The following is a 57086-nucleotide window of genomic DNA, read 5'->3' as shown; positions in this document are numbered from 1 at the left end:
TGGTCGACACCGCTCGCTCCCAGATGGGAGATGTCGAAGAGGATGCCCAGGCGTTCCATCTCCCGCAGCGCCTCGACACCGGGTGCGGTGAGCCGGCTGCCGGTGGCGTCCTCCCGGCTGCCGTCGGCGAGCGGGGTGCGGCCCCAGTGGGCGATGGACGCGATCCGCACCCCGAGCCGGAACAGGGTGGAGAACAGTTCGACGGATGCGTCGATGCCGGGCGCGCTCTCCAGTGCGAGGACCAGGGCGAGCCTGCTCTCTGCGAGAGCCGCGTCGATGTCGCCGCCGTCGAGGCACAGGGCGACCTGGTCGGCATTGGCCTCGGCGAGCACGTGCGCGCATTCGATCATGCGGAGGGTCTGCCGCAGCGCGCCTTCGGGACGGTACTGGTCGTCGATGAACACCGGAAGGACCTGGATGTCGATGCCGCCCTCGCGTAGTTGCGGCAGCCAGTGTTCCCGGAAGAAGCCGCCCCAGCGCTTCGGGGGGCGGGCGGCGACGGCCATGAGGAGGTCGTTGTGGGCGTCGGCGACGACGGCACGGCGATGCAGGTCCGAGGACACGACAGGGGCCTTTCGGGTGATGAGGGGGCAGGTGTGGCCCGGCGGCCGTCCGCGTGACGGGCCGCCGGGCCGGGTGGGCAGGGTCAGGCGTGGGTCAGCCGCGGAACGGCGTCCAGCAGGGCACGTGTGTACTCGTGCCGTGGCGTGCTGATCACGTATGCGACAGGGCCGAACTCCACGAGCCGTCCGTGGCGCATGACGGCGACGGTGTCGCAGACATAGCGCACTACGGCGAGGTTGTGCGAGATGAACAGCATGGTCAGGCCGAGCTCGGTGCGCAGGTCGCGGATGAGGTTGAGCACGGCGCCCTGCACGGACACATCGAGCGCGGAGGTGATCTCGTCGGCGATGAGCACCTCGGGACGGGCGGCGAGCGCGCGGGCGATGGCGACGCGTTGGCGCTGGCCGCCGGAGAGCTCGCGGGGGTACTTGGACGCGTACGTGACCGGCAGCGAGACCAGGTCCAGGAGCCGTTCGACCTCGGCCGCTCGCCGGCCGCGCGGCAGCCGGGTGCCCTCGGCGATGGCGTCGCCGATGCTCATGCGCGGGTTGAGCGAGGAGTACGGGTCCTGGAACACCATCTGCGCGCGGCCCCGTTCGACGCCCGAGACCGTGCCCTGGTAGGGCGTCAGGCCGGCCACCGCCCGGGCGAGGGTCGACTTGCCCGAGCCGGATTCCCCGACGAGCCCGCAGACCGACCCCTGGGGCACCTGAAGGCTGACCCCTTGCACGGCGCTGAAGGAGCCGAAGCGGACGGTGAGATCGTTGATGTTCATCATCATGCCTCCCAGCACGCCACCGCGTGCCCGTTGACGGTGGTGGCGAGTTCGGGGCGGGTGGTCCGGCAGCGGGCGGTGGCCAGCGGGCAGCGGTCGGCGAACGCGCAGCCCGCGCCGACATCGGCCGGTGAGGGCTGCCGGCCGGGGATGGTGGTGAGCGGCCGCGAGCGGTCGGTGTCCATGTCGGGCAGCGAGCCGATCAGTGCCCGGGTGTAGGGGTGGCGGGCGGTGTGCAGGGCGTCGGCGTCGAGTTCCTCGACGATCCGGCCGGCGTACATCACGGCGATGCGGTCGCACAGTTCGCTGACGACGGCGATGTCGTGCGAGATGAACAGAGCGCCGGCCCGGGTGTCGTCGACGACCTCGCGCAGCACCTTGATCACTTCACGCTGGACGGTGACGTCGAGGGCGGTGGTCGGCTCGTCGGCGATGATCAGCCGGGGTGTGCCCATGAGGCCCATGGCGATGACGGCGCGCTGGCGCATGCCGCCGGACAGCTCGTGCGGGAACTGGCGAACGACCTGAGCCGGCTCCTTGATACGGACGCGCTCCAGCCGCTCCACCGCACGGGCCCGCGCCTCGGTGCCGGTGGCGCCGTCGTGCAGGGTGGCCACCTCGGCGAGCTGGGCTCCCACCCGCAGGGCGGGGTTGAGGGAGGAGGTGGGGTCCTGGAACACCATCGCGAGCGACGAGCCGAGCAGCTTGCGGCGCTCGGCGTCGCTCAGGCCGTCCAGGTCCACCCCGCACAGCCGGGTCCGGGCGCTGCCGGCCAGGCCGGGATAGGGCACGATCTGCCCGATCGCGGCGGCCGTCATGCTCTTGCCGCTGCCCGACTCGCCGACCAGCCCGACGATCTCGCCCGGGTGCACGGTCAGCGAGACCTGGCGGACGGGGGTGATGCCGCCGGGGAAGGACACGGTCAGGTCGCGGACCTCCAGCACCGCGTCCCGCACCGGGATGCCCTGGGCCGTGAGCACCCCGGGCTCGACGGGTTCGCCGACCGGGTCGCCGGTGGTCGCGGCGGCCTTGACGAAGGTGTCGCCCAGCAGCATGAACCCCAGCCCGGCGAGGGCGACCGCGGTGGCGGGCGCGACGACGACGGACGGGGTGACGTAGACGTGCCCGAAGGCCTCGTTCAGCAGCCGTCCCCAGTCGTAGGACGGTGCCTGCACGCCCATGCCGAGGAAGGACATCGCGGACAGGCCGAGCAGGGCGGCGCCCATGGACTGCGCGGTGTTGAGGATGAGGGGTTCGGCGATGTTGGGCAGCAGGTGCCGGGTGAGGATCCGGTGACGCGGGACCTGCAGCATGCGGGCGGCGGCGATGTAGTCGGCGCCCGCGACGGAGGCGGTCAGGGTGTGGGTGAGGCGGGCGAAGGCCGGCGCGAGCGCTACTCCGATGCCCAGGACGGCGCCTTGCGCGCCGAGCCCCGAGACGACGGCGGTGAACATCGCCAGCAGCAGGGCGGGGAAGGCGACGAGGATGTCGACGGCGGCCACGACGGCCTGCCCGGCTCTGCGTGGCAGCAGGGCGGGCAGGGCCCCGAGCAGGACTCCGCACACGGTGCCGATCAGAGTCGCGAGGAAGGCGAGACCCAGGGTGAGCCGGGTGGCGACCAGGGTGCGGGCGAGCAGGTCCCGGCCGAGTGCGTCCGTGCCGAGCAGGTGCGCACCGGACGCCCCTTGGTTGATCTGCTGCGGGTCGATGCGGCCGGCGGCGTCCTCCCAGATCGGCGGGCCGATCAGCGCGAGCAGGACCATGACGGCGACCAGGACGGCGCCGAGCAGGCCGGCCGGGTTTCTCAGCAGGCGGCGCATCAGCCCTCCTTGCGGGTGGAGGCGGACAGGGAGGACTTGGGGTCGAGGAGTCCGAGGAGGACGTCGACGAGGAAGTTGATGACGAGGACGAGCGCGCCGTAGACCAGGATCATGGCCTGGGCGACGGGATAGTCCTTCTGCGTGATGGCCTCGACCGTCCGCTGTCCCAGTCCCGGCCAGGCGAAGACGTTCTCCACCAGCACACTGCCGGTGATCAGGCCGCCGAGCAGCAGACCGCCCATGGTCAGGGTTGCGGTGAGGGTGTTGGGCAGCAGGTGCACCGCGTACAGCCGCCGGGCGGGCAGCCGCTTGGCGTGGGCCAGGCGCATGTAGTCGGTGTCCAGTTCGCGCAGGGTCTCCACCCGAGCCAGCCGGGCGATCATCGCGGCCGGGGCGATCGACAGGGCCGTGACGGGCAGGACGTAGGAGGCCGGTCCGGTCAGACCGGCCGGCGGGAGCACGCCCAGGCCCAGCGCGAACACGAGGAGCAGCGCGAGACCGTAGAGGTATTCGGGGATGGCGACGGCGGCCCCGGTGAGCAGGGTGAAAGCCGTCTCCGTCCTGTGTCGGCGCCCTTGGTGGGTGCGGACGGCGGACCACATGCCCAGCGGGATCGCCACGGCGAGCGCGAGGAGCGTGGCGAGCACCGCGAGCGTCAGGGTGTTGGGCAGGCCCTGGGTGATGATGTCGCTCACCGGTTGGGAGGAGAAGAACGACGTGCCCAGATCGCCGCTGAACACGTGCTGGACGTAGTGCCCGAACCGGGTCGGCAGCGAGTCGTTCAGGCCGAGTTCCGCGCGGCGGGCGTCGACCAGTTCCTTCGGGGCGGTCGGGCCGAGCATCTGGCGCAGGGGGTCGCCGGGGATCAGGTGGATCATCGCGAACGACGCCACCATCAGCACGGTGAGCGAGACGGCCAGCCGCAGCAGATGCCGGGCGAGGAACGAGGGGGTCAGCCGTCGGGCCCGCCGTGGCCGCGGGGGAGCCTGTGTGGCCGGTTCGTGCAAGGTGGTCATGACTCGGCTCCCGTCATGCGGATCGACGTCGGGTCGAACAGCCCCGCCGTGATGCGGAAGGTGGCGTCGTACGCGGCGGTGGTGAGGGTCTTGTCGACGACCGGGACGAGGTCGCCGCTGTCGAACAGCGCGCTCTCCGACCGCGCCCACTTCGCACAGCCCCGCGTCCCCGGCAGGTTGCTTGCGTGAGCGGTGAGCTGCTCGTACTTCTCATTGGTGAGGTGGGCGAAGTTGCCGCCGTCGGGGGTGAAGGGGCCGGAGAGCGCACCGAGCAACTGGGTGGGCAGGGTGACGCCGAGCGGCGCCCAGTCCACGTCCCAGTCCTGGGTGACCGCTTCGACCTCGCCGTAGGCGGCGTCCGACAGGGCACGCAGCCGGACCTCGACGCCGACCTTCTTCCAGGCGTCGGCCAGGTACTCGGCCGCGGCGGCCATCGTCTCGCCGGCGGACGTGCCGTAGATCATCCGGATCGTGAGCTTCTTGCCGTCCTTGGTGCGGACGCCGTGGCCCGATCGGTGCCAGCCGGCCGTGTCGAGGGCGGCCTCGGCCGCGTGCGGGTCGAAGGCGGGCAGGTGCCCGGTGACGGTGTCACCGGGGCAGGGCCGTGGCCGCATGACGAGGCCGGTGGGCCGTTGTCCGGTTCCGGCGGTGGCGATCGCCCCGAGATCGTGCAGATCGATTGCCTGTAGCAGAGCCCTGCGGACAGCCGGGTCGTGGCCCGGGTGCCCCGCGCCCTGGTGGAAGAAGAACTCCTGTGTGCCGTTGGGCTGGTCGGTGGTGGTGACGCCGGGGACGTCGGTCACCCGGGCGCGGTCCGGGCCGGCGAACTGTGCGGCGTTCAGCTGGTGGGAGAGCAGCAGGTTGGCCGCGGTCGACTCGCTGCCGACGACCTTCAGGACGACCGAACCCGGCATGGCCGGGTGGGATGCCGTGGCCCCGCCGGGGCCCCAGGTGTAGTCCGTGCGCCGGGTGAAGGTGTAGCTCTGGTTCGGCTGGGCCGAGGTCAGCTGGAAGGGACCCGATCCGGATGTTCCGCTCTTGAGCAGGGAGCGGTCCTTCAGTCCGGCGCCGCACACCATGAACAGATAGCGGGTGCTCTGCAGGATGAACGCGAACGGCTTGGGCGTCGACAGGGTCACGGTGCCGGTGGCGTCGTTCGCCCGCGCGGTCAGTCCCTCGGGGACGACGACGCCGTACGCCGGGGACTTGGTGGCCGGATCGGTGATGTGGGCGACGTTGGCGGCGATCGTGTCAGGGGTGACCGGGCTGCCGTCCGCGCACCTGACGCCCCGGCGCAGGGTGAAGGTGACCGAGGAGGGCTTGACCACCCACGTGTCGGCCAGGCCCGAGACGATACGGCCCTCGGGGTCGACGTTCACCAGGGTGTCGTAGGCCAGCGACAGCGCGGTGTAGGTGGTGGTGTTCTGCACCAGCGCCGGATCGAGCAGTCCGGGATCGCTCTTGATCGCGAAGCTGAAGGCGTCACCACCGGCCGACCCGGCCTGGCCGCTGCCGCATCCGGCGGCCAGCAGCGACGCCGCGAGACAGGCGGCAACCGCTCGGGCTTTCTTCATAGGGAGCTCCTTGGGGCGGAAAGGTTGCCCCACATTCGCGAGTGCCGGCCGGAAATGATTCAGACGGGACGACAAAGCCCAAGGTGCGCTTTCGGAGCGCTGCCCCAAGTGCGGGCTCGCGGGGTGTGCGGCGCGGTTCCCAAAGACGCGGACGCCCCGGACCGCGCATCGCGGTCCGGGGCAGGCAGGGTGCGGTTCATGACGTGCTCGACGGTCAGGATCGCAGGTGGTCGATGACGGCGCGGGCGGCCAGACCGATGGCACGGTCGGCGCGTGGCTGCCGGTCGGCGGGGGAGGAGGTCCGCAGGAAGACGCCCACCGCGTACCGCTTGCCATCGGGATACCGGACGACGCCCGCCTCGTTGCGGACGGTGAAATCCGTGCCCGTCTTGCCCGCCAGCCGCACGTCGCTTTCCGGGAAACCGGCGGCGAGCCGGTGCTGCCACACCTGTTGGCTCATGATGCTTCTCACCTCGGCACACGCCTGCGCCGGGCCCGCCTCGTCCCGCCAGAGGGCGGCCAGCAGCGCGGTCACCTCCCGTGGAGTGCTGGACGGACTGCGCTCGGGGTCGCCGGCGCCGAGGGTCATCAGCCGCTCCGCGGGGACGTCGCCGAGCTGGTCGTCGATGGAGCGGTCGGGGTCGAGCCCGAGTTCGCGGCGGATGTCGTCGTCCAGGGCGCGGCAGGAGGACACACCGAACCCTTCGAACCCCAGCTCGTCCAGGGTCTTGCGCACCCGGTCGAGCCCGACGACGTCCAGCAGCAGGTCGGTCGCCGCGTTGTCGCTGATCGTCATCATCATGAACGCCAGGTCCCGGACACTCATCTCGACGTTGTGGGCGCATCCGTCGGTGCCGCTGCCGCCCGCCCGGTAGGCGGCCGTCACCGTGTGCCGTGCGGCCCGGTCCAGTTGTCCGTCGGCCGCCTGGCGGGCGTACTCCAGACAGATGGGGATCTTGAACACAGAGGCGAGGACGACCCGGGCGTCGGCGCCGTGACCGAACTCATCGCCGGTGTCGATGTCACGGGCGTGGACGAAGCCGTCGACCCCGGCTTGCTCGAAGAGGGACGAGAGCAGGGTGCGGACCTGCTCCTCGCCGGTCGGGTGGGCGGCTGTGGGCATGACGTCTCCTCACAAGGTGGTGTCGGGCCGGTCTCGGCGCAGGTGGTCGACCGCGGCTCGGGCAGCGCATCCGATCGCGGCGTCGGCGGCGGGGTTACGGCCGTTCAGCGCGGGGAGGCGGAGGAAGACCGCCACGGCGTAGCGGCTCCCGTCGGGGTACTCGGCCACGCCGGCCTCGTTGAGCACGCCCCACAGGGCGCCGTTCTTCGCCGCGACCTTCACGTCGGTGTCGAAGCCGGCGACGAGGCGGTGCGTGGACAACTGATGACTCATCAGCTCCCGCACCTCCGCGCACGCCTGCGCCGGGCCGGCCGCGCCGCGCCAGATCGCGGTGAGCAGGGAGGTGATCTCGCGCGGGGTACTGGAGGCGGAGCGCATGGGGTCGAGCATGGCCAGGCCGCGCAGCTGCTCCTCGCCGGTCTTCTCCAGCTGGGCGTCGATGTCGCCGTCCGGGTCGAGGCCCAGCTCCTCCCAGACCGGGTCCCACAGGTCGCGGTAGCGGCCCACCGGCAGACGCGGGCAGCCGAGTTCGGCGGCGAGGGCACGGACCTGATCGACGCCGAGGATCTCCATGAGTTTGTCGGTGGCCGCGTTGTCACTCATGGACAGCATGAAGAACGCCAGATCGCGCGTGCTCATCGTGACGTCGTGCAGGCAGCTGTCGGTGCCGATACCGCCGCCCTCACGGTTCACCGAGGTGATCGTGTGCCGTGCCGCCCGGTCGAGTTGCCCTGCCGCCGCCTGGCGGGCATAGGCGAGCGCGACCGGGATCTTACGGATCGACGCCACGATGACGGGATCGTCGGCCCGGAAGGCCACCTCGCGGCCGGTGTCGATGTCACGGGCGTGGAGGAAGCCCTCGACGCCCGCCTCCGCGAAGATCGCCTGCAGGGCGGCTGCCGCCTCGTCGTCGGCGGACAGTGGTTCCATGGGACTCCGATCGTGGTCCGCTCAGCGGACCTTGGGGGTGGCACGGCCGCTGTAGTGCAGGTAGGAACGGCCGTCAGGACGGTTTTCGAACACCACGGCGTCCCACATCGCCTCGCTGTCGCGGCGGCCGACGAAGGTGGTGGCGTCCACAGCGGTGAGCTCCAGCGTCCGCGGCTGCGCCAGCCCGACGAGGATGCCGGTGGGTTCCGTACGCAGCCGAAGCCGGCCCTCGTGGGAGGTCACGTCGATGCGGCTGCCCGCGCGCTCGTACACGCCGGTGAAGGCTTCGACGTCCGCCGCCACGGGCTCGGAGGGCGGAGCGAGGGGCTCCGGCACCTTGACATCGTGCAGTTCGCGCAACAGCTCGCTGATGAGGCGGTGCTGGAACTCGACGCTGTGGCCGCCGTTGACCAGCACGGTGATGACGGTCTCCAGGCCCGGCAGCACCCACAGGGCGGCGTGCTGGCCGATGGCGTCCCCGGTGTGGGAGACGACCTCGTGCCCGTCCCACTCGTCCAGGCTCCAGCCGATGCCCCATTGCCGCCCGCCGGCGTACGGGTTGGGCAGGTCGACATGGGCCTGCCGCATCAGCGCCGGGTCGGCGAGGAGGACGCCGGGCGTGAGGTGGGCGCGGCCGAAGGCGACCACGTCCGCGGCCCGGGCGCAGATCAGCCCCGCGGGGCCGATGGACCGTGGCAGCCCCCATGACGGCACCACGGCGCCGTGCTCGTCGTGGCCGACGGCGGCGCTGAAGCGAAGCACGTCCTCCGGCAGCGTCCAGGCGTGCGTCAGCCCCAGGCGTGCGCAGATCTGCTCGCGCACAGCCTGGTCCCACGTCCGGCCGGTGAGCTGTTCGATCACCCGGCCCGCGATGACGAAGCCGGAGTTGCAGTACGAGTGCGAGTCCCCGACCGGGAAGGTCTGTTCCAGGCCGGCGCAGGCTTCCACGTACCGCTGAAGACAGTCGTCGCCGCGGCCGGTGTCCAGGAACAGGTCGCCGTCGATGCCCGACGTGTGCGTGAGCAGATGGCGCAGCGTGATGGCGGCGGTCGCCTCGGCGTCCCCCACCCGGAACCCGGGCAGTACCTCGGCGACGGGCGTGTCGAGCGTGACACGTCCCTGTTCGGCCAGCGACATGACCTGGGTCGCGGTCCAGACCTTGGTGACCGAGCCGATCTGGAAGAGCGAGTCGGTGAGCACAGGGGCACCGGTCGCGGTGTTCAGGACACCGGTGGCGCACTCGTGCGTCTCACCGCCGTACCAGAACGCCAGACTCGCGCCCGGCACCTTCGACTCGGCGGCCAGCGCCTCGAGACGGCTCGCCCAGTGCTTCATATCGGCCTTCACACACGCCTCCGGATGGCTCGGTCCACTTGGCCGCAGCGTAGGCACGGCCGGCCCCGAATGCGTGGTCCGGCGGTACGAACCAGCAGGTCACGGCTTGGACGCGCGGACAACTCGAACGTGCCGCGCGGTTTCTAGGGTGACGTGACCCCACGGCCAAGAGGAGACCGAGATGCCGCTGATCGACCGTGACGACTCCGCGCTGGTGATCATCGATGTGCAGAGCAACTTCTACCCGCCACATCGGCTCGACGTGGACCGGCAGCGGTTCGACGACATGGTGCGGCGCATCGTCTGGATCACCTCGGTGGCCGACCGCCTGGACATTCCGGTCGTGGTGACCGAGGAGGCCCCCGAGGACAGCGGCCACACCGTGCCGCAGATCCGCGAGGCGCTGCCGGCCAAGGCGGTCACCCTGCCCAAGAACGCCTTCTCCGTGTGGGACAACCCCGACATCGCCGCCGCCGTCGAAGCAACCGGCCGCACCACCATGGTCCTGGTCGGCATCGAGACCGACATCTGCGTCGCCCACTCGGCGATCCAGCTGCACCACGCGGGCAAGCGGGTGGTGGTCGTGGACGACGCCGTCTACTCGCCGGGCCAGGCACACGAGCGGGGACTGCGGCGCCTGGCCGGCCGGGGCATCGAGACGCTGTCCACCAAGGAACTTTTCTACGACTGGGTCCGCACCATCGAGGCCGCGGACGCCTTCCACGACACGCACCGCGACCTGACGGCCCCGCCGGGCGTGCGGCTGTGAACCTCACCGGCTGAACCGGTGGGGTCCGTGCCGCGCGCGGACCCCACTCTCAGCCGACTGGACCCGCCGGGTCCGTCACTGAGGGCATGACCCCGATCTCAGCCGACTGGACCCGTCGGGTCCGCTACTTGAGGGCATGACCCCGATCTCAGCCGGCCGGACCCGTGCGGCCCGTTCCTCGAGGGCGGACCCCACCGCTGTCGGCCACGCCCATCAGGCGCAGCTGCACCATCGCGGCGAACCTGGCGGACGGGTCCTGAAGGTCGATCTGCCCCACCTCGGCGACCCGGCGGATCCGGTAGCGGAAGGTGTTGGGGTGGACGAACACGCTCGCCGAGGCGGCGATCACGTCACCGAAGGCGTCCAGCCAGGCCCGGAGCGTTTCGACGAGGTGCGCGTTGTGCTTGGCGTCGTAGGCCGCCAGCCTGGCGAGCGGGCCGGAGAGCTCGTCGCGGTTGGCGATTGCCAGATCCCGCATCTCCAGCAGGAGGGCGTCGACGTACACGTCGGAGATCGAGGCGACACGCTGAGAGGCCTGGCCGCTGAACAGCACGCGCAGCGCGCGATCGGCGTTGGTGCGTGAGCGCGGCAGGGCGGCCGGCTCCTGGGCCACCGATCCGATCCCGATGACGGCGCTCGTCCGCTCACCGGTGCGCTGGAGGAAGTTCGACGCCACCTGAGCGGCGCGTTCCCGGGCCTGGGCCGTGTTGCTCGCCACCGGGAACAGCGCGTAGGCCACGTCGCCCAGCAGGGCCACGGCGGACCGCGGCTGCACAGCGGTGAGATGCACGGCCAGGGCGCCGGCCAGGCGCTGTCGCTCGGCGGTGATGTGGGCGTGGTCCTCATCGTGGTCGGGCGCCAGGCCCATGGCCATGACCAGCGTGGGTTCATCGACGAGTCCCAGACGGCCCAGCGCCTCGACGGCCCCCGCGCCGCCTTCCAGCACGGTCGTGACAAGGCCGGCGCGCAGCCGGTTCTCCGCGTCGGTACCCGCCCGGAAACGCAGCATGTGCAGGGCGACGAGCTTGGCCGCCTCAAGGAACGCCTGTTCCCGCTCGGGGGTGAGCGGCCTGCGCAGCGCCGCCCACACCGAACCGAGGAACTCGTCCCCGGCACGCACGGCGACCGCGACCCGCGGCAGCGCCACCGCATCACCGACCGTCGGCGCGGGGACGTGCACCAGCCCGTCGCTGCGGTACAGCTCTCGAAAGACGCCGTGCTCCTCATGAATGCGCAGGTAGCGCTCCGGTACCTGCCGGGCCAGGATGCTCTCCACGCGTGCGGAATCCGCCTCGTCCTGCCGGCCCGAGAAGGCGAGAACCCTGGAACGCCGGTCCTCGATGGTGACGGGGGCGTCCAGCAGGGTGGCGACCGCGTTCGCCAAGGCGAACAGGTCACCGGACGGAACCCCGCCGAGCGTGTGTGCCTCGGCTTCGCCGATGTCCCCTTCGGAGAGCAGCGTGCGCAGCATCGCCGCCAGCTGTGCCCAGGACGCCCCGCGGGTCAGGGCCAGCAGAGCCACGCCGGTCTCGGCCACGACCGGCCCGAGCTCGTCCGCGTCCTCGACAGGTCCCCGCACCACCAGGGCCGTGGCCTGATGGACCTGGAGACCGCGCAGCAGCGCGGCGATGTCCCCGCCGCTGTGGACGCCCACGCCGAGCACGATCGCGTGCGCCGGATAGTGCTGCTCGTCGTACGGGTCATGGATGCCGACGCCGCCGATTTCCCCCGCCGTCTGCGCATCACCGTGAAGAAGGTCGAGAAGGGTGGAGCCAAGATCCTCGAGCACCCGGCTCAGGCTCCTGGCGGGGTGCGTCGACATGTGCCTGATCATCTCCGCAGGTTAGGACCGGCGAGGTCCCTGCGACTTCGTTCCTCAGAACGAGGATATGCCGACGGCTTCGTCGCTCAGAACGAACTAGGCCCGTCAGGTTTCCAGAGCCGATCGAGAACGGCGTCCACCAGGGCGTCGGTCGAATCCACCAGCGGCAGCACGTGCCCGGCCGCCCTGCTGATCAGCGGGATCTCCGTACACGCGGCGATCACCACCTGCGCGCCTTGTTCCCTGAGGGTCTCGGTGGCCGTGGCGATCCGGTGCTCGGCATCGCTCAGGTCGCCACTCGCTTTCACCGCGAGGATGGCGCTGTCGACGTATTCGTGCTGAACGCGGGACGGGACCTGGATCACCTCGATCCCCAGGACGGCCCCGGCGCGCTCATAGAGTTCCGCCAGACGTGTGCCTCGCGTCGCAAGGATGCCCACTCTCTCCACATGGGGCGTCTGGCCCGCTGCGGTCTGCAGCGCCGCTCTGATCATGTCCAGCACTTCGACACCCGTGGCCTTCGAGACCTGCTCGAGGTAGGCGTGTGCGGTATTGCAGGGCACAGCGACGCAGCTGGCCCCGGCCCGCCGCAGCCAGCGGGCGCCCTGCACCAGCGCCGGCACCGGCGAGGGCCCTTCCCCCAGCAGTGCCGCGGTCCGGTCAGGAACGGCAGGGTCGGCCCACATGAGGACGGGCAGATGCCCCTGGTCGGATCCGGCCGGGGTACGCATGACGAGCCGGCGATAGAAGTCAGCGGTGGCCAGCGGCCCCATGCCGCCGAGGATCCCCAGGGCGGGGCGAACTCGGCTCATCGCCCCACCGCCCCCATGCCGGAGGGGATACCGCATCGCGTGGGTGACCAGCCGGGGCCTGGACGGGAAGGACAGGTGAGTCAAGGACGGCCTCTCAGGAAACCGGAACGATCGCTTGATCCTGGTTCTCGGCCCCGCACGGCAGGTCGTCGTCCGGCCCGAATTCCTCGACCCGAATTGGTACGCGTATCCAGTCGGCTCCTGGTCCATGGCACCGGCACGGAACAGGCCGACGCATCCGGACAGCGGCTGGGTCCAGGCGACAGAGCCGAGGGCTCAAAGCTGTGCAGCCCACCGAACGGGACGGCTGACGGCCGGATCGACTGTGCGTGACACCGGTATCCGGTACTGCTCCGGATCCGGTGCCTGCCTTTGCACTTCCGGGGGCGGCAGCCACACCCTCGATGCGAAAGTCCCCCATGCACACGCACGATCCCGCCCTGACCGGCTTGGTCCTCACGCACGTGCGCGAGCGTCTGATGACGGGCTCATCAGGGACGGCGGAATCGCCCCGGAGGATGTTCTGCGCCTGTACGCCGAGCACCTGGCGCCGACGGCCCTCGCTGCGACAGCCCGCGGTTCCTGTCGTTCATCCCGCCGCCCCCACCCAGGCTGCTGTCCTCGCCAGGGCCGGGGTGCCGTCGGCGCGCCGGCGGCTGCTTCGTCTCCCGCGGCTCGGCCGGAAATCTGTCCGCACTCGTGACCGCCCGCGATACGGCACGCCGCACCCGCGGCCTGGGCGACCGGGAACCGGTCAGGATCGCCCTGTCCGACCAGGCCCACTCCTCCATCCACAACACACTTCGGATCATCGGCGTCGAGCCCTTACAGGTGCCCACAAGAGACCACCGCCTCACAGGGCACAGCCTCCGGGCAGCGCTGTGCGCGGACGTCGACCCCGCCGCCGTCATCGACGTGGTCGCGACCGCCGGCACGACCAACGCCGGATCATCGATGACCTCGACGGCATCGCCCAGGTCGCCCGCGACTTCAACCTGTGGTTCCACGTCGACGGCGCCTACGACGGCGCCGGCCTGCTCGCCCGCAGCGTGCGCCACCGCTACCAAGGCATCGAGCACGCCGACTCCCTCGTCATCGACCCGCACAAGTGGCTCTTCGCCCCGTTCGACTGCGCCGCCCTCCTCTACCGGAACCCCGCACTGGCGAAGGCGGCCCACACGCGGCACGCGTCCTGCCTCGACGCTCTGCACACCGCGAACCTGGACACCACCGCCCCCGGTGGCCGGCTCGTCTCCACATCTTCGTCGCCCTCGCGGAGTTCATCCGCGAACTCACCGTCATCGACACCAACGAGGGCCTGACCGCCGCCCGCGCCCGCGGTCGAGTCGGCGGGCGCCCCAGTGTCGTCCCCGAGGAAGTCATCAAGGCCGCCCGCGACCTGCTGCCCGACCCCGGCCGCTCCATCACCTCGATCGCCTCCTGCACCTCAACTACTCACCCGGAGTCTCCCACTGCCCCCTGGCCACCCCGTCCGCGTCCGGTACGACAGCGCACCAGTCGCCCAGCGCCGCATCGGCCAGCATGAGGGAGAAACCGTCATCCGTGACCTCGGAGAGTGTGTCGGCTCCACCGGGGTAGTTCCGGTGGGCCAGTTCGCCGTGCGGCAGTGGGGCCACGAAAGCGGTGAAGTCGTCTTGCAGCAGCTCCGCTCTGGGGTTCAGCTGCGGCTCGGTGGCCACGCAAACCAGCGAGCGTGGCCGCAGTAGTCGGGCCACTTCGGCTGTGCTCTCCGGCGTCACGCGGAACCATCTGCACCCGTGAGCGCCGTACGCCCAGCGCTCGCAGACCAGGGTCAGGCGCTCGGAGGCCTCCGCCACCCTCGCCCAGAAACCCGCGTCCGCGACGGCGTCGACGGGATCCGAGACCTCTATGGCTTCAGGAGCCGCGTCCCGCCACAGGAACGTCACGCTCTCCCCATGGAGTCTCGCCAGATCAGCGGCCACCGCCGGAGTGGTGTAGAGGTGTACCGCTCCGTCCCATCCCGACTCGATCTGAAGGCTCCCGGGTGCGGCGAGCTGGCAATACGGCCCGCGCCCGGCTGCCATTCCCTCGGCGAGAGCTATCGCTTGCGGCGGCCGGACCTCCGCACCATTGCGCAGGCCGCGGTGCTCTTCGGGAAGGGGCTCGCTCACCAGCAGCCCGTCCACCTCCAGGAGGTCTGCGCCACTCTTCTCCATCGCGGCTCCCAGTACCTCGCGCAGCTCCGCCGCGTACGCACTCCAGGCAGCGGCTTCCGCCAGCTTCTCTCGCACGCGCTCACTGCGGGGGCTGATGATCAGCTCTTTGCTCATTTCGCCAGCCACTTGAGTCCTCGCAGCTCTACGTTCGGCCCGATGCCCAATCGTACGTTTCGTCTCGGGTCGAGCCCTCTCGACGACGGCCGAGCAGCGATGGTGAGTTTCCGTGGCCGCCGCCACCTTGCACCCTGGGTCAGGGATAGGAGACCAGGGCCAGGCAGGTCGGTGCCATCCGCCCAGCACGTCACCACGCGCGAGGCGAACCACCATGACGGCCAGACAACGCAGCACAGCGCCTGCTCGACGGTCTCGGCACGAGGGGTGCCATAGTGTGTGCGCGCCGCCTCCGTCATCTGCGTTCCGATGCGCAGCGACGGGTTGAAGGCCGAGGCTGGCATTCTGGAAGATCAACCTCATTTCCGTCGCCAACTGCCTGCGTCGCTCCTCGGGGGTCGACGACGCGGCGTCCGCGCCGAAGAACCGGTGGGTGCACCAGGTCCCGGGGGGCGCCGTTCGTCAGCAGGTCGGCGATGGCGAGCGCCGTCAGCGACTTGCCGGAGCCGGGCTCACCGACCAGGCCGACCATCTCACCACGCCGCAGGGTGAGGGTGACACCGCGGACGCGCCGGACCAGCCCGTCCGCAGTGGGAAGGACGACCCGCAGATCGTCCACCTCCAGCATGTGGTCCGCTGATGCCGCGCGGTCGGCGCGCTTCGGGTGAGCCACGGGCTCTTCCCCCGGATGCGGCGTAGACGATGGCGATGCCGGGCGCCACGGCGGGCAGCGGTTCGGTGTAGATGCGGTCCAGTCCCTGGCTCAGCAGGAGTCCCCGAGCCGCGATCGCGTGGAGCCTGCAAGAGGGCCGACCGACCGTCGATGCCACCCCCGTGCCGCTCCCGGGCCCGCTGGGACAGCTCGCTGACCTGGGAGTCCGTGATCCGGGGCATCCCCCTCCTTCCATCTGGGACAGACGTCGACGGAGTGGAGCCAGGATCATCCTGATTCCACTCCGTCGTGCGGGCGTGTTACTGGAATTGTGCGAAGAACCTCCAGATCTCTGCCTTGGTCCAGGTGGCGACGCCGCTCTCGTTGGGGGAGCCGTCGACCGGACCGGGGATGTGTCCTCCGTCGAACGCCGCCCACTGGACCGGGTATCCGGCACGGCAGCCCGCGTAGGTGGTGGTGATGTGTGTTCGGCTGCCCGGCGCGGGCTCGCGCGGGTTCTGGGGGGTGCAGCCGTTGTTGCCGACGAATCTGTCGCGCAGGGACCGTCCTTGCGCGATGTCGAGGACGGAGTCGCTGACGCCGTGGATGCCGAAGTAGGCGATGGGCTGGGTGCCACCGCTGCACCCGCTGATCTGGGCGCCGGACATGACCGCGACGGCCCTGAAGACGTTGGCCCGGCTGCACGCGAGTGCGTAGCTCATGCCGCCGCCCCAGCTGAATCCCGTGGCGAAACGCTGTGCCGGGTTGACACAGAGGCCGCCCTCGATGCGCCGGATCATGTCGTCGACGAAGGTGATGTCTTCACCGCCCGAATTGGCCCAGCCGTTGCCGAGACCCTGGGGGGCGACGAGGATCGCGGTGTTGTTCGACTGTTCCTGCTGGCCGTAGTAGGACCAGGCGCTCCCGCTCGTGCCGCCCGAGGCGACGTCGCCGGCGGTTCCGCCCCGCCAGTGGAACGCGAAGATCAGCCGGTAGGGGTGGCTGTTGTCGTAGTTGGCGGGAACCCTGAGGATGAAGCTGCGGCTCTTGCCGCCGCTCTGGATCGTGTGCGTACCGCTCGCCAGAGTCGGAGCGCTGCCGCATCCGCCGCCGCCGGACGACAGTTTGATCATCTGCCATTGCTGGTTGGCGCCGCCCCAGTCGGTGTACTGGACGACGTTGCCGCCGTCGGCGGTGGACGCGCCCTGCACCTCAACCGCCTTGCCGCTGGCGCGGTTGATCAGCCGGACGTGGCCCGCGTCGGAGTCGGCCAGGCGGAACTGCTGGTTTGTCCCGTTGTGGTCGGCCCACTGCTGGATCGCGGCACCGTCCGCGGTCGAGGGGCCGGCCACGTCGAGAACCTTGTCCGAGTGGCGGGCCTTGAGGCGGTAGTAGCCGTCGCCGGAGTCCACGAACTGCCACTGCTGGTTGGTTCCGTCATGGCGTGTCCACTGGCTGACCCGGGCGCCGTCGGCGGTGGACGCGCCAGAGACGTCCAGCGCCTTGCCGCTGTTGCGGTTGACCAGCACGTACCAGGCGTTGGTGTCCACCGTCGCCGCCTCGGCGGGCGCCGGATGCACCGCGGCGAGCATGCCGATCGCGAGGGTCGCCGCCACCACGGCGGCGATCCGGGACCACCAGCGGTGTTTTCGTGGCGGGGCCGGAGGAGCCGCACCTGAGGTCTTCATCGACTCACCCTTTCCTTCGCGGCAGGTCCCATCAGGCGCGGGTCCAGCGCTGGTTGCTGCCGTTCGAGCAGGAGTAGAGCTGGATCAGGGTGCCGTTGGCGGTGCCGGCTCCGACGGCGTCGAGACAGAGGCCGGACTGGACGCCGACGATGGATCCGTCGGAGTTGAGGCGCCACTTCTGGTTGTCGCCGCCCCAGCAGCTGTAGATCTGGACCTTGGTGCCGTTGCCGGTGCCGGCGGCGTCCAGGCACTTGTTGCCGTAGACCCTGAGTTCACCGGCGGCGGTGTACGTCCACTGCTGGTTGGTTGCGTTGTTGCAGTCCCACAGCTGGAGCTGGGTACCGTCGGTGGTAGTGGCGCCGGGCACGTCCAGGCAGCGGCCGGAGCCGACGCCCCTGATCGGTCCGCCATCAGCAGGAGGCGTGGTGGAGCCGCCGTTGAGCGCGTTGAGGACGGCGGTGTAGGCGGGCTTCTTGCTGCCGTCGTTGTTGAACAGCAGCGGCGTGTCACCGGATCGCCAGGAGTCGCTGTCGCGCACGCCCCAGACGGTGATGCCGAGGCAGCGCGAGACGGCCAGGCAGTCGTTGGTCACGCTGGCGTAGGTCGAGGACGAGGCGCCCTGGATGTCGAGCTCGGTGATGGCCACGTCGACGCCGAGGGCGGCGAAGTTCTGGAGGGTGGTGCGGAAGTTACTGTTGTACGGGCTGCCGCTGTTGAAGTGGGACTGGAAGCCGACGCAGTCGATCGGCACGCCGCGCTGCTTGAAGTCCCGGACCATGTTGTACACGCCCTGGGTCTTGGCCCAGGTCCAGTTCTCGATGTTGTAGTCGTTGTAGCAGAGCTTGGCGGCCGGGTCGGCGGCGCGCGCGGTGCGGAAGGCGACCTCGATCCAGTCGTTGCCGGTGCGCTGCAGGTTGGAGTCCCGTCGGCCGCCCGAACCGTCGTCGGCGAAGGCCTCGTTCACGACGTCCCACTGGGCGATCTTGCCCTTGTAGTGGGCCATCACGCCGTTGATGTGGTCGATCATCGCCTGGCGCAGTGTGCTGCCGCTGAGGCTCTGCATCCAGCCGGGCTGCTGGGAGTGCCAGGCCAGCGTGTGGCCGCGCACCCGCTTGCCGTTCTGGACGGCCCAGTTGTAGACGCGGTCGCCGGCGGTGAAGTTGAACTGGCCCCGCTGCGGTTCGGTGGCGTCGATCTTCATCTCGTTCTCGGCCGTCACCATGTTGAACTCACGGCCCGCGATCGTCGTGTACGCCGAATCACCCAGTCTCCCCGAGGCGATGGCGGTGCCGAAGTAGCGGCCGTTCTGCGCCGCCGCGGCGCCGAGCGTGCTCTCAGCTGCATGGGCGGTCGGCGGCGCGACCAGTGCGACGACCGCACCGAGGACGCCGACGAGCAGCGCCAACAGCAGGCCGCGGAACTTCCGGCGGACAACGGGTCTGGCAAGGGCGTACGAGCCCATGACTGTGCCTCCAAGGTAGAAATCACGGAAGGACAGGGGTTGCGTCGTCCGCTCCCACTCGGCAGCCGGACGGGGCGGAACGGAGCCCGGGCCCACGGAACGGAACGGGGTGGCGCAGGTGTGCAGCGGTGCGTGGATCTGCCGTGCGATGTGGTTCGAAATCTCGAACTACGCCCGGTTCTCAGACTGGGATGATTGAGGTGGGGGCGATTGGCCGTCAATACTCTCCACCGAAAAAGTCTCCGATCCTCACTCGAAACTTTCGAACTCGCGGCTGCTGCTGAGGGCTGCGCAGACCTCCCTGACCCCTGGGTCGCGCTAGTCGTCCTCGAGTGTTGCAGTGCAGCGAACCCACGAAATAATTCGACGCCAGTGGCGATACATGCGAGAGGTATTGACGCCGTTCATCGGCTCCCTATCATTCACGTTGCTCGGCACTCCGACGATTGTTCGATACCACGAACGTCATGTCATGACCTCGCTAATTTCTGCTGCCGCTCAGGTTGAGGAAGTTCCTATGCGCAGAGGAAGTTTCAGCCGCAGGCATCCGTCTGTGGTGCTCGCCGCGGTGGTTGCGGCCTTGGCCGCGTTGGCGGCGATGCTCGTGGCCGCCCCGGCTCAGGCGGCTTCCAGTGGCGCCTTGCGCGGTGTTGGTTCCGGCCGGTGTCTCGATGTGCTGGGCGGCAGCCAGACCAACGGCACGTACCTGCAGATCTACGACTGCTGGGGCGGGGCCAACCAGCAGTGGACGTTGACGGACAGCAACCAGCTCACCGTGTACGGCAACTCGTGCCTGGATGTTCCGGGTCACGCCACCACGGCCGGTACCCGGGTGCAGATCTGGACCTGTTCCGGCGGTACGAACCAGCAGTGGCGGGTGAACTCCGACGGTACGGTCGTCGGCGTGGAGTCCGGGCTGTGCCTGGAGGCCGCGGGCGCCGGTACGGCCAACGGCACGGCGGTACAGATCGGGGCGTGCAACGGCGGCAGCAACCAGAAGTGGACCGGCCTGCCCGGGACGCCGCCGACGGACGGCACGTGTTCTCTTCCGTCGACGTACCGGTGGACGTCGACCGGTGTGCTGGCCCAGCCGGCGAACGGGTGGGCCGCGTTGAAGGACTTCACCACCGTGACGTACAACGGCAAGCACCTGGTCTACGCGTCGAACGTGTCGGGATCGTCGTACGGCTCGATGATGTTCGGTCCCTTCACGAACTGGTCGGACATGGCGTCGGCCGGTCAGACCGGAATGAGTCAGGCGGCGGTCGCGCCCACGCTGTTCTACTTCGCGCCCAAGAACATCTGGGTGCTGGCGTACCAGTGGGGTGCGTGGCCCTTCCTCTACCGCACATCGAGCGACCCCACCAACCCCAACGGCTGGTCCGCTCCGCAGCCGCTGTTCACCGGGAGCATTTCCGGCTCCGATACCGGCCCGATCGACCAGACGCTGATCGCCGACGGCCAGAACATGTACCTGTTCTTCGCCGGTGACAACGGCAAGATCTACCGCGCGAGCATGCCGATCGGGAACTTCCCGGGCAACTTCGGCTCGTCGTACACGACGGTCATGAGCGACACGAAGGCCAACCTGTTCGAGGCGCCGCAGGTCTACAAGGTTCAGGGCCAGAACCAGTACCTCATGATCGTCGAGGCGATGGGTGCGAACGGGCGTTACTTCCGCTCCTTCACGGCCTCCAGCCTGAGCGGCTCGTGGACCCCCCAGGCCGCCACCGAGAGCAACCCCTTCGCGGGCAAGGCCAACAGCGGTGCCACCTGGACCAACGACATCAGCCACGGTGACCTGGTCCGCGACAACCCCGACCAGACCATGACCATCGACCCCTGCAACCTGCAGTTCCTCTATCAGGGCAAGTCCCCCACCGCGGGCGGCCCCTACGACCAGCTGCCGTGGCGGCCGGGTGTCCTCACCCGGCAGCGCTGACCTTCCCGATTCTGCGCGGACTCCAGGGCGGCCTGCTTCACCGGCTCCGGCGCCGGGAGGAAGGAGGAGGCCGGCACGCCGACGGCGGTGTCGGTCGCCCGCCCGGCGACCACCCGTACGCGAGGGCGGCACCCGGGGGAGTCCCGGGTGCCGCCCGTCAGGCCCGCGCTGTCACTTGACGTTGACGGCGCTCCAGGCCGCGGCGACCGCCTTCGCCTCGGTGCTGTCGGCGCCGTAGAGATCGCCGGCCGCCGACAGGGTGCCCTTGCGGGCGCCGGCGTAGTCGGTGGTGGACGTGAAGTACGTGGTCAGGGCCTTGTACCAGATCTGCAGGGCCTTGTCCCGGCCGATTCCGGTGACGGTGGAGCCGTCCTGGGTGGGGGAGTCGTAGTCGACCCCGTTGATCGTCTTCTTCCCGCTGCCCTCGGCCAGCAGGTAGAAGAAGTGATTGGCGACGCCGGAGGAGTAGTGCACGTCCTTGTCGCCGACGGAGGACGACCAGTAGTCGGCCGAGCCGCCGTCCTTGCTGGGCTTGTCCATGTAGCGCAGCGGCGTGCCGTTGCCGTTGATGTCGATCTTCTCGCCGATGAGGTAGTCACCGACGTCGCTGGAATTGCCGGCCGCGAACTCCACGCCCGTACCGAAGACGTCGCTGGTGGCCTCGTTCAGGCCGCCGGACTCACCCGAGTACTCGAGGCCCGCGGTGTTGGACGTGACGCCGTGGCTCATCTCGTGGCCGGCGACGTCGAGCGAGGTGAGAGGGCCGTTGTTGCCCTCGCCGTCGCCGTAGGTCATGCAGAAGCAGGTGTCGTCCCAGAAAGCGTTGACGTAGGCGTTGCCGTAGTGGACGCGCGAGTAGGCGCCGACACCGTCGTTCTTGATGCCGTTGCGGCCGAAGGCGCTCTTGTAGAAGTCCCAGGTGACCTGTGCGCCGTAGGCCGCGTCGGCGGCGGCGGTCGCCGCCGAGGCCGTGGTCCCGTCGCCCCAGGTGTCGTTGTCCTGCGAGAACAGGGTGCCGGTCCCGGATTCGCCGTGGGCGAGGTCGTACGTCTTGTGGCCGCCGCGTGAGGCGTCGGTGAGCGTGTACGAGGAGCCGGACTGCGTGCTCGTCAGGTCCACCTTCCCGCTGTACTTCGTGTTGCCGACGCCGGTCTCGACGCCCTGGTACTGGAACAGTTTCCGGCCGGTGGCGGCGTCGGTGACGACATGCAGTTCGTTCGGGGTGCCGTCGTCCTGGAAGCCGCCGACCACGGTCTCGTAGGCGAGGACGGGCGTGCCGGACGCGGCCCAGACGACCTTGCGGGGCGCCCGGGAGGCGCGGGACTTCTCGGAGCCGACGGACTTCGCCGCGCCCAGGGCCTGCTGCTCGGCCCGGTCGGGGGCGATGCGCGGCGTGAGCGAGGCGGGCTTCAGCGAGCCCTGCGCCGCTCTGGTCACGCCCTTGCGCTCGCCGGACTTCGCCGTGTGCACGATCAGGTCGCCGCCGAGCACGGGCAGCCCGGCGTAGGTGCGCTCGTAGCGCGTGTGCACGGTGCCGTCGGCGTCCTTGACGACGTCCTTGACGACCAGCTTTTCCTGGGCGCCGAGTCCTATCGCCTCCGCCGTCGCGGCGGCCGAGGACCGGGCCTGCTGGAGGAGCGTGGTGCGGGCCGTGGCGGACAGGGCGACCGGAGCCGCGCCGGGCCGGTCCTGTGCGACCGGCTGTGCCGTGGCCGGGCCGCCGAGGGTGGTGCTCAGCAGTGCTCCGGCCGCGACGGCGGTGGCGAGGGCCAGCAGGGTGTGCTGGTGACGCTGGGAACGGGAGGTCACACAAACTCCTCTGGAGGGGTGTGGGGGGTGGTCCGGTCGGCAGGTGCCGGCCGGTTGGGCGTGGGGGGTGGTCGATGCGGCGCCGCGGCCGTGCCTGTTCACGTCCCGGCCCTCTGTCCTGTGCATGACAAGTTTCAACCATGTGAGGTGCTGCGAACGTTGACGGTCGACCCCGCGCGTTCGCGAGGGGGTGGCACGTGTGCGGCAGCCCCGGCGGCTACGGTCGTCCGGCCGGGCCCGGGCTCGCCGAGTGACCCGGGGTCACTCGGGCGGTGGACAGTCTGACGGCAGCGCGGCGCATGAAGTCTCCATGGATTGTGGGGGGTTGGAGAGGTGAACACGACAGAACCGCAGACGTGTCGGGGAGCGCTACGCCCGTTTCCAAGGTCCGACAACTCTCCCACAGACCCTTCACAGCCGGGGCACACATGGGTGGCCGGCCGGAACCCGAGGCGCACCGGGAACACGGCCGGTCAGGCGGGGCTGAGCGGATGCGCCGCCGTGGTGGAGCGCGGCGGCCAGGAGTGCGGGGAGAGGATGCCGAGCACGTAGGCGCGCGCCACCAGCGCCGGACGGGTGGCGGCGCCCAGCAGACGCCGGAGGCGGGCGAGGTGGTAGTCGACCGTCTGCCGCGACAGGCGCAGCGCCGCGGCGACACCGGCGTTGTCGTAGCCCGCGGCCAGCAGGGCGAGTATCCGCACCTGGGCCGGCGTGAGCGCGGGATGCGGCTCGTGGCTCAGGCCGAGCCGCGTGACGACCGCCCACACGCCCGCGTCCCGCCCCCGGGTGCGGTTGACGACGCTGAGGTGGACCCACACGCGGCGCAGGCGCCGGTCCCCGTCGACGAGCACGGCACTGGACTGCGCGTTCCTGCGCCGCCCGCCGGTCAGTTCGCCCCACACGGCGTGCAGCGCGGCGCGTTCCGGGGTCTCCGCCAGGAAGGCGTCGGCCGGCGAGCCCACCAGGTCGCACAGCCGCAGACGCAGTAACTCGGCGGCCGCGGCGCTCGCTTCGCCCACCACCCCGTCCGCGGACAGCCGTACGCAGGGCAGGCCGCTGTGGTCCCGCAGGGCGCGCAGGTCCTCCTCGGCCCGGCGCCTGCCGTCCAGCGCGTGGGTGTACTCGCTGACGTCCACATAGGTGCCCGCCACACAGCGCAGCGCCCCCCAGGACACGGGAAAGCGGTATCCCGCCGCGTGGCCGGGCGAGCCGTCCGGGCGCCGGTAGGTGAGCGTGTGGCGCAGGGAGTGGCCGCCGGTGAGGATCTCGTCGTCGAGCACCAGGAACCGGGCCGCGTCGTCCGGGGCGTCGAACTCGCCGAGGTGACGGCCGACCATGCGGTCGCGAGTGGTGCCGTACAGGTGAGCGTAGGCGTGGTTGGCCCACACGTAGCACCCGGCGGCGTCGCGCACGAACATCGCCGCCGGGCTCAGATCGGCGAACGACGCGTAGGCACCGGCGCCCGCCGGCGTGCCGCCGCCCACCTCCACCGCCACGCCCCGGATGCCACGACGCCGGGCGTCGCCACCCCGGGCCGACCAGGTGACGTCGAAGGTGCGGCCTTCGAACCGGGTGCGGCGGGGGCCGTCACCCGACGGTGCGCCGTCACCGGGCCGGGCACCCTCGCCCAGCCGTGCGCCGTCACCCCACCGGGCAGTCGGCAGACCCCCGGCCTCCGCCGAAAGGGCTTCCAGGAAACGGTGTGCCGTGTGCTCGTCGGTGAAGGCGCCGCCCCCGCTGCGGACCCGCCCAGAGTCGGCGTCCGTCTCCCACCAGGACACCGGCAGACGGGCGAGCAGTGTCTTGAAATCGGCCTCGTCCACAGCCCAACTCCTTGAATCGCGTACGGGTGTCACGGTGTGTGACATCTCATCCGTGTCCCGTACATGCCGAGCCATGCGGCTGCCTCCGGCCCGCGTGGCACCCGGGCCGCGAGCCCACTCAGGCATGTGCCTGAGACGACCGCGCTCGAAGCGGCGAGAGCCGGGAAACCCGACTGCTTCGCTGGACGGGAACCGTCCCACGGCGCACCCGGACGGCAGGCCGGACGGCGGCCCGTACGGCAGGCGCGGATACAGAGCCGGCGCACCGGAACCCCGCCGCCTCGTCGCCTCGCACTCGTCGCCGCGCTGCCCCGCCGTCCGTCCGCGCGAAGCGACACCCGAGCAAGCCGCCCAAGAAGAGGAGTTGAAGTCCCGTGGCGAAGGTGCTGTACGTGCATGCCAAGGGTGGTCCCCCGGTCGGGTACGCCCTGCCCAGGGTGGCCGCGAGGGCCGAGGTGCACCTGCTGGCACTGAGCGAACTGCCCGCCGGCAGCGCGGAGCGCACCCGTGCGTGGTGTGCCTCGGCCGTCGCCGCCGGGGGCACGGGGGCGGACGACCTGGTCGCGTCCATCACCTCCCGGGCCCGCGAGGTGGGCGCCGACGCGGTGGTCACCTTCTCGGAGTACGCGGTCGTCGCGGTCGCCGAGGCCGCCCGCCGGCTCGGGCTGCGCGGGGCCGGCCCGGCCGCGGCCCTCGCCCGCGACAAGCGGCTCATGCGCACGGCCTGGGAACGCCGTGGCATCCCCCAGCCCCGCTTCCGGCCCGTCGCCACACTGGACCAACTGCGATGCGCCTCACGCGAGTTGCGGTGCCCGCTGCTGCTGAAGGCGGCCTGGAGCGCCGGTTCGACCGCGCACCAGATCATCGCCGCCCCCGCCGACACCCCGGCCGCATGGGCCCGTTCGCGCGCGGTGATGATCGAGTCGGCGCGCCTGGGATACGCCGAGCTCCATGTCGCCGGCGCCGGAGAGGACTTCCTCGTCGAGGAGATCGTCACCGGCTGCGCGGGGGAGTGGTTCGAGGGACCGGGCTGGGGAGACTACGTCAGCGTCGAGGGCGTGGTCGCGCAGGGCGTCTTCCGGCCGGTCTGCGTGAGCGGCCGGATGCCGACCGTCGCGCCGTTCACCGAACGGGCCGGTATCACGCCGGCCGCCGTCACCGGCGAGGCGCAGGACGCGATCGTGGCGCTGGCCCGGCGGGCCGTGGACGCGCTCGGCCTGGAGGACTGCGGCACCCACACGGAGATCAAGCTCGGGGCAGGCGGCCGCATGTGGGTGATCGAGACGGCGGCGCGCTTCGGCGGCGCGATGACCGTGCCGCAGATCGAGGAGGTCTTCGGACTCGACCTGGTCGGCCTGTTCACCGACCAGCTGCTCGGCGGCACACCCGACTGGCCGGCCAGGGCGCTGACCCCCGAGGACGCCCGGAGCGCGGCCGGCTCCCTCGTCGTCCTCGCCGTGGACGGCGCGGGCGCGCCGTGGCCGCGACGTCACCTGTGGGACTCCACCGCGGTGGTGCGCTCCGCCCCGGTCGGACCGCACAGCAGGCTACGCGTCGTGGAGGAGAGCTCGCTGCCGGACGGCGCCCCCGTTCCCGTCTACGACCCGGCCGCGGGCGCCAACACCATGGCCGCGCTGTGCCTGCTGTCCGCGGACCGCCCGCAGACCGTCGTCCACGACCTCAGCGCCCTCGTGGACGCCCTGCCGGACCTCCTGCCCCTGCACGCCACGGAAGGAGCGCGGGCATGACCTCCGCCCTGGACCGCACCGACCCGGCCGAGACGGGCGGGGACCGCACCGTCGTCGGCGCCAACCTGACCCTGCCACTGTTCCGCACCCTGTCCGGTGTGCTCGCCGGGCACCCCTACCTGAAGGTCGTCGTCGACCGGCACGCCTGCACCTGGCACCTCCTCGACACCCGCGTCCACCCCTTCCACGTCAACTACATCGCCACCCGCATCCTCGGCATGACGGTGGACGAACTGGACGCCCGCCTGGATGCGTTCAACGCCTCCGTATACACCGACCCCGACCGCCGCTTCCTGCTGGGCGTGCTGTCCCTGCACACCGACCGGGCGGCGGACGGCACGGAGTGCCCCTTCCTGGTCCTGGAGACCACCGAGGCCGACACCATGCACGGCGCCCTGCTGGAGGAGTTCTACCTCTACGTGCGCGGACGCGTGGACGGACGCCTCCCGCTGCTGCTGAAACCGGCCAACCACGGGCAGGAAGGGGAACTCGCCCCGATCCCCGAGGCGGTCGTCCCCCGCGTCCTCAGCCACAAGCTGTTCGGCGACCGGACCCGCACCTGCCTCAACCCCGGGCAGGCCGAGGGCCGTCTGCGGCACTTCCGCACCACGGCCGCGTACGAGGCCGCCGCCTCCGACCTCGGCTGGGCGGACATCGTCGCCATGCCCCGCCTGCCCGACGACGTGCCCAGGGTGGCCGGCTTCATCAACACCGCGCCCATCACCCCGCTGTCCCACACCAACGTGCTCGCCTCCGGCTGGGGCATCCCGAACGCCATCGTGCGCGACCTCGACGCCCTGGACGACCCGGACGCCCTCGACGGGCGGGGCGGCCTGGACGGCACCTGGGTGCGCTACCGGGTGAGCGAGGACGCCGTCACCCTGGAGCCGCTCGCCGCGCCGCCCCGGCTGACCAAGCCCGCCTGGCACCAGCAGCGCATCCGCATCGACACGCCCCTGCTCGAAGAAGCGCCGGTCCTGGCCCTGCACCGGCTGCGGCGCTCCGACCGTGACAGCTACGGCACCAAGGCGGCCAACCTCGGGGAACTCCACCACGTCCTCGACAGCCGGACCGCCGACCTGACGGTGTTCCACGCCCGGCCCCGCCCCCCGCGCCACGACCTCCTCGGCCACCTGGCGGCCCGGCTCGGCGAGCGGGACGCCGCACGCGAGCACCTCCGGGCGGCCGCCGCCCGGTACGTGGCGGACACCGTCCGCGCACCCGAAGGCGTGGCGCTGCCCTTCCGCCTGCACCACCTGTTCCTCACCTCCTCACCCGCCCTCCAACAGGGCATCGGCAAACTGAAGATGGCCCTCGAACTCGAGGCGTTCGACATCGTCGACCCCCTGTGCCTGAACCTCCAGCAGCTCGTACGGGCCACGCCCGTACCCCCGGACGTTGCCCGCGCCATCACCTCCGCGGTGCCGCGGCTGCTCGCGGACGGACGCCGCATGGTGGTGCGCTCCTCCTCCAACGCCGAGGACCTGCCCGGCTTCTCCGCCGCCGGTATCTACGACTCCGTGACCACCGTGCGGGGAGCGGAACAACTCATGGACGCGGTGCGGCAGGTGTGGGCGTCCCTGCTGTCACCGCGCAGCGTGCGCCTGCGGCACCAGGTCGGCATCTGCCTGGACGACACCTACATGGGCGTGATCGTCCAGGAGTACCTGCCCGCGAGCCTCGGCGGCGTCCTGGTCACCTGCAACCCCACCCGCCGGGAGGACTTCCGCAACGTGTACGTCAACTGCACCCCGGGCTCGCCCGAACACGTCGTGGACGGCTCGGTGCTGCCCCAGCAGTACCTGTACAACACCGTCGAGGGCGGCGGGCGCACGCTCGACGTCGGCACCGCCGGCGAGGACCTGCCCGCCCCCACCCGCGCGGCGCTCGCCCGGCTGGCCCTCACCGGACGCCTGCTGCAGTCCCACTTCAGCGCCGACGACCCTGACGACGCCCTCGACATCGAGTGGCTGATGACCGGCGAAGGGGACTTCCGGCTGGTCCAGATCCGCCCCTACGCCCGGTGAGCCGTCCGATGCCCGCCCGCACCGCCCGCCGCGCCGGCCCGGTCCCCTCCCCGGCCGCCCGCCGCGTCATCCGCCTCAACAACGCCTTCCAGTTGCTGTTCAACCTGCTGTGGTGGATGCCCGTCTTCTACGCCTACCAGCGCGACGCCGGACTGTCCGACGGCCAGATCTTCGGCATCCAGAGCATCTACTACACCGCGTTCTGCCTCTTCGAGATCCCGACCGGCGTGGTCGCCGACCGCATCGGCGCCCGCAACTGCCTGCGCGCCGGCGCGGTCGTCATGACCGCCGCCAACCTGGCCCCCGTCCTCGCCCCCTCCTACACCGGCTTCCTCGTGCACTTCCTCGCCATCGCGGCCGGGCGCTCCCTCGCGTCGGGCGCGGCGAGCGCCTACCTCTACGACGCGCTGCGCGCCGAAGGGGCCGACGCGCACTACCTGGACGCCGAGGGCACCGCGCGCTCCCTAGGGCTGGCCGGCAAGGTCCTGTGCTGGCCGTTGGTCGGCCCGCTGATGAGGCTGGTCCGGCCGGCCCCGTACGTCCTCAGCGCGGCCTGCGCCGCCGGGTCGCTGCTGTGCGCGCTGGCCCTGCCGCGCCTCACCCCCCGCCCGGCCGCCGGGCCCCGCGCGGGCGGACGGCGGCGCGGCACCCTCCTGCACGATACGGGGGCCGCCCTGCGGGCCCTGCGCGCCTCACCGTGGCTGCCGCTGCTCATGGTGCAGGGCGTCGCGGTGTTCACGCTCGCCCGCATATGCCAGGTCAACCTCTTCCAGCCGGTGCTCCTGGACCACGGCATCGGGGAGGGCGCGCACGGCGGCATACTCGCGGCCATGACGGTCGCCGAGGCCGTGGCCTCGGCGCGTCCGCGCTGGCTGAGCCGCCGGCTGTCCGCCGCCCAGTGGGTGTCCCTGCTGAGCGTGGCGCTGGCCGTGACCCTCGCCGCCACCACCCTCGGCGCACCGTGGGCCGTGGTCGCGCTGCTGTGCGCGTTCGCCGCGATCACCGGGTTCGTGTACCCGGTGCAGCGCAAGCTCGTCAACGACGCCGTCCCGGCCGACGCGCCACGCGCCACGCTGCTGTCCGTGGAGAGCATCGTGGACCGCGGGGTGTGCGCACTCGCGGCGGTCGCCGCGGGCGCGTACCTCACGGCCGGCCGACTCGACGCCCTGCTGTGGCACAGCGCCGCCGTCACCTGCGTCCTGATCCCGGCCCTGCACCTGGCCCTGCACCGGACCCGCCGGACGGACGAGCCCCGGACGGCACACTCCACCGCCCGTACACCCACCCCCGGCTCCCACGTCCCCCGGCCGTCGGAGCAGCCGGCATCCCTGCCGGCGGACGAGGGTGCCGCGCAGCCGCCCCTGGGTCCCCACCGGGGCCGGTGAGTGCGTCACGGCATGCGATCGTGGACGTCCGCCGGCCGGGGCGGGGACCAGCCGCGCCGGACGCCGTAGGGCTCGCGGTCGTCCGTCCTGGTCACCACCGGGGTGCCGAAGCCCTGCGTGCGGACCGGGCTGCGCACGGTGCTGTAGCCGAGCAGGACGGTGCCGGCCGGCGAACCGGTCCAGGCTCCTCACCTCCGCGCCGACCAGCGTCTTCGTCCGGGTACTGTCCCCGGCGTGCCGAGATCTCGCTCGCCACAGTGCCTCCCCCTGCGCTGCTCCCGACCAAGTTGCAGCCGACCCGCCGTACGAAGGCAGTCCCCGGTGCGAAATACTCTCCCGATGAATGCACGCACTTCCCCGACCGGCCAGCCGATCACGATACGGAGGGCCGTGGCGCGGGATGCCAAACGGCTCACGCGGCTCGTGCGTGGCTCGGGCGCGTACGAGGGTAAGTACGCAGCCGCAGTCGCGGGCTACCGGGTCGGTCCTGATTACATCGAGGCCCACCGCGCCTTCGTAGCCGTCGGCGCCGAGGAGCATGGAGGCCGGATCCTCGGGTTCTACTCGCTCGTCCTCGCTCCACCGGAGCTCGACCTGCTGTTCGTCGCCGATGAAGCGCAAGGACGGGGTATCGGGCGGCTGCTCGTCGCGCACATGCAGTCCGAGGCCCGTGCCGCCGGGCTCGACCGTCTCAAGGTGGTGTCGCATGTTCCCGCCGAGGACTTCTACCACCGCGTCGGTGCAGTGCGGATCGGGACCGTGCGCGCGAACCCGCCCGCCGTGCCGTGGGACCGTCCCGAATTCGAGTTCCGCATTCCCTCGGAATGACTCTGTGGGCCGGTTCGCAGGGCACTGGCTCCGCCTGCATACGCGCCATGCCGCACCAGCTGATCCACCTCGGGCACCCCTTAGACGTCGTTTCTTATGGCGTGTTCGTTCGTTGAGCCGTGCATGACGGACTTGGTCGAGCGGCTGGTGCCGGACGAGTTGTGGATGCTGTTTCGGCGGGTGGTACCGCCGACGGAGGTCATACGCCCGCAGGGCGGCGGTCGGCGTAGGGCGGGTGACCGTGAAGCATTGGCCGCGATCATCTTCCTGGCCACCTCGGGCTGTACCTGGCGGCAGCTCCCGCCGGTGTTCGGTCCGAGCTGGCAGACCGTCTACCGACGCTTCGCCCACTGGAGCCGAGCCCGGGTCTTCCACCGCGTCATCCTCGACGAACTCGGCGCCCGCGGGGAACTGGACTGGTCGCGCTGCGCGATCGACTCCGTCAGCATGCGGGCTGCAAAAGGGGGCCTCTGACGGGACCGAATCCGACCGACCGTGGCAAGCCTGGATCGAAAATCCACCTGATCACCGACCGAAATGGACTGCCGCTCTCACTGGGCGTCTCGGGCGCGAACATGCACGACAGCCTCGGTCTCGAACCGCTCGTGCGAGACATCCCGCCGATCCGGTCCCGACGCGGACCTCGTCGACGGCGCCCCCACAAGCTCCACGGAGACAAGGGCTATGACTACGACCACCTGCGTCGGTGGCTCCGCGAACGCGGCATCCGCCACCGCATCGCACGCAAGGGCATCGAGTCCTCACAAGGTCTCGGCCCCTACCGGTGGGTGGTCGAACGGACCGTGTCCTGGCTCGCCGGTTGCCGCCGGCTCCACCGTCGATACGAGCGCAAGGCCGAACACTTCCTCGCCTTCGTCGGCATAGCCGCAGCCCTCATCGGCTCTCGCCGGTTGGCGACCCTACTCAAGGCCTGAGCCGGTCCTGCTGCACGTCGAAACAGACCAGACCCATGGACTCCGCCGCGGATGCCGCGTAGGCCAATGCCTCCTCGGCCATGCTCCACCGCATCGGGAAGTAGATCAACGGACCACTGGCCTCGCCGATCAACGGGCCCGTCGACCAGGGCGAAGTGTCCTCCTCGTCCTCAGTGAGGTCGCACCACCGCTCAAGAAGCGCCGCGACGTATGCCGCTATGCGTTCGGACGGAGGCTCCTCGACCTCGCTGTCGATATAGCGGTCGTGACCGCCGCGACCGCGCAGGCGCAGGCCGCCCCTCAGCGGGTTGCGGGCAGCGCGAACGTCTGCTCCGACGCCGCCATTCCGGCCGACTGGGTCATCACCAGCTCGTACAGCACCAGCACCTGCACCGCAACCGGCGTCGCCTACAACATCGGCAACACCGCCGGCCAGAGCTACGCCACCGTGTGCTCCTACTCCCCCGTCCCCACCGGATGGGTCGTCAGCGGCTCGTTCCGGAGCACCAGCTGCGTCGGCACGACCCTCGGCTACAACATCCGGAAGGCCTGACCGGCCGCCCTCGGCCCGGCCCAGCTCGACACGGCTCGGACCTGCCTGGCCCAGTCCGGTCGCAGCAGAAAGCCCCGCACCGCCAGGTGCGGGGCTTTCCCATGCACCCCCGGCCTCAAGAATCCAGGAAGCGTGAACCACCAGCCGGTCCGTGCTTCGAGGGCGTGCAGAACTGCCAGGGGCGGCTTTCTGCAGCAGCAACAGCTGGCGCGCCGTCGCGGGCCGGCCCGGATCGGCTATCAGCCCCTCCAGCACCCCCCGGGTCGAGGAGCGGGCGCAGCGCGTCGGCGGCCCAGCGCGGCGCGAGCTTCTCCTCCTGCTCGGTGAGGTCGTCCTCCTGGCCCTGGCGGTGTTTCTGGGCGGCGCGGCGTACGGCGTCGGAGATGGTCAGCATGAGCCGGAAGGCCGCTGCGGTGGTCTGGGCGGCCTCCGCCATCGACTCGGCGAAGGGGTCGACGGCGGCGGGGTCGGGGGCGGGGCTGGACACGGGCGGGGCTCCTTGCGGGCGGGTCAGCGGGTTCCCCGCACCCGGCTTGGGCGGACCCGGAGCACGGGGCGGCACACCGGTAACGGCGCCGGGCGTACTCGGGCCACGGCCCGCCGCCGCTGACGTCCGCGTGGTACGAGGCGGGCCCGGCTTCTTCGGGGGTGCGCCGGCCGCGGCGGCGGCCTCGCGCAGCAGCCGCCCGGCCTCGGCGGCCTTCGCCTGCGCGCGGTGCTGCTGCGCCTCGTGCCACAGGCGGGGGCCTCCACCGCTTCCACGAGCGCCACCAGGAGGGTGAGGACCACCATCGCGCCGCCGCCCCGGGCGGTGCGCGGGGCCCGCTCCAACGCGCGCGCCGACGCCCGCCAGCCGCCCGCGCCCGGCCCTCCAACGAGCGTTCCCCCGGGGCCCGGCCGGCTTGCTCGAAGGTGTCCGCCGGGACGGACCGGGACGCCGGGAGGCGGGCGGACCGGGAAACGGGGAGACTGAGGGAGAGCATGACACCTGACCGCTGCGGCCGGACGGTCTGCGGCGGACGGTCCCGTGCAGGGGCCGGACCATCTACCTACGTCCGCGCGTCCGGGGGGCGACGGCCCTGTCCAGGAGTCCCCATCGTGACTTTGACCCCAGAGCAATCCAACCGCCCTCAGCGCACGGCCCGACGGGTCGCGCTCCTGCTCGCCACCGCGGCGCTGCCAGCGGTCCTGGTGGTGCCCGCGGCGCCCGCCGCAGCGGTGCCCGTGACCAAGACATTCACCGCCGGCGCCAACCAGCGGTTCGTCGTACCGGCCGGCGTAACCCGACTGACCGTCACCGCCACAGGCGAGCCGGGACGGTCCGCCATCGAGGGCGGAGCGGGCGGGACCGGCGCCACCGTCACCGGCACCCTCACCGTGGTGCCCGGCACCACCTACTACGTCAACGTCGACACGGGCGGCGGAGCCGTCACCGGTCAGCGCCCCGGCGGCAGCGGCGGCGGTGCCAGTGACGTCCGCACCTGCAGCTCGGCGCGCGCGAACTGTGCCCTGACCGGCGTTCCCGGCACCGACCCCCGCCTCATCGTCGCCGCCGGCGGCGGGGGCGGCGGACGCGGCTCCAGCTTCACCGGTCCCGTCCGCGAGGCCACCGGCGGAAACGCGGGCGACACCGGGAAGCCCGGCGGCGAGCGACCGGAAAGCGGCGGCGGGGGTAGCGGCGGAACCCAGACCCACGGCGGCAAGGGCGGAGCCGCCTGCCCCGAGGGCTCCCCCAAGGCTGGCACCGACGGCAGGCCCGGTACCGGCGGCACGGGCGGTGGCGGATTCGGCGGTGGCGGTGGTGGCGGCGGCTGGCACGGTGGCGGCGGAGGTGGAGGCTGCTTCCTGGTCACCGCCGCCGCCGGCGGGCCCGGCGGCGGCGGTGGCGGGTCGAACCTCGTCCCGGCGGGCGGCACTTCCAGCCCCGCCACCGGATCGGCGCAGGTATCCATCACCTACGGTTCCTGAACCGTCGTCCGTGGGGTGCAGCGTGCCTACGTCGTCCACGGCACCGTCACCGTTGTTGCGGTACGCCTCGGGGGGATCCGCTCATGACTCGCCGGACAGTCCCTAGCAGGGCACGCTGATGGTGTAGCTGCGCAGTGCGGGCCGCCCCGGTCTCGGGGCGGGCCCGCTGGCGGTTCCTGACCTGGGTCAGGGCTTGCTTCTGGCCTTCGAAGGTGGTGGGAGCCTGGACCACCAGCATGGTCGGGTGTGAGTAGTCGGCGTACAGGAAATCCCGGTGAGATTGATCTTCCTCGCTTCGGCTACCTCGCGGGGGGTGTCGAGCTGGGCGGGGATGCGGCTGGCTCGCAGCTCGCGCAGGTCCGGATGTGGTTGTAGAGCGTGCGGGTCCCGGGCCATGTTCAGGATCTTCTCGTCGACCACGGTGGGGCGGCCGCCGACCTTGCCGAGGGCGCGGGCGGCGGCCAGGCCCTCGCGGGCGCCCGTCGAGGGCCGCTGCGAGTGCGACCTCTACCTCCGTTGTTCGAAGTTCCTCACCACCAGTGAGTACGCACCGCGCCTGCGGTCCCAGCTCGACCGTGAACAGCAGCTCGCCCAGAATGCCGTTGAACGCGGCTGGCCCCGCAAGGTCGAACGGCACAACGCCATCACCGACCGGATCCGCAACCTCTTCGCCGACCTTGGCGAGAGCATCGACCCCGGCCCTGACGATCACTGCTGACCGGTTCGTTGCGGCAGCCTCAACGAGAGCACGACGGATACTTGCCGAATGGATGGATCAAGGGCTTCTTGGGTAAACACCACGCACGACTGGGCCGGCACCGTGGACGCGGACCATATCGATCGGATCCGCCAGGGATTCGCAGAGTTCGCGCCGGGCGGACCCGAACACCTTGATCTCGAGTTGCTTACGCCGCTGACGAGGCAGTGAGCCGGGGTGGCGGACGGTGTGTGGTCACGCTGCATACCGACGGGTCGGTGTCGGTGAAGGATCCGTTCTTGCCGCGATCGGTCGGATTCAGTCCGGTCAAAAGCCCCCTTTGAGGGCTCGGACACTCACCGAGTCGATGGCGAAACGCGACCAGTCCAGCCCTCCCCGGGCGCCGAGTTCATCGAGGATGACCCGGTGGAGACGGGCCCAGACCCGCTCCTTGCTCCAGCGGGCGAACCTCCGGTAGACCGTCGGCCAGGCCCGGCCGAACAACGGCGGCACCTGCCGCCACGTGCAGCCCGACGTGGCCACCACCACGATCGCGGCCAGACACTCACGATCCCCGGCTCGTCGACGGCCACCTCCCTGCGGCCGCACCACCACCGTTTCGGGGACCACCCTGCGGAACAACTCCCACAACTCATCAAGCACCAACCGCTCGGCAAAACTGGTCATGTCCAGCACAACGAGCCAAACCGCCAAAGGAAACGACGTCTTAGTACTCCAGCAGCGGTTCGCGCCCTGAGCTGGTAGTTGTCGTTGTCCTGCTGTGGAGGGGATGACTGAAGTCGCGTTCTTGGCTGCCGAGTTGGAATCGGTGTTCGCCCGGGTGGCGGGCGGGTTCGGCAGGGTGGATCTGTGGTGGCGGATGCGGGCGTACGTCCGTGGTCTGCTGGGGCAGGCGACGCGCAAGAACGGCTGGCAGCTCGCGGAGTGGGCAGGCCACCGCACTCCGGACGGCTTCCAGCGGGTGCTGAACAGCAGCGTCTGAGACGCGGACGCCCTGCGTGACGATGTCCGCGATTACGTGGCGGAACGACTGGGGGTGGTCGACCGGGAGCTCTACCTGTCCAAACCCTGGACCTCCGACTTCGCGCGGTGCCGGGCAGCGAAGATCCCTGATGAGCGGACGTTCGCAACGAAGGGCGAGCTGGCCCGGGACATCGTCCGTCGCTGCCTGGCCGCAGGCCTGCCCGCCGCGTGGGTCACCGCGGCCGAGGCCTACGGACAGGACTGGCACTCCCGCCGCCTGCTCGAGCAGCTCGGCGCCGGATACGTGGTGGCGGTGCCCGAATCCCAGCAGATCAAGTCCCTGGCCGGGATCTGGCGCATCGACCAACTCATCCGGGATGCTCCTGCTGATGCCTGGCAGCGGCTGTCCTGCGGCGACGGAGCGAAGGGCCCGCGAGTCCACGACTGGGCCGCGGCCAGACTGCCTGCCGACATCATCTTCGATCCCGACCCGCCGACCCATCACCGCTGGGTATTGGCCCGCCGCGGCCTGTCCGACCCCGGCGAGATCGCCTACTACCTGGCCTACGCACCCGTCGGCATCGAGATCAGCGCGCCGGCCCGCATCACCGGCAGCCGCTGGAAGATCGAAGAGTGCTTCCAGGCCGCGAAGAACGAATGCGGCCTGGACGAGTACAAGGTCCGCCGATACGCGGGCTGGTATCGGCACATCACCCTGCCCATGCTCGCCCACGCAGTCCTGACCGCACTTGCAGCCCAGCCGGCAACGACACAAAGAGGGCCGCAGAAACGCATCAGCCCTCATCCCGCTCACCGTGGCGGAGATCCGGCGAGGCCTGGACGCTCTCCTGCCCCGTCCCCGAACCATTCACGACCCCGTCACCCATGCACTGACATGGTCGGCCTGGAGAAGACACCGCCGGGCCATCCCCCGCCGGTGCACTACCGAAACCGCAACCCAGGCGCCATGAACTCACCGACCAGGAATGGGAGTTACTCGCCCCGCTTATTTCTCGGGCCGCTACGCAACGGCCGCGCGTGGAGGACCGGCAGGTCATCAACGGCATGGTCTACAAGATCCGAACCGGGATCTCGTGGCGCGACCTACCGGAGCGCTACGGGCCCTGGCAGACGGGGTCTACACCCGCTTCCGCCGCTACGCGCTCGACGCGTACTCACCAGAGCTCTGCAGCAGAACCAGCCCCGCGCGGATGCCGTTAGCGACATCGACTGGCTGGTCCAGATCGACTCCACCATCGTCCGCGCCCACCAGCACGCGGTCACCACCGGCCGAAAAGGTGGAAGTGCGGGCAGGAAGAACCGGACGATCACGCCCTCGGTCGATCCCGAGGCGGACTGACCACCAAGATCCACCTGGGCTGCGACGATTGGGGACGCCCCCTGCTCGAACGTATCCGCGTGCCCCGCACCGGACCAGGACGGCCACGCTGCCGCCCCGACCACGTGATCGTGGACAAGGTGTACAGCTCCCGAGGCCTCCGCGCCTACCTGCGCAGACGCGGTATCGGCCCCACCATCCCAACGAAGCAAGACCAGAATGGGCATCGACAAAACCGCGGCCGACGCGGAGGCATCGGACGCTGTTTTCAATCGGCTCAGGACGTTCCGCGGCCTGGCGACCAGGTATGACAAGACCGCCACCTCGTACGAAGCAGCGGTCTGCCTGGCCTTGTTCCTGCTCTGGGCAGGATTGGTCACGGGCGCGGGCAGGCGGACAAGGGTCACCGGGGGGGGGCTGCTCGTCCCCAGCAGGAGGGCGGTGTAGCGGGGTACGGTGCTCCTCCGATGGCGACTACGTGGGTTGAGCTGTTGCTGGGGCGGATTGGCCGCCGACGTCTGGCTCGGTCCTCACGAGTTCGGTGAAGGTGGCCATGCACGCTCTGCAGCAACGTGCCTGCTCCACCTGTGCGGCTTCCGTACGCTGGGCGATTTCTTGACCGCACAGGGCGGCCAGTGCCTGCTTGGCGATCACGTGCCACACCACGGTGCTATCGGACGTGGCGGGCCCTGGGCGCATCTCGTACATGGTGGCCTCCTTGCAGGGATGCCTTTCGCCTCAAGGAGACCTCACCCGCGTGGAGTACACTGCCTGGCAGTGCCATTCGGGTGACACCTGCTTCATGTTCTGGGACGTTGCGGGCCTGAAGCGGTCGGGCGCGGCCCAGGCATGGACAGTCGGCCAGCATACCTTTAGTACCAGTTTGGACTACGTGTGCTCCGAGGGCCGTAGCGGCGCTACCTTGGCGGACTGCCGGTCTTGGGGCAGAGCGTGAGTGACGATCGCGCGGCCCTGCGTCCGCGACTGCTGGGCGCCTACTGGCCCGAGCCCCGTGTGCGTGAGACCGGCCCGGCTGTATCGGCAGTGCCACCGCTCGGCCGCACCGCGCCCGGGCGTGATGCGTAAGGTGATGATGGTGTTGGCCTACGGCGTCATCCTTGCTGCCCTGGCCGTCACTACCGCCTCCCCGGGACGGTAAAACGGCTGCGCACTGGTGAGACCCCGCTCATGGACCGTACTCCGGATGCGCGATGACCATCCCCCGCATACCGTCTAATGCGCGTACAAGTTGACCAACCTGGACAACTGCAGGATGCCGCGAGGCCGAGAAGGTTTGCTGCACTGATGCATCCTTCGGGGTGCAGACCCCCATCCCCTGCGCGGCGACACGCCACATGCGTGCACATACCTGGGAGCAACGCACTGCCCGGCTGCGTCGGAGACCTACCGGCTAGCGCCCACCAAACCAAGCGGGACCAGGCAGGGCGGCCTTGTCAGGCAGGAAGATCACAGAGCATGAGCCCATCGAAACGCAGGATCCGCCGGGGGATCGGCAAGCAGAAGACCTCACGCCAGAGCAGTGCCTCAGCTCCTCATCACTTCCGGCAAGCAGGCTCGCAGGCCGGAACCCGCCCTGCTGTGAAGGCGGCACCGGCGAAAACCGTCGACACCCACTCACCTGTCGCGGACAGGCCGCAGCCCGTCAACCCGAAGGGCCTTCGTGCGCAGGACCAGGCCGAGAAACGGCAGCCCCTGCCGACTGAGCGCACGCCTCCTGCCCATTGCTTGCAGCAACCACCTGCGGGAAAGCCGCTGGCTGCCGACCGCGCTCGCGACTCCGCCTCTGTCGGTCCGGCCGGCAGCGATCAACGACCGCAGGCAGAGGGCGCCGTGCACCGGCCACGGCTGATACGGCTGCGACTATCGCAGGCCGATCCCTGGTCGGTGATGGTAACGAGCTTTCTTGTCCTGTGCGGTCTGGGTTCGGGCGTCATCGTGGCCGTGGCCGGTCTGTGGATGATCCTGGCGGTGATCGACCCGGGATGGCCGTCTCTGGGCTGGAGTTTGGGCATCGCCGCCCTCGTCGCCATGCTGGAGGTAGTGCTCGGCACAGCGTTCCTCACTCTGGCCGCTTTCATCTACAACATGTCCACACAATGCACCGGAGGCGTCGAGCTGACATTGGACGAGAACCTCGCAGGGTGGGGACCTGCCGACGCCGCAGATGCCGCGCTACGTTCACCGACTCCTCCAAAGCATCCGCGCCCGCCTGGGTTCGCCCCACGACGACACCGACGGCATGCAGCCCGCCAACGCGACATCTTCATCTGGTGGTTAGGACACCTCGCGTGATGATTTGGCGCCTACCGGTGACTGGGAGGCAAGGCTGGGGCGTGGAACGAAGCTACGTCATGGTGGGGGAGTGGATGCCGGTGAGCTTGTCGGGGTTGGTGACCGAGAAAATGCCGGCGATGTGCTCGCCGTCCGGGGTGAGGTCCACCACCACGACGGCGAGCGGGCTCTGGCCGGAGAAGACGAGGGCGCCGGGGTCACCGGCCACCAACCGGTACCGGACGTCGACGCCTTCGGGAGGCAGGGCACGGGCAATCGCCGTGAACACGGCAGCGACTCGGTCTCGGCCGTGCACCGGCCGGAGGCTGACTGCGGGGCCTTTGCCGCCGCCGTCGGTCCACAGGGTCACGTCGGGTGCGAGGACTTCGAGGAGGGCCCGCAGGTCGCCGCCCAGGGCGGCTTCGGTGAAGCGTTCGGTGACCCGGGCGTGCTGGTCTCGCGGGGGCCGGTGACGTGGGCGGCGGGCGTGGATGTGGCGGCGGGCGCGGGTGGCGAGTTGGCGTACCGCGGTGGGTGAGCGGCCCAGGATCTGCGCGATCTCCGGGTGGGCGAAGCCGAACACGTCGTGCAGTACGAACACGGCGCGCTCCAACGGCGAGAGCGTTTCGAGAACGACGAGGACAGCCATCGACAGTGCTTCGGCGCGTTCGGCGCCGTCGGGCGCGTCGTCCTGCGCGGCCAGCAGCGGTTCGGGCAGCCAGGGGCCCAGGTACGTCTCCTGACGGCGGCTCAGGTGGGCGCGGCGGGCGAGAGCCTGGTTGACCGCGATGCGTGTGAGGTAGGCGCGGGCGTTGTCGACGGGCTTGCCGTCGGGGTTGCGGTGGCGGGCGGCCCAGGCCAGCCACACCTCCTGGAGCGTGTCCTCGGTGTCGGTGACGCTGCCCAGCATGTTGTAGATCACCGAGAACAGCAGCTCGCGGTGGTCCAGGAACTGTTCGGTGACGGCGTCTTGGACGGGATGCCACGGCGGTGTAGGGGTCATGTATTCCTCCTGTTCCCCGGACTGTGTTCCGACCGAAGAGGTCCGTCGCGTCGCGAGTGTGACATGGGGGCGGCCGGGTGTGAGCCACGCCACGGTTACGGGCGCTGATGTCACAGTGGTCGGCGGGAGTCCGCTCTGTGATGTCGTCGGGGAGGAAGGGCCTCCACGACGTCCAGAGGGAGGACTTCACCATGCGTACTCGGATCTACGGCGCCCGTGTGTTCGATGGCGAACACATCCGGGGGATCACCGACGTGGTCGTGGAGGGTGGGATCGTCGCCGCGGTCGGCACCGAGGCGGGCGGCCGGGCCGACGTCGAGATCGACGGGCGGGGCGGGACCCTGCTGCCGGGGCTGATCGACGCGCACACCCACGTGTTCGACGGCAGTCTCGCCGAGGCTCTGCGGTACGGGGTCACCACCGAGATCGACATGTTCTGCCTGCCGCGCCCGCTGGCCCGGCAGCGGCGGCTCGCGGCCGACCGGGACGATGTGGCCGATCTGCGCAGCGCGGGCACGATCGCGACCGCGCCGGGCGGCCATCCCACGCAGCTGATCGCGGCGCTGACCGGTACGGTGCTCGACCCGGGTGACGTAACGGAGATCGACACCGTCGCCGACCCGGCGCAGGCCCCGGCGTTCGTCAAGGCCCGGATCGCGGAGGGTTCCGACTTTCTGAAGATCGTCATTGACGACGGCACGGTGCACGGCACCGATCTGCCCGCTGTGACGTTGGAGGCCGCTGCCGCGCTCACGACGGCGGCGCACGACGCCGGGCTGAGGGTCGTCGCCCACGCGATCACCGCCTCGGAGGCGGCCATCGCGCTCGACGCAGGCGTCGACGGCCTCGCCCATGTGTGGGCCGATGTCGCACCGGAGGACCCGGAGTCCCGCCGGCTGGCCCGACGCGTACGCGAGCAGGGCGTGTTCGTCGTGACCACGCTCGCCTACTTCGAAGCGATCGACGAACAGCAGCCCGACGTCGCCGCCGGCTGTGCGCACCCGGGCCACTACGCCAACGCCGTCGGGGCGCTGCGGGCGCTGCACCGGGCGGGCGTCCCGCTGCTCGCCGGGACCGACGCCACGCCGTTCGCGCCGGCCCACGGCGCGGGCCTCCACCGCGAGCTGGCCCTGCTCACCGGGGCGGGTGGCTTGCGTGCCGAAGAGGCGCTGGTCGCGGCCACGAGTGCGGTGGCAGATCGGTTCGGCCTGTGCGACCGGGGCCGCATCGCGCCGGGTCTGCGCGCGGACCTGCTCCTTGTGAACGGCGACCCCACGCGGGACGTGTCGGCCCTGGGAAACGTGACTGCTGTCTGGCGGCGAGGTGTCCGGCAGGCCCGCTGAGTCCCTTGTCAACTCCTGAGGAAAGGAACGAACACCGCACGGCGTACGACCGTTCGTGCTGCCCGATGCCGACCACGCACGGCCGGGCCGCGTGCCGCAGCCGCCCGCCTTCACTGCGGGCCGCCATACGTCATGTGCCGCCTTGACCCCACAACACCGTAACGGTTGCATGCTTGTGGGCCTCTGGTGGGGAGCTGGAGGCGGGACCGTGTCCTGTATGGGGGAAAATGAGGGGAAACGCGAACTGGAGCACCACCAGACGTGTGCGGGGCGTCCTGAGCGCGGCGGTCGCGGTCTGCGCGGTCACGGCGGTACTGCCTGCAGCCGCCTCGGCCGAGCCCGCGGCCGCGGCGGGCGTCGGGAGCGACGGCGGAGCCGGTGTCGAGAGGATCAGTGTCGCGACCGACGGAACCCAGGCCGACGGTGACTCCGCCGGCGCCTCGATCACGACCGACGGCCGCCGCATCGCCTTCTCGTCGTCGGCGACGAACCTCGCACCCGGCAACTCGGGGGGACGAAAAAGGTGTACGTCCGCGACCAGCGGACGAGTCAGACCAAGCTGATGTCGTCCATCACCACCCCGATCCAGTCCCCGGTGATCAGCGGTGACGGGCAATACGCCGCCCACTGGGGGCAGCTGTTCAGAGACACGAAGAAGAGCGTCGAGGTGATCGACTGGCGCGCCGACACCAAGGAGACCGTCACCGAGTTCGAACACACCCTCCCGGCCCGGCCGTCCGTCAGCGGCGACGGCGAGTACGTCGCCTACCAGGACGGCGAGGCGGAGGACGTCTGGCTGTGGAACCGGACCGACGGCACCACCTCCGACCCGATCGAGGGCCCGTCCAAGGCGGCGACACTCGTCCAGCTCAGCGAGGACGGCAGCAAGGTCGTCTACCTCTCGGGCTCCGACACCCACGTCTACGACGTGAGCTCGGACACCGACCAACTGGTGCCGAACGTGCGGGTCGTGGCCATCGATCCCTCCGGCCACTATCTGCTGTACGCCCCGTCCGGCGCGAGCGGACCGTCGTCGCTCACGCTGCGCGACCTGCGGACGGGAACGGACGAGGTCGTCTCGACCCAGCCCGCCACGGCCGAGACCGGCGCGGTCAGCGCAGGTGGGCGCGACGTGGTCTTCCAGTCCACGGCCGACGACATCGTGCCCGGCGACACCAACGGCAAGTCGGACGTCTTCGCCCGCCGCTTCTACTGATCACCCCGGCAGCCGCACTGCTCTCGCGCCCGCGCGGGAGCAGCGGGTGCGCAGCGCGGCAGCGCTGAGAGCCATAGCTGTCTCCTGCACGGGAGGGTGCGGCCGCGAGACCTTCCCGGCTTACGTCGGTCCGACAAGCCCACACCGCCCGCCCGTTCGAGGCATCGCAATGTGCGCCCCGGCGCACAGGGATCACTCGCCGTCACAGCAACGCGCCAGCGCCGGGTCCTCGGGACAGGTCGGCGACTCGAATGCCACCCAACGGGCCCAGCGTGCTGCACCATGCCCATCGCAGTGTTCGGAGACAAAAAGGCCGGCGCCCCGCTGCGATCAGCGCCCCGGCCCTGACAGGACGGGAAGCGCTCAGCGTGAACGGCGTACCGCACGAGGGCGGTGCACCGCCGCGTCGCGGGACTCGGACGGCACAGCGGTGCACGGAGGCGGCACAAGCGTGAGGCCCGGGAAGGGCCTGGACAGCGGGACGACGAAGGCTGGCCTGTTCCTTCGGCCACCCGCCGAGTCACTGCATGCCAGGACGCTTCGGTGGTGTGCCGACGGCTGAGTGGCTGATGGCTGGAGCATGAGCCCTGTAACTTACAGTTACTGTAGTTGACGCTTTGTGAATATCTGGGACTGACTGAGGAAGTGGACGATGTGGCCACTGGCCGGACAAGGCACTTCTCCTGGCACTGAGGCAGAAGGCCGGAGACGAGACGGCGCGGCATCACAGCAAACCTCGCTGGTAAGGGCCGCGGTGGCGCTCGCCGTCGCGGGTGTGCTCTACAACAGCTGGGTGCTTGAGCTGGTGTTGCCCACCGGCATCGATCCGCGCCATGCGTACGTCAGCGAGCTCTACGCGGTGGGTCAGCCGTACCGGGCGCTTTTCGGCACTGTCGAGGTCCTTTGTGCCGTGCTGGTGGGCCTGGGGGCATGGCGTGCGCGGTCGCTCGCGGCGGGCTCGGGCGTCGAGGCCGCAGGCTGGTGGGCGCTGGTCGGTTTTGCGGCATGGTCTATGGCGGACGTGGCCGTGCCGATAGGGTGCGCGCCGTCTGTGGATGCCGGCTGCAGGGCCGTTCACCCCTGGCACACGGTGACCAGTGCGTTGGTCCACTTCAGCTTGTTCGCCTCCATGGGACTGCTCATCGTGGCCGCCAGGATGGGGCGTGAAGGGCTGCGGCCGGTCCGGCGGTGGGGGCCGTGGCTGCTGGCCGGCAGCCTGGTGAGCGCGCTGTGCACGGTGGGCGCACTGATCGGTCTGCCCGGGTGGCATGGTGTGGCGCAGCGGATTCACCTCCTCCTGGTCGGCGTCTGGCTTTTGCTGCTGGCCGGATCAGCGGGGCGAGACCGGCGTGGGCGCGCGCTGCGGGCCAGCGAGCCGTCCGGCTGATGGGGGGCGTGCTGGGGGGACTCGCCGCCGCGTCCGCGGCCACCGTCTGTTTCGGCGTGGCATCAGTCGTCCAGGCCCGTGGTGCACGTGCAGACCAGCATGTGCAGGGGGGTGGTCTGAGGTTGGCGGCCAGGCTGGTGCGGTCCTGGCCTTTCCTTGTCGGCGCGGGTTTGGACGTGGTCGGTTTCGCATTCAGCGTGCTCGCTCTTCGCAGTCTGGCGTTGTTCGTCGTGCAGGCGGTGACCAACGCCAGCCTCGCGGTGACGGCCTTGGCCGCGGTCTGGCTGCTCGGGATCAGGATGCGGACTCGGGACAGTGCGGCAGTCGGCACCGTGGTCGTCGGCCTCGTTCTGCTCGCCTTCGGGGCAGGCCGGGAGGGCGCTACGTCCGCAAGCTTGTCCTTCGACCTGGTGCTGCTGGCCGCACCGCTGGTCGCGCTGGTACTGACCGCGCTGGCTGCCCGCTTGCACGGCGACGGGGCAGCGGTGGTCCTGGGTGCCCTCTCCGGCATCGGGTTCGGCGTCACCAGCCTGGCGGTCCGGGTGATGGACGCCTCCAGCGTCGGCGCGGTCCTCACCGACGTAGCGACATACGCCCTGATCCTCGGCGGACTCGGCGGATATATCAGCTACGCGCTCGCCCTGCACCACGGATCGGTGACTGCGGCGACAGCCTCCGGCACGCTGGTGGAAGTCTGCGTTCCAGGCCTCGTCGGCATCCTGCTCCTCCACGATGAACCCCGACCTGGATACGGCTGGGCGGCCCTGACCGGATTCGTCGTTGCGACCGTCGGCACCATCGCCCTCTCACGCTTCGGTGAAGTCCGCTCCTGACGAGCCCGTGCCCACCGTCGTTCCAACGACGCCGACAGGGCCGGCGAGCGGCAGGCCCCGGCCAACGGGGTGGCTTTCACATCCGGTGAGGAGGCGAGGCCGGCACCCCGGCGAGGCGGGTGCCCAACTGTTCAAGTGGAAGAAAGCGAGAGGGGCCCGGCTGATGCCGGGCCCCCTCTTCGTAGCGGGGACAGGATTTGAACCTGCGACCTCTGGGTTATGAGCCCAGCGAGCTACCGAGCTGCTCCACCCCGCGTCGGTGGTACCACTCTACACAAGGCTCCCTGGGCCAGCGGGCGGGGCGTCAGCCACGGACGATGTTCTCCGCCTGGCGGCCCTTCTGGCCTTGAGTGACGTCGAAGGTGATCGGCCCGCCCTCGACCAGCTCGCGGTAGCCGTTGCCGAGATGTTGGAGTAGTGGGCGAAGACGTCCGGTCCGCCGCCGTCCTGGGCGATGAAACCGAATCGGCCGGAGGCCATCACCCGTCAGATGGCGGTCGGCCGTCCACATCGACACGCTCACCAGCGGTGTATCGGCTCCAGGTGTCTCCGGCTTCGGGGGCCAGCTTGGCTGTCGTGACTCGGTGGTAGCCAAGAGACTCAACGACGACCGGTGCGGGCTTCCAGGACCGCGCAGGTGGAACGTGTTGTCGGATCGCAGCCGTGCGGCTGGCGGTGGTTGGAATGCCGATGTCGTTGATAGTCAGTTGAATGGGGGAGCCCACTAGTATCAGGCCCCGCTTCCGTGTTCAGCGGGCCTGCCCGCGTCAGGTTCCGTGGCGCGGGCCGGGCCGTTGGACCGACAGCCGGGACAACATGAACATCGCGACGGGTGGGGCGCTGAACGGCACTGTCCCCGGCCGACGATTGCGCACGCCCATCTTGGGGGCAACGGGCACAGGGTCTTGCCATCGGGACTGTTCATCTCGCTACTGGTGGGATGACGAGAAGAAGACAATCACCCCATGCGGTGCCCTTGGTGAAAGCCGCAGTTGCTGCCCTGGCGTCGGCGTTGCTGATCATCGCGACGACGACCACCGCGACCGCCGAGAGCGGCACCTCAAAAGTGCAGAGGTGGAAGCCGACCGTACGGCCGCACGCCACGATCACCCCAGGACAGATGCGGTCCGACAGCGACCAATTACCCAAGGGGTTCAGCAAGGCGCAGGCCGACAAGGCGGAGACGATGGAAGCCCGCGCCACGGACGGATGCCAGGTGTACTGGCCTGCCCCCTACGAAGTCTGTGGCGCCATCCGCGACAAGTACAACGAGCTCGGCGGCCCGGGCAGCTTCCTGTCATTCCCGAACTCCAACGAGCTGACAAACCCCGACGGGGTCGGCAAGCGCACCGAGTTCATCAACGGGCCGATCTACTGGTCCCCGCAAGGCGGCGCTCACCCGGTCGTCAACCACTTCTTCGCGGCGTGGGCCCGTAACGGCTGGGAGGCCGGACCGATCGGCTACCCCATATCGGATGAGATCGTGAACCCTGACGGTGTCGGCCGCCGTCAGCACTTCGAATCCGGTGACATCTACTGGAAGCTGAACGAGGCGTACGCCGTGCGCGGCGCGATCCGCGACAAGTGGGCCGAAGCTGGATGGGAGGCCGGCTACCTGGGGTACCCCGCATCCGACGAGTTCGCCACGCCGGACGGGATCGGCCGCGGCACCAGGTTCGAGCACGGAATGATCTACTGGACTGCCGCGTACGGGGCGCATCCGGTCAGCGGCGGGCTGCTGACCAAGTGGGAACTGTCCGGCTACGAGAAGGGCCCGTACGGGTATCCGGTCGCTGACCAGCAGCCGCGCGGATCGTCGTGGGATCAGGACTTTCAGTTCGGGACGATGGGGTTCCCGACTGATCCGGTCGCGGCCGTCGACCCCGACGACGGGGACGCGGACCCGACCGTGGGCGACCAGGTTCCGGTGACATGGGTGGACTTCGCCGCCGACGCCAACACCGAAGGTGCCGGCAGACCGGTGATCCAGGACAGGCCCGGCGCGCTGGAGCCCTGCACCGCGGGCGAGTCCTGCATGCACGACGGCGCGACGACGGTCGCCGACGATGACCCGCCGGACGATCCGATCATCGACGGCCCCGACACACAGGGGACGTTCATCTCCCCGCTGTGCCTTGACCAGCCGTGGGATGGGCAGTGGCGTACGGGGCGTAAGCACGCGTGCATGATCTGGAAAAACCTGGACGTCGATGTGATCGACGCCAAGGGCGCTGAGGTCGGGTCGATCCCGTTCACCGTGAAGACCGGCGTCCTGACCTCACACAAGTCGGGCGAGTTCCAGCAGGAGTTCCGCGTCGACTTCCACGGCCTGACGGGTAAGACGGGCAAGCCGACGTTCCGGTACAAGCTGACGTACAACAACGCGCCTGCCGGGTCCTACAGCGTCGACGGAGCCGACGACGGGTCGCTGATCAAGTCGGGCCAGTCGAAAGTCATCGTCGTGAAGTGGAAGCAGCAGGCGATGGCGGACCAGGCGCTGAAGTACCCGGTCGTCAACATCGCGTGGAACTTCGGGAATCTGGATCCCGAGATCGTCCCTGGTCGGCAGTGGGGCAACATCCGCGTCGCCAACGTACGGTGCGATTCCACGATGAAGCTGTCCAACGGGACGTTCCGGCAGGGGTGCGTGTTCCCCGGTGCGACACCCGAGTTCAAGCTGACGTCCGTCACCCCCGAGCAGACCTGGCACGTCGCCGAGGCGATCGCATCCGGTCTTCCTGGTTCGGCCGGCAGGCCTCTTCACCGGCAGGCCGACAAGTCCAAGCGGGACATCAACCGCCAGTACTCCTGCCCCCGTAAGGGCGCGGTCGCTGACGCCCGGCGCCTGACCGGCCGGTCCTGCGACGAATACCCGTTCGCGTCCAGCAACGAAGGCGCAGCCGCCCATCCCGGCCTGGGTCGCACCGTTCACAACAACTGCAACGTCAAGGATCTGGCAATCACCACCGGCCCTGATGGATACAGCGTCTGCATGATCGACGCGAAGCAGAACTCGCACAGCGGTAGTCTGCTGGGCAAGTTCTACGGCGAGGAACGCGTCATCGACCAGGACGCGTTCAGCCTGGCGACATCAGGCGGCGCACCGCCCGGTATCCCGTAGCGTTCGGGTACAGCCGCTGCGCGCAATGAGAGGCCTCGCGGACCACAAGGTCCGCGAGGCCCCTCTGTGTCGTGCGTGGCGGCCGGCTACGCCAGTGCGGCGGCCAGCTGGCCGCGCAGCCCGGCGGACACGATCTGATCCACGGGCAGCCAGCAGGCGTCAGCGGCTTCCTCGACCTGGAGACGGGCGATGTCCTCGACGTCGGTCGTGAACACGTACCGGAAGTCGACGTGCGTGTGGGCGTCCGATCGAGCTCAGCCCGATGGCGCGAAGACCTTCGATGCACAGGGGTGAACCGGTGCATGTCGGGGCAGCGGTCGTGTCAGGTGAGTGCGGCGACCAGCAGGGTGAAGGCGGCGATGATCACGGCGACGCGGACGTAGTGGTAGCGGCCCCAGCGGTTCAGTTGCTGCTTCCAGTCGGCGGGCCGGTTTTCGGGGGTCCAGGTCTTGTTCCGGTTGTTGATCGGGACGAGCAGCAGCATCGACATGACCACGCTGACGATCAGCAGGCCGGCGGCGGTGACGACGAGTCCGGCGCCGGGGTGGTGCCATCCGGCGACAGCCCAGATCGCGCTGAGGACGAGCGAGCCTATGTACCAGAACGGCATCAGGGCGCCGAGCATCCGGCCGCCATGGGCGTGGCCGAGCTGGCCGCTGTCCTCGGGAAGCGCGTCCAGGATCCGATTCATGATGAAGGCGACGGAGAACTCCACCCCCACCATCAGGCCGACGACGACGGTGGTGACGACTTCGAGCGTGTCGAGCATGACGATCCCTCCGTTGGGCTAGCGTTGCTAGCGAACGAGGCAACGCTAGTGCTACTGCCGCTCGGTTGTCTAGCAATGCTAGGATCAATTCATGTCGGTAAAGGAACGCAAGGAGCGCGAACGCGCGGCCCGCGAACGCCTCATCGTGGCGGCGGCCCGCGAACTCGCAGAGCAGCAGGGCTGGGACGCGGTCACCACGCGCCGACTCGCCGAGCACATCGAGTACAGCCAGCCTGTCCTCTACAGTCACTTCCGCGGCAAGCGTGAGATCATCGGCGCCGTCGCCCTGGAGGGCGCCGCCGAGCTGGCCGCGGCGGTGCGTGCCGCGACCGCCGGCGTGGACGGCCGGCGTGAGCGAGTCGCCGCCCTGGCCCGTGCCTACCTCGACTTCGCCGAGCGCAACCCGGCGGTGTATGACGCCATCTTCCAGCTCGACGGCGGCCTGGCGTACGCCCAGGAGGACACCCCGGAGCCGCTGAAGGACGCCTTCGCCGCGCTCATGGAGAGCCTGGCTGAGGTCGCCGGGAACGGCATCGACCCGGGGTTGTTCACCGAGGTGTTCTGGGCGTCCCTGCACGGGCTCGCCACCTTGACCCGTGCGGGTCGCCTGCTGCCCGAGTACGCGGAGCCGAGGGTGGAGCTGCTGGTGGACCGGCTCGCCATGGTCTGATACCCCCACCGTGCCCTTCTCTTTCCGGCGGGCACGCGGCCGAGGCCCTCGGGCCCCGTATGCCGGGCAAGGTTGAAAATGCGGCGCCTGCTAAATCAAGGCCTCTCGGTCAGCTCGGGATTTCCCCGCGCACACCACGCCTCCGACCTCGCAACTGCCGTCCGCTCCGCGACCGCAAGGCGTTCGCGATCCTGGACGGCACCCTGCTGCCGATCGATCGGATCGCTGCCGACCGCCCCTTCCACTCTGGCAAGCACAAGAAGCACGGTAAGAATGTGCAGGTCATCGCCGATCCCCTCGGTCGGCTGCTGTGGGCCTCGACCGCGTTGCCCGGCGCAGTCCACGACGTCAAAGCCGCCCGCACGCACGGCATCGTCGACGCCCTGACCGACGCCGGTGTGCGCTGCTGGGCCGACAAGGGCTACCAGGGAGCCGACGGTACCGTCTGCGTTCCCTACCATGGCCATGGGACAAGCTTTCCGCAGGCCAGCGGGCCGTGAACGTCTCCCACGCCAAGATCCGCGCCCTCGGCGAGCAGGCCATCGCAGCCCTGAAGACCTGGCGGCTGCTGCGCAAGCTGCGCTGCAGCACCACGCGCATCACCGACCTGGTCAAAGCCACCCTCGCCCTCCATCGGGTGACATCACGCTGAGTCGAAAAGTGACTCACGGCCATCCAGGGCATCATCACCCGGCGCCCGCACGGCGGCGCACCCTGATGCCGGACGAGACAGCGGTCACAGAGCACGCCACGCACGTGCCATGGACTTCGCCGCCGACCAAGAGCAGACTCTGCGCGCGGTCGGAGAACTGGCCCGCCGCGCCCAGGAGACCGGCCAGCTGCGCCCCGGCTTCGTCGTCGACGACCTGATCCTCATGCTCATGGCCCACCGGGGCCTCCAAGGCACGCCGCGTGCCGCCCGGGCCACGGCGTCCCGCCGCTTCGCCGCCTACGTGGTGGAGGCGTTCCGCGCCGCGCCAGAGACGGGAGGGCCTACGCCGCTGCCGCCAGCACCACGCCTGCAGCTCACAGAGTCGCCCAGCACGCCGTAAATTCCGTCACCTGCAGGTCCGTCAACCGCGCAGCAGGACAGCCTTGCCGGGTCCCTGCCGCAGCCAGGTTGGAAAGGGCTCGATGACTTCAGTTGTCAGTGGGTGATCAGGCTACGCTCCGGCACCGGGCCTGCACCTACCGAGCCGACGGATCCCTGACCCGGATCACGGACCGGCACACCGGTGTCGACTGGCAATTCGAGCTCGCCCGGCGGGCCGACCGCTCGACGTCACCGCCGGACACTGGACGCAGCCGTACACCTACGACTTGGCGGGGAACCAGACGGATGCCAGGTGGCCCGACCAGGTGCCGCCCTGCTGATTGTCACCCCGCGGCGCTGAGGAGGCGGCCGAACTGCCCGCAAGGGCCGGCTCCGAGATCACCACCCCCGGCTACGGCATGGCCGTCGTCCAGGCTCAGCACCTGGTCGCCGAGCTGACGCGTCGGCTGCGTGGGTGAGGGGTGGAGGTCCGCTTCGGCGTCCACCCCGTGGCCGGGCGCCTGCCCGGGCACATGAACGTGCTGCTGGCCGAGGCGGAGGCGCCGTACGACATCGTCCTGCGGACGAGACCTGACTGGTCGACTGATACGGCAACCCCGGTCGGTGTTCGAGGCGTCGACGGTGTGCAGGAGACCTGTGCCGGCTTGGCACCGGCCCAGGCGTGCCCGATGCCCGATGCCTGATGTGCGGCGGGTGGCGCAGTCTTCTCGAACTGCTGAACGTGGACTTGCAATGCCGGCGGTGCCGCGTGGCCCGCTCGCTGCTGGTCGTTGGGGGTCAAGAGCGTGCCTGCAGCCAATGACGCGCGGTGGCCAGTGTCACTTCGATGCTGTCGCTCCATGAGCAGACTTCCAGCCATGACAGGTAGCCGTCCTGGGCGAAGACCAAGACCTCACCGGGGCACTCGCCCGCTTCGGTGACGAGCTGTGCTTCGGCCGCCACGACAGTGCCGGGTCCGGTGGGCGCAGGTTCCACCTCGCTGGTGTCGAGCTCGAAGTAGGCGGTGCCGCACCCACATGTGCAGCGCGCCCGCACGCTGAGGTGGGGGACCTGCCTCCGGAGCGCGACATGCATCGGATTGTCCGCGCTCAGGACCGCCGCCAGCGCGTCGGCTACGTCGGCAGGAAGGCTGTCGTTCATTCCGTCACCGTAGCTGACCAGCGGCTTCGGACTCCTGCCGTGCTCACCCCATCGCCATTCGGTCGGGCAGGGCGTTCTCGGGCGCAGGGGCCAGGCCCGTGCTCGACGCCGCTGTCGGCCGACATCGGTCGGCTCGCCCACCTCGTCGGTTCGTCGGAGGAGTCGACGAGCATGGCTTGGGCCGGGCAGCTGGCCGCAGCCTGTTCTTACCTGGTAACGCAGTGCCTCAGCCCTTACGGTCCGACACCCTGGCACGGCTGCGGCCTCGACGCCCGAGCCCGCCGCGAGCGACCGCATCCTCGGTCAGCCACGGACCGGACTTCCGCGCCAAGCCGCCGTCTCATGCCGGACCGCGGGCACCGCACGTGGGGTTCGGGGAGAGAACGCTCCCTGACAGGACCACGTTGGGTTCGCCGGCAGGCCGTGGCGCACGGGAACAGCGATGAACACCGTGCTCCACCGCGGCAAGGACGGCGTTCTGACCGACCCGGACGAGCGGGCCCGCCGTGCACGGGCCCGTCGCGGTATGAACCGACCATGACTGACTGTCAGCGGTCCGAGCTGCTGCGGAGGTGCGCGCTCCGCCGGGCGGGAGCTACGGCAGCTTCACGAACGGCGCTAGGAAGGCGCGGGCGCCCGGGGTGTCCAGGCGGTACGAGACGTTCGTCGCGTAGCACGGGCCGTCACCGGTGATGGTGGTGGCCGCGAGCACGTTACGGCCGTCGATCACCGCGAAGTTGGGGCCCCCGGAGTCGCCGTAGCAGGCGCCGCCGTTGCCCTGGGGTTCGGTCATCGCCAGGCGGACCCACGCGTCGTTGAGGGCGTCGAAGGTGACGGGCGCCTTCATGCGGACGCCGCCGCCGGGGTGGGTCTGCCCGCCGGGGCCGCGCTGGGCCTCCTGGGTGCCGTACCCGGCGACGAACCAGTCGGTGGAGTTCAGCTTCTGCGGGCCGAGTGAGCCGAGTCGGCCGGCGGTGGGGAGCCTGGCCGGGGTGAAGGTCCAGCGGGCCTTGACCTTGGTCGCGGACAACTCGATCACCGCGATGTCGTGGGGGTCGGACGCGGGCCCGGGATAGTCGGGATGGCTGTGGGCGGTGCCCTGGACGGCGACGGCGCTCGCCTGCGCGGCTGGATCGCCGGGATACTTCTGCGCTGCGGCGTCGAGGCCGGCCTGCACGTTCTGGTCCAGGGACACGTAGAACCTCACGTTGTCGGGCCAGTCGGTGGTGCAGTGTGCGGCGGTCAGGAACGTGTCCGCGTCGATCATGGTGCCGGAACACACCCAGTCGACCCGGTCGGGTGTCGTGGGGTCGCCGTCGTTGTCCCAGGTCGCGACGAGGGCGCCGACCTCGGTGCGTTCGGGAGCGGGTGTCGCGTTGTACGAATTGATGGCCGAGGACGGCAGCGCGGCGGCGAGGACGGCGGCACAGGCCGCGGCGGTGACGGCGGAGGCGCGTAGAGCGGTCAAGAGGAACCCTTCTACCGATGGGACGGGGTTCTCCTGTGGGGGGGTGGAGCAGCGCCAGTGAAGCGCCTGAGGACGACAGCCGCAAGAAGGCGGCTGCTCTTCGGGGGTTTTCCCTATGCGCGGCTGTGGGTGGTCGGTTCCTCCGCGCGGCGATGGTCACCGGCTCCACCGTATGGAGCACGCTCATCCGTGCCGGCGTGACCGGACAGCGCGCGTCTACGCTCTCGCCGCCCAACGGCGCGGAAGCGCCCGGGTCACCGCCGGACGCGGCGCGAAGCACCACCTGGGCCGAGGATGCAAGGAACGCTACGGGCGGGAACGACCACGAGGAGAGGGCCCGCGCACAACCAGCCGGACTCCAGTCCGCCATCGCCAGGAACCCCACGTCAGACGGTGTGGTCGCGGATGCGGGCGAGCAGGGTGCGCAAGTGTTCCCGGTCGCCCGCGTCAACGGCGGCGGTCGCCTCGGCGAGCGCGAGGCGGTCGACGGAGTTCCGTGCTTTCCGAAGCCGGCGCGCTGACGACTTCGTCCGCCGCGACGCCCGCGGCATCGCCGACCTCCAGGCGCGGGGGATCGCCGACCGGGAGATCGATCCGATGATGGCCTCCCGTGCGCTGTCGGGCATGGTGAGCGTCATGGCCTACAACGCCTTCGTGCTCGGCGCACAGCAGGAACAGGCCCTCCGGTGGACTTCGAGGAACTCGTGTCCACGGTCACCCGGCTCTGGGTGAACGCCCTGCGGGTTCCCGGCCACCGCTGATCCGGGCGCGGTCGGCGGGATGGCGTCGGTCATGGTCCTGCACCTGCAGCAGCCGGGCGTTGCGCCGTACCCCTGCGCGGTCCCACTGGCGGCGCAGCGCGTCGAGGCCCGAGGGGCTGTTGTCCTCCGCGAGGAGTCTGCCGAGCCGCCGGTTGTCCCAGGCACCCTCCAGGTACGCCCTGGCTCCCGCCGCGAAGAGGGCGCTGGGGTCGCCCCCTCGCTTTCCGCTGCAGTGCTGGAAGCGGCGCCGACCGGAATGCCGGAGCGCGCCGCGACCTCGGCGAGGCCGGCGTCGGTGTAACCGCGCTCGGCGAACACCTCCAGCGCGGCCTCCAGCAGCGCCCGCCTGACCGTTCGCCGCTGCCCCGCCTGCCCCGCCTGCCCCGCCTGTCCCGCCTGCCCCCCCTGCCTCGCCTGCCCCGCCTGCAGGCCCATGGCTCCCTGCCCGCCCGGCAGTTGCCATGCCGCCTCGGTCCCGGCGGACCCCCACGAGGGACATGATCGCCTCTGCGCCGACGATCGCAGGCAGCGCCGGGATCCGCGGCGTCACGGATCAGGGGGCCACGACCACCTTCCTCGCCGACCAGGGCGGCGGCGGTGGCCGCCGCGGCGAAGGCGGAGACGTCGGCGTCACCAGTCCGGCCGCTCCGGACACGGCGGTGGAGCCCGGGCCGGGCCCTGGCGGCACGCGAACGGGGGACACCTCCACGAGGCCGGGCTTGCACCGGGTTTCAATAGGCGATCGGTGGCCTCGTACAAGGTGGTGTCCAGCGGTGGAGAAGCGGATGACGGAGCTCAGCGAAGGCCACGACGATCCGTTCGCCCTGCACCTCGCCGCCCTGGCGGTGCTCGACGACCGGGGAGTCGTGGTCGGATGGAACCGGCGGGCACAGGAACTGCTGGGCCATCCGGACGCTGCCGTGCTCGGTCGTCGGGCATTCGAGGTCCTCGTCGATCCTCGCGATGTGCCGGTCGTCAGGGAGGCCGCGGCGAAGTGCAGACGAGTCGGCGTCTGGGTCGGCCTGCTGCCCTTGCGGCACCGCGACGGGCGGCTCGTGGACATGGGGCTGAGGGCTCATGCGTTCTCACGCGGTGACCGGGTCCGTGAGTGGATTCTCGCCGGCGCACCCGCGGTGGACGTCCTGGAGTGGCAACGAGACCGCGCGATTCTCGACGGACTGTACCGACGGTGCCCGATCGGCCTGGTCGTCCACGGTCCCGACCTGACCGTTCTCCGGGTCAACCGGGCCATCGAACGCTTCAGCGGCATCCCCGCGGCAGACTTTCGAGGGCTGCCCACCGGTCGTTTCCTCGTCCCCGACGACGCACGCAAGGCCGTGGACCGTGTGCGCCGGGTGATGGAGACCGGAAGGCCGATGGTCTACTCCGAACAGTTCGTCCGCCTGGAGTGGGATCCGGCACGAGAGCGGGTCGCGATGGTCTCGTCCTTCCCGTTGGAGGACTCCTCCGGCCGCATCCTCGGTGTGGCCGAGATGATCGAGGACATCACCGAACGCCACCGGGCCCAGCGTCGGCTCGCGCTCCTCGACCAGGCCGGCAGCCGCATCGGAACCACTCTCGACGTGGCGGAGACCGCCCGGGAGCTCGCCGAGGTGATGGTGCCTCACCTTGCCGACCGCGTATCGGTGGACCTCCTCCAGCCGGTGACGCGCGGTGAGGAACCGACGCGCGCCCTGGCGGAGCCCCTGGTTCGGCTGGGAGTCTGCAGTGTCGGTGCCCAGCAAACCGGCCCGCCCCACCCCCAGGGGGAGCCCGTGGAGTTCGGGTCCGACACACCCCAGGCCAGGTGCCTGGCCGAGGGTCGGCCCGTCCTGGAACGGGTTCTCCCGCCCGACTGGTTCTCGGTGGGAGGCCGCCAGGGGGCCCACGCCCCGGACCTGGGCGTCCACTCGCTGATCGTGGTGCCTCTTGTCGCGCGTGGCCTGGTGCTGGGCGTGATGACCCTGTGGCGTTCGCGTCGCCCCGATCCCTTCGAGGCGGACGATCTCACCCTCGCCCAGGAACTCGCCTCGCGCGCCGCCGTCGCCATCGACAACGCCCGGCGCTTCACCCAGCAGCAGCAGACAGCGTTCACCCTGCAGAGCAGCCTGCTGCCCCGGGCCGTTCCTGACCAGTCGGCCGTCGAGGTGGCCCTGCGCTACCTCCCGGCCAGCGCGGCCCCCGGTCTGGGCGGCGACTGGTTCGACGTCATTCCGCTGTCCGGGGCCCGGGTCGCCCTCGTCGTCGGGGACGTGGTGGGGCGCGGCATCCACGCTGCCGCCACCATGGGCCGGCTGCGTACCGCCGTACACACGCTCGCCAGCCTCGACCTGGAACCGGACGAGGTGCTCTCCCGGCTGGACGACCTGGTCAACCTGCTGTCGGCCGAACAGGAAGCGGCCGGTGAACCGTCGGTGGGCGAGCAGGTCGTCGGCGCGACCTGCCTGTACGTCGTGTACGACCCGGTCTCGGGGCGCTGCTCCGTGGCCCGCGCCGGTCACCCGCTACCGGTGGTGACCGCTCCGGACGGACCGGTGGCTCCGCTCGACCTGCCCGCCGGCCCACCGCTCGGACTGGGCGGCCTGCCGTTCGAGGCCCGGGAGATCGACCTCGCCGAGGGAAGCATGCTGTGTCTGTACACCAACGGACTCATCGGCGAACGCAACGTCGATGCCGACACTGCCCTGACCATGCTGTGCGCAGCGCTCACCCGCCCTGCGGACGCACTGGAACGGACATGCCAAGCGGTGGTCGACTCCCTCGTGCCGTCGCGCCCCAACGACGACGTCGCGCTGTTGATCGCCCGCACCCGCATGCTGCCATCGGAGGATGTCGCTTCCTGGCAGCTGCCGCTGGAGCCTGCCAGCGCGGCCCGGGCTCGTGAGCTGATCTCGGCCAAGCTGACCGAATGGGGTCTGGAGCACCTGGCGTTCACCACCGAGTTGATCGCCAGCGAACTGATCACCAACGTCTACCGGTACGCCAGCGGCCCCGCGACCCTGCGGCTGATCCGTGAACGGAGTCTGGTGTGCGAGGTCAGCGACACCAGCCACACGTCACCACACCTGCGCCGCGCTCGCACCACCGACGAGGGCGGGCGCGGCCTCTTCCTGGTGGCCCAGATGGCCGAGCGCTGGGGCACCCGCTACACCCGAGAGGGCAAGACCGTCTGGACCGAACAACCGCTGACCGGCACACTCACCTGACCGTCCAGGCCGTGCGCCGGGACGTGGGCCCGTGGCGGACCACAGGGGCGGCGCCATGACCGCTCCCATAGTCCGCCCGGCTGCCGTGCTCACTCGGCTGCCGCGAGCAGCCGTGCCTCGCTCTCCTCGTA

At 70.3% G+C, this 57086-nt stretch carries 46 protein-coding genes, 1 tRNA gene and 8 pseudogenes (2 of these 55 cut by a window edge); 26 read left to right on the top strand and 29 right to left on the bottom strand.

From position 1 onward, the window contains the following. From ACZ4U1_RS00585 to ACZ4U1_RS00550, 8 genes are all read right to left on the bottom strand, one after another. A protein-coding gene (locus ACZ4U1_RS00585; RefSeq protein ID WP_467897773.1) for a dipeptidase crosses the window boundary here: on the bottom strand, window positions 1-563 show its 5' portion. The gene continues 460 nt to the left of window position 1, outside the view; the window shows 563 of its 1023 coding nt (coding positions 1-563); its start codon is at window positions 561-563; the stop codon falls past the left edge of the window. 83 nt (window positions 564-646) lie between these two features. After that, window positions 647-1339 carry an ABC transporter ATP-binding protein gene (locus ACZ4U1_RS00580; RefSeq protein ID WP_467897770.1) on the bottom strand — a complete coding sequence of 231 codons (693 nt, stop codon included), beginning with the start codon at window positions 1337-1339 and terminating at the stop codon, window positions 647-649. 2 nt (window positions 1340-1341) lie between these two features. Then, window positions 1342-3159 carry a dipeptide/oligopeptide/nickel ABC transporter permease/ATP-binding protein gene (locus ACZ4U1_RS00575; RefSeq protein WP_467897768.1) on the bottom strand — a complete coding sequence of 606 codons (1818 nt, stop codon included), beginning with the start codon at window positions 3157-3159 and terminating at the stop codon, window positions 1342-1344. Further along, on the bottom strand, window positions 3159-4175 hold the full coding sequence (locus ACZ4U1_RS00570; protein ID WP_467897766.1) for an ABC transporter permease: 1017 nt from the start codon (window positions 4173-4175) through the stop codon (window positions 3159-3161). Before ACZ4U1_RS00570 ends, ACZ4U1_RS00575 begins: the two co-directional genes overlap by 1 nt. Further along, entirely contained in the window at window positions 4172-5749 is a 1578-nt protein-coding gene (locus ACZ4U1_RS00565) for an ABC transporter substrate-binding protein (RefSeq protein ID WP_467897763.1), read from the bottom strand. The genes ACZ4U1_RS00570 and ACZ4U1_RS00565 overlap by 4 nt, the downstream gene beginning before the upstream one ends. A 214-nt stretch (window positions 5750-5963) precedes the next feature. Beyond that, window positions 5964-6872, bottom strand: coding sequence for a serine hydrolase (locus tag ACZ4U1_RS00560; protein ID WP_467897760.1), 909 nt, complete (start codon window positions 6870-6872; stop codon window positions 5964-5966). A 9-nt stretch (window positions 6873-6881) separates the two neighbouring features. Next, window positions 6882-7802 (bottom strand): serine hydrolase, encoded by a 921-nt coding sequence (locus tag ACZ4U1_RS00555; protein ID WP_467897758.1) that lies wholly within the window; start codon window positions 7800-7802, stop codon window positions 6882-6884. Between the two features lie 21 nt (window positions 7803-7823). Next, a complete protein-coding gene (locus ACZ4U1_RS00550; protein WP_467897756.1) occupies window positions 7824-9137 on the bottom strand; it encodes a serine hydrolase in 1314 nt (437 codons plus the stop codon). 181 nt (window positions 9138-9318) lie between these two features. Between ACZ4U1_RS00550 and ACZ4U1_RS00545 the strand changes: the two genes are divergently transcribed. Then, window positions 9319-9906: an isochorismatase family protein gene (locus tag ACZ4U1_RS00545; protein ID WP_467897753.1), complete on the top strand. Its 588-nt coding sequence runs from the start codon at window positions 9319-9321 to the stop codon at window positions 9904-9906. A gap of 148 nt (window positions 9907-10054) precedes the next feature. Here ACZ4U1_RS00545 and ACZ4U1_RS00540 read toward each other — a convergent pair whose 3' ends face one another. Together ACZ4U1_RS00540 and cuyB are read right to left on the bottom strand one after the other, a co-directional pair. Then, a complete protein-coding gene (locus ACZ4U1_RS00540; protein WP_467897751.1) occupies window positions 10055-11728 on the bottom strand; it encodes a PucR family transcriptional regulator in 1674 nt (557 codons plus the stop codon). Window positions 11729-11814: 86 nt separating this feature from the next. Beyond that, window positions 11815-12540 (bottom strand): cysteate racemase, encoded by a 726-nt coding sequence (cuyB, locus tag ACZ4U1_RS00535; protein ID WP_467897748.1) that lies wholly within the window; start codon window positions 12538-12540, stop codon window positions 11815-11817. Between the two features lie 699 nt (window positions 12541-13239). Here cuyB and ACZ4U1_RS00530 point away from each other — a divergent pair. Together ACZ4U1_RS00530 and ACZ4U1_RS00525 are read left to right on the top strand one after the other, a co-directional pair. Next, a pseudogene (locus ACZ4U1_RS00530) lies at window positions 13240-13431 on the top strand (aspartate aminotransferase family protein); the annotation flags it as partial. Beyond that, window positions 13422-13862 carry a pyridoxal-dependent decarboxylase gene (locus tag ACZ4U1_RS00525; RefSeq protein WP_467897746.1) on the top strand — a complete coding sequence of 147 codons (441 nt, stop codon included), beginning with the start codon at window positions 13422-13424 and terminating at the stop codon, window positions 13860-13862. The pseudogene ACZ4U1_RS00530 and the gene ACZ4U1_RS00525, both read left to right, overlap by 10 nt. Before the next feature lie 129 nt (window positions 13863-13991). Here the strand turns inward: ACZ4U1_RS00525 and ACZ4U1_RS00520 are convergent, their stop codons facing one another. After that, entirely contained in the window at window positions 13992-14852 is an 861-nt protein-coding gene (locus ACZ4U1_RS00520) for a hypothetical protein (RefSeq protein WP_467897743.1), read from the bottom strand. Between the two features lie 295 nt (window positions 14853-15147). Further along, window positions 15148-15384 carry a hypothetical protein gene (locus ACZ4U1_RS00515; protein ID WP_467900001.1) on the bottom strand — a complete coding sequence of 79 codons (237 nt, stop codon included), beginning with the start codon at window positions 15382-15384 and terminating at the stop codon, window positions 15148-15150. Here ACZ4U1_RS00515 and ACZ4U1_RS00510 point away from each other — a divergent pair. Next, window positions 15286-15492: a hypothetical protein gene (locus ACZ4U1_RS00510; protein WP_467900109.1), complete on the top strand. Its 207-nt coding sequence runs from the start codon at window positions 15286-15288 to the stop codon at window positions 15490-15492. The genes ACZ4U1_RS00515 and ACZ4U1_RS00510 overlap by 99 nt on opposite strands. 332 nt (window positions 15493-15824) lie before the next feature. Here ACZ4U1_RS00510 and ACZ4U1_RS00505 read toward each other — a convergent pair whose 3' ends face one another. Further along, window positions 15825-17123 carry an RICIN domain-containing protein gene (locus tag ACZ4U1_RS00505; RefSeq protein WP_467899999.1) on the bottom strand — a complete coding sequence of 433 codons (1299 nt, stop codon included), beginning with the start codon at window positions 17121-17123 and terminating at the stop codon, window positions 15825-15827. A gap of 100 nt (window positions 17124-17223) precedes the next feature. Beyond that, complete coding sequence (locus ACZ4U1_RS00500) at window positions 17224-18654, bottom strand: endo-1,4-beta-xylanase (RefSeq protein ID WP_467897740.1); 1431 nt, start codon at window positions 18652-18654, stop codon at window positions 17224-17226. 517 nt (window positions 18655-19171) lie between these two features. Between ACZ4U1_RS00500 and ACZ4U1_RS00495 the strand changes: the two genes are divergently transcribed. Continuing rightward, the gene (locus tag ACZ4U1_RS00495; protein WP_467897739.1) at window positions 19172-20596 is read left to right on the top strand and encodes a non-reducing end alpha-L-arabinofuranosidase family hydrolase; all 1425 of its coding nucleotides are present in this window, start codon (window positions 19172-19174) and stop codon (window positions 20594-20596) included. Window positions 20597-20767: 171 nt separating this feature from the next. On the opposite strand, the gene ACZ4U1_RS00490 is transcribed toward ACZ4U1_RS00495, so the two are convergent. Together ACZ4U1_RS00490 and ACZ4U1_RS00485 are read right to left on the bottom strand one after the other, a co-directional pair. Next, entirely contained in the window at window positions 20768-22405 is a 1638-nt protein-coding gene (locus ACZ4U1_RS00490; protein WP_467897736.1) for a M4 family metallopeptidase, read from the bottom strand. A 473-nt stretch (window positions 22406-22878) separates the two neighbouring features. Then, entirely contained in the window at window positions 22879-24228 is a 1350-nt protein-coding gene (locus ACZ4U1_RS00485; protein ID WP_467897733.1) for a PAS domain-containing protein, read from the bottom strand. A gap of 374 nt (window positions 24229-24602) precedes the next feature. Between ACZ4U1_RS00485 and ACZ4U1_RS00480 the strand changes: the two genes are divergently transcribed. From ACZ4U1_RS00480 to ACZ4U1_RS00470, 3 genes are read left to right on the top strand one after another with little or no spacing between them, the layout of a single operon-like run. Beyond that, window positions 24603-25976, top strand: a complete 1374-nt coding sequence (locus ACZ4U1_RS00480) for an ATP-grasp domain-containing protein (protein ID WP_467897730.1) — start codon at window positions 24603-24605, stop codon at window positions 25974-25976. Next, on the top strand, window positions 25973-28003 hold the full coding sequence (locus tag ACZ4U1_RS00475) for a PEP/pyruvate-binding domain-containing protein (protein WP_467897728.1): 2031 nt from the start codon (window positions 25973-25975) through the stop codon (window positions 28001-28003). The genes ACZ4U1_RS00480 and ACZ4U1_RS00475 overlap by 4 nt, the downstream gene beginning before the upstream one ends. Window positions 28004-28011: 8 nt before the next feature. After that, the gene (locus ACZ4U1_RS00470) at window positions 28012-29388 is read left to right on the top strand and encodes an MFS transporter (RefSeq protein ID WP_467897726.1); all 1377 of its coding nucleotides are present in this window, start codon (window positions 28012-28014) and stop codon (window positions 29386-29388) included. 5 nt (window positions 29389-29393) lie between these two features. On the opposite strand, the gene ACZ4U1_RS00465 is transcribed toward ACZ4U1_RS00470, so the two are convergent. Further along, window positions 29394-29525 (bottom strand): hypothetical protein, encoded by a 132-nt coding sequence (locus tag ACZ4U1_RS00465; RefSeq protein WP_467897723.1) that lies wholly within the window; start codon window positions 29523-29525, stop codon window positions 29394-29396. Between the two features lie 202 nt (window positions 29526-29727). On the opposite strand from ACZ4U1_RS00465, the gene ACZ4U1_RS00460 reads away from it, so the two are divergent. The 3 genes from ACZ4U1_RS00460 to ACZ4U1_RS00450 all read left to right on the top strand — a co-directional run bounded on the left by ACZ4U1_RS00460 (window position 29728) and on the right by ACZ4U1_RS00450 (window position 31704). Further along, a complete protein-coding gene (locus ACZ4U1_RS00460) occupies window positions 29728-30216 on the top strand; it encodes a GNAT family N-acetyltransferase (protein ID WP_467897720.1) in 489 nt (162 codons plus the stop codon). Between the two features lie 123 nt (window positions 30217-30339). Beyond that, window positions 30340-31151 (top strand): IS5 family transposase gene (locus ACZ4U1_RS00455; protein WP_467897717.1). Its coding sequence is split into 2 segments (ribosomal slippage): window positions 30340-30678 and window positions 30681-31151, totalling 810 coding nucleotides; the frame shifts between segments, so codons are not numbered across the junction. 265 nt (window positions 31152-31416) lie between these two features. After that, complete coding sequence (locus ACZ4U1_RS00450) at window positions 31417-31704, top strand: hypothetical protein (protein WP_467897714.1); 288 nt, start codon at window positions 31417-31419, stop codon at window positions 31702-31704. 115 nt (window positions 31705-31819) lie between these two features. Here the strand turns inward: ACZ4U1_RS00450 and ACZ4U1_RS00445 are convergent, their stop codons facing one another. After that, window positions 31820-32191, bottom strand: coding sequence for a hypothetical protein (locus tag ACZ4U1_RS00445; RefSeq protein ID WP_467897711.1), 372 nt, complete (start codon window positions 32189-32191; stop codon window positions 31820-31822). A 611-nt stretch (window positions 32192-32802) separates the two neighbouring features. Here ACZ4U1_RS00445 and ACZ4U1_RS00440 point away from each other — a divergent pair. Both ACZ4U1_RS00440 and ACZ4U1_RS00435 read left to right on the top strand, forming a co-directional pair. Next, on the top strand, window positions 32803-33672 hold the full coding sequence (locus ACZ4U1_RS00440) for a hypothetical protein (RefSeq protein ID WP_467897708.1): 870 nt from the start codon (window positions 32803-32805) through the stop codon (window positions 33670-33672). Between the two features lie 394 nt (window positions 33673-34066). After that, the gene (locus tag ACZ4U1_RS00435; protein WP_467897705.1) at window positions 34067-34390 is read left to right on the top strand and encodes a hypothetical protein; all 324 of its coding nucleotides are present in this window, start codon (window positions 34067-34069) and stop codon (window positions 34388-34390) included. Window positions 34391-34658: 268 nt separating this feature from the next. Here the strand turns inward: ACZ4U1_RS00435 and ACZ4U1_RS00430 are convergent. Continuing rightward, window positions 34659-35056: pseudogene (locus ACZ4U1_RS00430) on the bottom strand (transposase); the annotation flags it as partial. Window positions 35057-35159: 103 nt separating this feature from the next. On the opposite strand from ACZ4U1_RS00430, the pseudogene ACZ4U1_RS00425 reads away from it, so the two are divergent. The 3 genes and pseudogenes from ACZ4U1_RS00425 to ACZ4U1_RS00415 all read left to right on the top strand — a co-directional run bounded on the left by ACZ4U1_RS00425 (window position 35160) and on the right by ACZ4U1_RS00415 (window position 39005). After that, window positions 35160-36247: pseudogene (locus tag ACZ4U1_RS00425) on the top strand (IS701 family transposase). A 114-nt stretch (window positions 36248-36361) separates the two neighbouring features. Beyond that, window positions 36362-37139, top strand: a pseudogene (locus ACZ4U1_RS00420) (IS5 family transposase). 1029 nt (window positions 37140-38168) lie between these two features. Beyond that, on the top strand, window positions 38169-39005 hold the full coding sequence (locus tag ACZ4U1_RS00415; RefSeq protein ID WP_467897702.1) for a DUF3566 domain-containing protein: 837 nt from the start codon (window positions 38169-38171) through the stop codon (window positions 39003-39005). 52 nt (window positions 39006-39057) lie between these two features. Here the strand turns inward: ACZ4U1_RS00415 and sigJ are convergent, their stop codons facing one another. Then, complete coding sequence (gene sigJ, locus ACZ4U1_RS00410) at window positions 39058-39987, bottom strand: RNA polymerase sigma factor SigJ (protein WP_467897700.1); 930 nt, start codon at window positions 39985-39987, stop codon at window positions 39058-39060. A 191-nt stretch (window positions 39988-40178) separates the two neighbouring features. Here sigJ and ACZ4U1_RS00405 point away from each other — a divergent pair, with 191 nt between their 5' ends. From ACZ4U1_RS00405 to ACZ4U1_RS00390, 4 genes are all read left to right on the top strand, one after another. Then, window positions 40179-41330, top strand: coding sequence for an amidohydrolase family protein (locus tag ACZ4U1_RS00405; protein ID WP_467897698.1), 1152 nt, complete (start codon window positions 40179-40181; stop codon window positions 41328-41330). Between the two features lie 523 nt (window positions 41331-41853). Then, window positions 41854-42546, top strand: coding sequence for a WD40 repeat domain-containing protein (locus ACZ4U1_RS00400; RefSeq protein WP_467897696.1), 693 nt, complete (start codon window positions 41854-41856; stop codon window positions 42544-42546). Window positions 42547-43300: 754 nt separating this feature from the next. Then, window positions 43301-43933, top strand: a complete 633-nt coding sequence (locus ACZ4U1_RS00395; RefSeq protein WP_467897693.1) for a DUF998 domain-containing protein — start codon at window positions 43301-43303, stop codon at window positions 43931-43933. A 122-nt stretch (window positions 43934-44055) separates the two neighbouring features. Further along, window positions 44056-44766, top strand: a complete 711-nt coding sequence (locus tag ACZ4U1_RS00390) for a hypothetical protein (RefSeq protein ID WP_467897691.1) — start codon at window positions 44056-44058, stop codon at window positions 44764-44766. A 182-nt stretch (window positions 44767-44948) separates the two neighbouring features. Here ACZ4U1_RS00390 and ACZ4U1_RS00385 read toward each other — a convergent pair. Both ACZ4U1_RS00385 and ACZ4U1_RS00380 read right to left on the bottom strand, forming a co-directional pair. After that, a tRNA-Met gene (locus ACZ4U1_RS00385) sits at window positions 44949-45022 on the bottom strand. Between the two features lie 48 nt (window positions 45023-45070). Beyond that, window positions 45071-45246, bottom strand: a pseudogene (locus ACZ4U1_RS00380) (cold-shock protein). A gap of 499 nt (window positions 45247-45745) precedes the next feature. Between ACZ4U1_RS00380 and ACZ4U1_RS00375 the strand changes: the two are divergent. Beyond that, the gene (locus ACZ4U1_RS00375; protein ID WP_467897688.1) at window positions 45746-47887 is read left to right on the top strand and encodes a NucA/NucB deoxyribonuclease domain-containing protein; all 2142 of its coding nucleotides are present in this window, start codon (window positions 45746-45748) and stop codon (window positions 47885-47887) included. An 86-nt stretch (window positions 47888-47973) separates the two neighbouring features. Here the strand turns inward: ACZ4U1_RS00375 and ACZ4U1_RS00370 are convergent, their stop codons facing one another. Together ACZ4U1_RS00370 and ACZ4U1_RS00365 are read right to left on the bottom strand one after the other, a co-directional pair. Further along, complete coding sequence (locus ACZ4U1_RS00370; RefSeq protein ID WP_467897685.1) at window positions 47974-48102, bottom strand: hypothetical protein; 129 nt, start codon at window positions 48100-48102, stop codon at window positions 47974-47976. Between the two features lie 107 nt (window positions 48103-48209). Further along, complete coding sequence (locus ACZ4U1_RS00365) at window positions 48210-48656, bottom strand: anthrone oxygenase family protein (RefSeq protein ID WP_467897683.1); 447 nt, start codon at window positions 48654-48656, stop codon at window positions 48210-48212. A gap of 91 nt (window positions 48657-48747) precedes the next feature. Here ACZ4U1_RS00365 and ACZ4U1_RS00360 point away from each other — a divergent pair, with 91 nt between their 5' ends. The 4 genes and pseudogenes from ACZ4U1_RS00360 to ACZ4U1_RS00345 all read left to right on the top strand — a co-directional run. Beyond that, on the top strand, window positions 48748-49326 hold the full coding sequence (locus ACZ4U1_RS00360) for a TetR/AcrR family transcriptional regulator (RefSeq protein ID WP_467897681.1): 579 nt from the start codon (window positions 48748-48750) through the stop codon (window positions 49324-49326). Window positions 49327-49502: 176 nt separating this feature from the next. Next, window positions 49503-49978 (top strand): annotated as a pseudogene (locus ACZ4U1_RS00355) (transposase family protein); the annotation flags it as partial. 106 nt (window positions 49979-50084) lie between these two features. Then, window positions 50085-50378, top strand: a pseudogene (locus ACZ4U1_RS00350) (TetR/AcrR family transcriptional regulator); the annotation flags it as partial. Between the two features lie 337 nt (window positions 50379-50715). Next, window positions 50716-50940 (top strand): annotated as a pseudogene (locus ACZ4U1_RS00345) (NAD(P)(+) transhydrogenase (Re/Si-specific) subunit beta); the annotation flags it as partial. 217 nt (window positions 50941-51157) lie between these two features. Here the strand turns inward: ACZ4U1_RS00345 and ACZ4U1_RS00340 are convergent. The 4 genes from ACZ4U1_RS00340 to ACZ4U1_RS00325 all read right to left on the bottom strand — a co-directional run bounded on the left by ACZ4U1_RS00340 (window position 51158) and on the right by ACZ4U1_RS00325 (window position 54184). Further along, a complete protein-coding gene (locus tag ACZ4U1_RS00340) occupies window positions 51158-51520 on the bottom strand; it encodes a hypothetical protein (protein WP_467897680.1) in 363 nt (120 codons plus the stop codon). A 595-nt stretch (window positions 51521-52115) separates the two neighbouring features. Then, window positions 52116-52988 (bottom strand): trypsin-like serine protease, encoded by an 873-nt coding sequence (locus tag ACZ4U1_RS00335; RefSeq protein ID WP_467897678.1) that lies wholly within the window; start codon window positions 52986-52988, stop codon window positions 52116-52118. 386 nt (window positions 52989-53374) lie between these two features. Then, window positions 53375-53626, bottom strand: coding sequence for a hypothetical protein (locus ACZ4U1_RS00330; RefSeq protein WP_467897677.1), 252 nt, complete (start codon window positions 53624-53626; stop codon window positions 53375-53377). Between the two features lie 3 nt (window positions 53627-53629). Continuing rightward, window positions 53630-54184, bottom strand: coding sequence for a TetR/AcrR family transcriptional regulator (locus tag ACZ4U1_RS00325; protein ID WP_467897676.1), 555 nt, complete (start codon window positions 54182-54184; stop codon window positions 53630-53632). A gap of 350 nt (window positions 54185-54534) precedes the next feature. Here ACZ4U1_RS00325 and ACZ4U1_RS00320 point away from each other — a divergent pair, with 350 nt between their 5' ends. Further along, a complete protein-coding gene (locus tag ACZ4U1_RS00320) occupies window positions 54535-56955 on the top strand; it encodes a SpoIIE family protein phosphatase (RefSeq protein ID WP_467897674.1) in 2421 nt (806 codons plus the stop codon). An 89-nt stretch (window positions 56956-57044) separates the two neighbouring features. Here ACZ4U1_RS00320 and ACZ4U1_RS00315 read toward each other — a convergent pair whose 3' ends face one another. After that, on the bottom strand, window positions 57045-57086 hold the 3' portion of the coding sequence (locus ACZ4U1_RS00315) for a sodium/solute symporter (RefSeq protein WP_467897672.1). It continues 1575 nt past the right edge of the window; the window shows 42 of its 1617 coding nt (coding positions 1576-1617); its start codon lies off the right edge, out of view; the stop codon is at window positions 57045-57047.

It is taken from the genome of Streptomyces sp. NPDC028928 (assembly GCF_055564915.1).
The sequence above is the reverse complement of the archived record's forward strand: the minus strand, read 5'-3'. Positions and strand labels throughout refer to the sequence as shown.

Excerpts from the sequence above, each read along its gene's own strand:
- ACZ4U1_RS00580 (WP_467897770.1), bottom strand. The coding sequence starts at position 1,339 with ATGAACATCAACGATCTCACCGTCCGCTTCGGCTCCTTCAGCGCCGTG.
- ACZ4U1_RS00575 (WP_467897768.1), bottom strand. The coding sequence starts at position 3,159 with ATGCGCCGCCTGCTGAGAAACCCGGCCGGCCTGCTCGGCGCCGTCCTG.
- ACZ4U1_RS00570 (WP_467897766.1), bottom strand. The coding sequence starts at position 4,175 with ATGACCACCTTGCACGAACCGGCCACACAGGCTCCCCCGCGGCCACGG.
- ACZ4U1_RS00565 (WP_467897763.1), bottom strand. The coding sequence starts at position 5,749 with ATGAAGAAAGCCCGAGCGGTTGCCGCCTGTCTCGCGGCGTCGCTGCTG.
- ACZ4U1_RS00560 (WP_467897760.1), bottom strand. The coding sequence starts at position 6,872 with ATGCCCACAGCCGCCCACCCGACCGGCGAGGAGCAGGTCCGCACCCTG.
- ACZ4U1_RS00555 (WP_467897758.1), bottom strand. The coding sequence starts at position 7,802 with ATGGAACCACTGTCCGCCGACGACGAGGCGGCAGCCGCCCTGCAGGCG.
- ACZ4U1_RS00550 (WP_467897756.1), bottom strand. The coding sequence starts at position 9,137 with ATGAAGCACTGGGCGAGCCGTCTCGAGGCGCTGGCCGCCGAGTCGAAG.
- ACZ4U1_RS00545 (WP_467897753.1), top strand. The coding sequence starts at position 9,319 with ATGCCGCTGATCGACCGTGACGACTCCGCGCTGGTGATCATCGATGTG.
- ACZ4U1_RS00540 (WP_467897751.1), bottom strand. The coding sequence starts at position 11,728 with ATGTCGACGCACCCCGCCAGGAGCCTGAGCCGGGTGCTCGAGGATCTT.
- cuyB (WP_467897748.1), bottom strand. The coding sequence starts at position 12,540 with ATGAGCCGAGTTCGCCCCGCCCTGGGGATCCTCGGCGGCATGGGGCCG.
- ACZ4U1_RS00520 (WP_467897743.1), bottom strand. The coding sequence starts at position 14,852 with ATGAGCAAAGAGCTGATCATCAGCCCCCGCAGTGAGCGCGTGCGAGAG.
- ACZ4U1_RS00515 (WP_467900001.1), bottom strand. The coding sequence starts at position 15,384 with ATGGTCGGCCTGGTCGGTGAGCCCGGCTCCGGCAAGTCGCTGACGGCG.
- ACZ4U1_RS00500 (WP_467897740.1), bottom strand. The coding sequence starts at position 18,654 with ATGGGCTCGTACGCCCTTGCCAGACCCGTTGTCCGCCGGAAGTTCCGC.
- ACZ4U1_RS00495 (WP_467897739.1), top strand. The coding sequence starts at position 19,172 with ATGCGCAGAGGAAGTTTCAGCCGCAGGCATCCGTCTGTGGTGCTCGCC.
- ACZ4U1_RS00475 (WP_467897728.1), top strand. The coding sequence starts at position 25,973 with ATGACCTCCGCCCTGGACCGCACCGACCCGGCCGAGACGGGCGGGGAC.
- ACZ4U1_RS00470 (WP_467897726.1), top strand. The coding sequence starts at position 28,012 with ATGCCCGCCCGCACCGCCCGCCGCGCCGGCCCGGTCCCCTCCCCGGCC.
- ACZ4U1_RS00460 (WP_467897720.1), top strand. The coding sequence starts at position 29,728 with ATGAATGCACGCACTTCCCCGACCGGCCAGCCGATCACGATACGGAGG.
- ACZ4U1_RS00435 (WP_467897705.1), top strand. The coding sequence starts at position 34,067 with ATGTTCAGGATCTTCTCGTCGACCACGGTGGGGCGGCCGCCGACCTTG.
- ACZ4U1_RS00415 (WP_467897702.1), top strand. The coding sequence starts at position 38,169 with ATGAGCCCATCGAAACGCAGGATCCGCCGGGGGATCGGCAAGCAGAAG.
- sigJ (WP_467897700.1), bottom strand. The coding sequence starts at position 39,987 with ATGACCCCTACACCGCCGTGGCATCCCGTCCAAGACGCCGTCACCGAA.
- ACZ4U1_RS00405 (WP_467897698.1), top strand. The coding sequence starts at position 40,179 with ATGCGTACTCGGATCTACGGCGCCCGTGTGTTCGATGGCGAACACATC.
- ACZ4U1_RS00365 (WP_467897683.1), bottom strand. The coding sequence starts at position 48,656 with ATGCTCGACACGCTCGAAGTCGTCACCACCGTCGTCGTCGGCCTGATG.
- ACZ4U1_RS00360 (WP_467897681.1), top strand. The coding sequence starts at position 48,748 with ATGTCGGTAAAGGAACGCAAGGAGCGCGAACGCGCGGCCCGCGAACGC.
- ACZ4U1_RS00340 (WP_467897680.1), bottom strand. The coding sequence starts at position 51,520 with ATGAACGACAGCCTTCCTGCCGACGTAGCCGACGCGCTGGCGGCGGTC.
- ACZ4U1_RS00330 (WP_467897677.1), bottom strand. The coding sequence starts at position 53,626 with ATGACGCTCACCATGCCCGACAGCGCACGGGAGGCCATCATCGGATCG.
- ACZ4U1_RS00325 (WP_467897676.1), bottom strand. The coding sequence starts at position 54,184 with ATGGGCCTGCAGGCGGGGCAGGCGAGGCAGGGGGGGCAGGCGGGACAG.
- ACZ4U1_RS00320 (WP_467897674.1), top strand. The coding sequence starts at position 54,535 with ATGACGGAGCTCAGCGAAGGCCACGACGATCCGTTCGCCCTGCACCTC.